The organism is Niallia sp. Kr1, assembly GCF_050389805.1.
In the GTDB taxonomy this organism is placed as follows: Bacteria; Bacillota; Bacilli; order Bacillales; family Cytobacillaceae; genus Bacillus_BD.
In genome coordinates this window covers 3,559,803-3,617,473 of record NZ_CP130945.1, presented here as the reverse complement: position 1 = coordinate 3,617,473, position 57,671 = coordinate 3,559,803, and the positions used below count along the sequence as shown (strand labels likewise).

At 36.6% G+C, this 57,671-nt stretch carries 58 protein-coding genes, 1 other RNA gene and 1 riboswitch (2 of these 60 cut by a window edge); of the genes, 48 read left to right on the top strand and 11 right to left on the bottom strand.

The genetic code is table 11. The features are described 5' to 3' along the window. The 31 genes from aroC to Q5760_RS17525 form a co-directional block, all read left to right on the top strand. Positions 1–185: the 3' portion of a chorismate synthase gene (aroC, locus tag Q5760_RS17675; protein WP_428908931.1), read on the top strand. It extends 985 nt beyond the left edge of the window; the window shows 185 of its 1,170 coding nt (coding positions 986–1,170); its start codon lies beyond the left edge, outside the window; the stop codon is at positions 183–185. Then, the gene (gene aroB / locus Q5760_RS17670) at positions 185–1,261 is read left to right on the top strand and encodes a 3-dehydroquinate synthase (RefSeq protein WP_428908930.1); all 1,077 of its coding nucleotides are present in this window, start codon (positions 185–187) and stop codon (positions 1,259–1,261) included. The genes aroC and aroB overlap by 1 nt, the downstream gene beginning before the upstream one ends. Before the next feature lie 37 nt (positions 1,262–1,298). After that, on the top strand, positions 1,299–1,679 hold the full coding sequence (gene aroH / locus Q5760_RS17665) for a chorismate mutase (RefSeq protein ID WP_428908929.1): 381 nt from the start codon (positions 1,299–1,301) through the stop codon (positions 1,677–1,679). 21 nt (positions 1,680–1,700) lie between these two features. Then, the gene (hisC, locus tag Q5760_RS17660) at positions 1,701–2,804 is read left to right on the top strand and encodes a histidinol-phosphate transaminase (protein WP_428908928.1); all 1,104 of its coding nucleotides are present in this window, start codon (positions 1,701–1,703) and stop codon (positions 2,802–2,804) included. 293 nt (positions 2,805–3,097) lie between these two features. Continuing rightward, positions 3,098–4,204 carry a prephenate dehydrogenase gene (locus Q5760_RS17655; protein WP_428908927.1) on the top strand — a complete coding sequence of 369 codons (1,107 nt, stop codon included), beginning with the start codon at positions 3,098–3,100 and terminating at the stop codon, positions 4,202–4,204. 31 nt (positions 4,205–4,235) lie between these two features. After that, positions 4,236–5,534 (top strand): 3-phosphoshikimate 1-carboxyvinyltransferase, encoded by a 1,299-nt coding sequence (gene aroA, locus Q5760_RS17650; protein ID WP_428908926.1) that lies wholly within the window; start codon positions 4,236–4,238, stop codon positions 5,532–5,534. 299 nt (positions 5,535–5,833) lie between these two features. Next, complete coding sequence (locus Q5760_RS17645) at positions 5,834–7,099, top strand: tetratricopeptide repeat protein (RefSeq protein WP_428908925.1); 1,266 nt, start codon at positions 5,834–5,836, stop codon at positions 7,097–7,099. A 97-nt stretch (positions 7,100–7,196) separates the two neighbouring features. Next, positions 7,197–7,742 carry a ReoY family proteolytic degradation factor gene (locus tag Q5760_RS17640; protein ID WP_428908924.1) on the top strand — a complete coding sequence of 182 codons (546 nt, stop codon included), beginning with the start codon at positions 7,197–7,199 and terminating at the stop codon, positions 7,740–7,742. A gap of 120 nt (positions 7,743–7,862) precedes the next feature. After that, complete coding sequence (locus Q5760_RS17635; protein ID WP_428908923.1) at positions 7,863–8,333, top strand: DUF2487 family protein; 471 nt, start codon at positions 7,863–7,865, stop codon at positions 8,331–8,333. A 115-nt stretch (positions 8,334–8,448) separates the two neighbouring features. Next, positions 8,449–8,949 carry a ubiquinol-cytochrome c reductase iron-sulfur subunit gene (locus Q5760_RS17630; protein ID WP_428908922.1) on the top strand — a complete coding sequence of 167 codons (501 nt, stop codon included), beginning with the start codon at positions 8,449–8,451 and terminating at the stop codon, positions 8,947–8,949. Positions 8,950–8,951: 2 nt separating this feature from the next. After that, positions 8,952–9,626: a menaquinol-cytochrome c reductase cytochrome b subunit gene (gene qcrB, locus Q5760_RS17625; protein WP_428908921.1), complete on the top strand. Its 675-nt coding sequence runs from the start codon at positions 8,952–8,954 to the stop codon at positions 9,624–9,626. 46 nt (positions 9,627–9,672) lie between these two features. Next, on the top strand, positions 9,673–10,446 hold the full coding sequence (locus Q5760_RS17620) for a c-type cytochrome (RefSeq protein ID WP_428908920.1): 774 nt from the start codon (positions 9,673–9,675) through the stop codon (positions 10,444–10,446). A 105-nt stretch (positions 10,447–10,551) separates the two neighbouring features. Beyond that, positions 10,552–11,181: a DUF1405 domain-containing protein gene (locus Q5760_RS17615; RefSeq protein ID WP_428908919.1), complete on the top strand. Its 630-nt coding sequence runs from the start codon at positions 10,552–10,554 to the stop codon at positions 11,179–11,181. 199 nt (positions 11,182–11,380) lie between these two features. After that, on the top strand, positions 11,381–12,172 hold the full coding sequence (gene ypjB, locus Q5760_RS17610) for a sporulation protein YpjB (RefSeq protein WP_428908918.1): 792 nt from the start codon (positions 11,381–11,383) through the stop codon (positions 12,170–12,172). Between the two features lie 107 nt (positions 12,173–12,279). After that, positions 12,280–12,954, top strand: a complete 675-nt coding sequence (locus tag Q5760_RS17605) for a zinc metallopeptidase (protein WP_428908917.1) — start codon at positions 12,280–12,282, stop codon at positions 12,952–12,954. 170 nt (positions 12,955–13,124) lie between these two features. Continuing rightward, positions 13,125–13,460: a nucleotide pyrophosphohydrolase gene (locus Q5760_RS17600; RefSeq protein ID WP_428908916.1), complete on the top strand. Its 336-nt coding sequence runs from the start codon at positions 13,125–13,127 to the stop codon at positions 13,458–13,460. Between the two features lie 10 nt (positions 13,461–13,470). Continuing rightward, the gene (gene dapB / locus Q5760_RS17595) at positions 13,471–14,271 is read left to right on the top strand and encodes a 4-hydroxy-tetrahydrodipicolinate reductase (RefSeq protein WP_428908915.1); all 801 of its coding nucleotides are present in this window, start codon (positions 13,471–13,473) and stop codon (positions 14,269–14,271) included. Between the two features lie 15 nt (positions 14,272–14,286). Next, complete coding sequence (mgsA, locus tag Q5760_RS17590; RefSeq protein ID WP_428908914.1) at positions 14,287–14,697, top strand: methylglyoxal synthase; 411 nt, start codon at positions 14,287–14,289, stop codon at positions 14,695–14,697. 92 nt (positions 14,698–14,789) lie between these two features. Then, positions 14,790–15,959, top strand: a complete 1,170-nt coding sequence (gene bshA / locus Q5760_RS17585; RefSeq protein WP_428908913.1) for an N-acetyl-alpha-D-glucosaminyl L-malate synthase BshA — start codon at positions 14,790–14,792, stop codon at positions 15,957–15,959. A 161-nt stretch (positions 15,960–16,120) separates the two neighbouring features. After that, on the top strand, positions 16,121–17,320 hold the full coding sequence (locus Q5760_RS17580) for a CCA tRNA nucleotidyltransferase (RefSeq protein WP_428908912.1): 1,200 nt from the start codon (positions 16,121–16,123) through the stop codon (positions 17,318–17,320). Further along, on the top strand, positions 17,305–18,282 hold the full coding sequence (locus Q5760_RS17575) for a biotin--[acetyl-CoA-carboxylase] ligase (protein WP_428912622.1): 978 nt from the start codon (positions 17,305–17,307) through the stop codon (positions 18,280–18,282). The genes Q5760_RS17580 and Q5760_RS17575 overlap by 16 nt, the downstream gene beginning before the upstream one ends. 277 nt (positions 18,283–18,559) lie before the next feature. Then, a complete protein-coding gene (gene panB / locus Q5760_RS17570) occupies positions 18,560–19,396 on the top strand; it encodes a 3-methyl-2-oxobutanoate hydroxymethyltransferase (RefSeq protein WP_428908911.1) in 837 nt (278 codons plus the stop codon). Beyond that, positions 19,393–20,241: a pantoate--beta-alanine ligase gene (panC, locus tag Q5760_RS17565; protein ID WP_428908910.1), complete on the top strand. Its 849-nt coding sequence runs from the start codon at positions 19,393–19,395 to the stop codon at positions 20,239–20,241. The genes panB and panC overlap by 4 nt, the downstream gene beginning before the upstream one ends. An 11-nt stretch (positions 20,242–20,252) precedes the next feature. Continuing rightward, positions 20,253–20,636 carry an aspartate 1-decarboxylase gene (gene panD / locus Q5760_RS17560; RefSeq protein WP_428908909.1) on the top strand — a complete coding sequence of 128 codons (384 nt, stop codon included), beginning with the start codon at positions 20,253–20,255 and terminating at the stop codon, positions 20,634–20,636. 147 nt (positions 20,637–20,783) lie between these two features. Next, on the top strand, positions 20,784–23,582 hold the full coding sequence (gene dinG, locus Q5760_RS17555) for an ATP-dependent DNA helicase DinG (protein WP_428908908.1): 2,799 nt from the start codon (positions 20,784–20,786) through the stop codon (positions 23,580–23,582). A gap of 228 nt (positions 23,583–23,810) precedes the next feature. Then, positions 23,811–24,284 carry a DUF5590 domain-containing protein gene (locus Q5760_RS17550; protein ID WP_428908907.1) on the top strand — a complete coding sequence of 158 codons (474 nt, stop codon included), beginning with the start codon at positions 23,811–23,813 and terminating at the stop codon, positions 24,282–24,284. A 55-nt stretch (positions 24,285–24,339) separates the two neighbouring features. Continuing rightward, positions 24,340–25,530, top strand: coding sequence for a pyridoxal phosphate-dependent aminotransferase (locus tag Q5760_RS17545; protein ID WP_428908906.1), 1,191 nt, complete (start codon positions 24,340–24,342; stop codon positions 25,528–25,530). Positions 25,531–25,734: 204 nt separating this feature from the next. Further along, the gene (asnS, locus tag Q5760_RS17540; protein WP_428908905.1) at positions 25,735–27,030 is read left to right on the top strand and encodes an asparagine--tRNA ligase; all 1,296 of its coding nucleotides are present in this window, start codon (positions 25,735–25,737) and stop codon (positions 27,028–27,030) included. Between the two features lie 233 nt (positions 27,031–27,263). Continuing rightward, entirely contained in the window at positions 27,264–27,968 is a 705-nt protein-coding gene (locus Q5760_RS17535) for a DnaD domain-containing protein (protein ID WP_428908904.1), read from the top strand. A 31-nt stretch (positions 27,969–27,999) separates the two neighbouring features. Continuing rightward, positions 28,000–28,656, top strand: coding sequence for an endonuclease III (gene nth, locus Q5760_RS17530; protein ID WP_428908903.1), 657 nt, complete (start codon positions 28,000–28,002; stop codon positions 28,654–28,656). Beyond that, positions 28,653–29,033: a YpoC family protein gene (locus tag Q5760_RS17525; protein ID WP_428908902.1), complete on the top strand. Its 381-nt coding sequence runs from the start codon at positions 28,653–28,655 to the stop codon at positions 29,031–29,033. Before nth ends, Q5760_RS17525 begins: the two co-directional genes overlap by 4 nt. 57 nt (positions 29,034–29,090) lie before the next feature. Here the strand turns inward: Q5760_RS17525 and Q5760_RS17520 are convergent, their stop codons facing one another. Beyond that, positions 29,091–31,712 carry a transglycosylase domain-containing protein gene (locus Q5760_RS17520; RefSeq protein ID WP_428908901.1) on the bottom strand — a complete coding sequence of 874 codons (2,622 nt, stop codon included), beginning with the start codon at positions 31,710–31,712 and terminating at the stop codon, positions 29,091–29,093. 77 nt (positions 31,713–31,789) lie between these two features. Further along, complete coding sequence (recU, locus tag Q5760_RS17515) at positions 31,790–32,398, bottom strand: Holliday junction resolvase RecU (RefSeq protein WP_428908900.1); 609 nt, start codon at positions 32,396–32,398, stop codon at positions 31,790–31,792. A 117-nt stretch (positions 32,399–32,515) separates the two neighbouring features. Here recU and Q5760_RS17510 point away from each other — a divergent pair, with 117 nt between their 5' ends. From Q5760_RS17510 to hcp, 4 genes are all read left to right on the top strand, one after another. Continuing rightward, the gene (locus Q5760_RS17510) at positions 32,516–33,490 is read left to right on the top strand and encodes a DUF2515 family protein (protein WP_428908899.1); all 975 of its coding nucleotides are present in this window, start codon (positions 32,516–32,518) and stop codon (positions 33,488–33,490) included. Between the two features lie 687 nt (positions 33,491–34,177). Next, entirely contained in the window at positions 34,178–34,426 is a 249-nt protein-coding gene (locus tag Q5760_RS17505) for a hypothetical protein (RefSeq protein WP_428908898.1), read from the top strand. Positions 34,427–34,646: 220 nt separating this feature from the next. After that, positions 34,647–35,207 carry a YppG family protein gene (locus tag Q5760_RS17500; RefSeq protein ID WP_428908897.1) on the top strand — a complete coding sequence of 187 codons (561 nt, stop codon included), beginning with the start codon at positions 34,647–34,649 and terminating at the stop codon, positions 35,205–35,207. Between the two features lie 155 nt (positions 35,208–35,362). Then, positions 35,363–36,655 carry a hydroxylamine reductase gene (hcp, locus tag Q5760_RS17495; RefSeq protein ID WP_428908896.1) on the top strand — a complete coding sequence of 431 codons (1,293 nt, stop codon included), beginning with the start codon at positions 35,363–35,365 and terminating at the stop codon, positions 36,653–36,655. A gap of 235 nt (positions 36,656–36,890) precedes the next feature. Here hcp and Q5760_RS17490 read toward each other — a convergent pair whose 3' ends face one another. Continuing rightward, the gene (locus Q5760_RS17490) at positions 36,891–37,586 is read right to left on the bottom strand and encodes a Crp/Fnr family transcriptional regulator (RefSeq protein WP_428908895.1); all 696 of its coding nucleotides are present in this window, start codon (positions 37,584–37,586) and stop codon (positions 36,891–36,893) included. 132 nt (positions 37,587–37,718) lie between these two features. Here Q5760_RS17490 and Q5760_RS17485 point away from each other — a divergent pair, with 132 nt between their 5' ends. The 12 genes from Q5760_RS17485 to Q5760_RS17430 all read left to right on the top strand — a co-directional run bounded on the left by Q5760_RS17485 (position 37,719) and on the right by Q5760_RS17430 (position 49,820). Further along, on the top strand, positions 37,719–40,010 hold the full coding sequence (locus tag Q5760_RS17485) for a DEAD/DEAH box helicase (RefSeq protein WP_428908894.1): 2,292 nt from the start codon (positions 37,719–37,721) through the stop codon (positions 40,008–40,010). Further along, positions 40,010–41,245, top strand: coding sequence for a ribonuclease H-like domain-containing protein (locus Q5760_RS17480; protein WP_428908893.1), 1,236 nt, complete (start codon positions 40,010–40,012; stop codon positions 41,243–41,245). The genes Q5760_RS17485 and Q5760_RS17480 overlap by 1 nt, the downstream gene beginning before the upstream one ends. A gap of 339 nt (positions 41,246–41,584) precedes the next feature. Further along, positions 41,585–41,890 (top strand): CotD family spore coat protein, encoded by a 306-nt coding sequence (locus tag Q5760_RS17475; RefSeq protein ID WP_428908892.1) that lies wholly within the window; start codon positions 41,585–41,587, stop codon positions 41,888–41,890. A 257-nt stretch (positions 41,891–42,147) separates the two neighbouring features. Beyond that, positions 42,148–42,699: a DUF1273 domain-containing protein gene (locus Q5760_RS17470; RefSeq protein ID WP_428908891.1), complete on the top strand. Its 552-nt coding sequence runs from the start codon at positions 42,148–42,150 to the stop codon at positions 42,697–42,699. 99 nt (positions 42,700–42,798) lie between these two features. Beyond that, a complete protein-coding gene (gpsB, locus tag Q5760_RS17465) occupies positions 42,799–43,098 on the top strand; it encodes a cell division regulator GpsB (RefSeq protein WP_428908890.1) in 300 nt (99 codons plus the stop codon). Between the two features lie 61 nt (positions 43,099–43,159). After that, an RNA gene (gene rnpB / locus Q5760_RS17460) (RNase P RNA component class B) lies at positions 43,160–43,549 on the top strand. Between the two features lie 158 nt (positions 43,550–43,707). After that, complete coding sequence (locus tag Q5760_RS17455; RefSeq protein ID WP_428908889.1) at positions 43,708–44,850, top strand: THUMP domain-containing class I SAM-dependent RNA methyltransferase; 1,143 nt, start codon at positions 43,708–43,710, stop codon at positions 44,848–44,850. A 75-nt stretch (positions 44,851–44,925) separates the two neighbouring features. Then, on the top strand, positions 44,926–45,183 hold the full coding sequence (locus tag Q5760_RS17450) for a hypothetical protein (RefSeq protein WP_428908888.1): 258 nt from the start codon (positions 44,926–44,928) through the stop codon (positions 45,181–45,183). Between the two features lie 104 nt (positions 45,184–45,287). Then, on the top strand, positions 45,288–47,207 hold the full coding sequence (locus Q5760_RS17445) for an ATP-dependent DNA helicase (RefSeq protein ID WP_428908887.1): 1,920 nt from the start codon (positions 45,288–45,290) through the stop codon (positions 47,205–47,207). Positions 47,208–47,290: 83 nt separating this feature from the next. After that, a complete protein-coding gene (locus tag Q5760_RS17440; protein WP_428908886.1) occupies positions 47,291–47,524 on the top strand; it encodes a DUF2249 domain-containing protein in 234 nt (77 codons plus the stop codon). A 146-nt stretch (positions 47,525–47,670) separates the two neighbouring features. Further along, positions 47,671–47,772, top strand: a riboswitch (purine riboswitch). Between the two features lie 135 nt (positions 47,773–47,907). Beyond that, positions 47,908–48,504: a xanthine phosphoribosyltransferase gene (locus Q5760_RS17435; RefSeq protein WP_428908885.1), complete on the top strand. Its 597-nt coding sequence runs from the start codon at positions 47,908–47,910 to the stop codon at positions 48,502–48,504. Beyond that, on the top strand, positions 48,501–49,820 hold the full coding sequence (locus tag Q5760_RS17430) for a nucleobase:cation symporter-2 family protein (RefSeq protein WP_428908884.1): 1,320 nt from the start codon (positions 48,501–48,503) through the stop codon (positions 49,818–49,820). The genes Q5760_RS17435 and Q5760_RS17430 overlap by 4 nt, the downstream gene beginning before the upstream one ends. A gap of 147 nt (positions 49,821–49,967) precedes the next feature. On the opposite strand, the gene Q5760_RS17425 is transcribed toward Q5760_RS17430, so the two are convergent. The 8 genes from Q5760_RS17425 to Q5760_RS17390 form a co-directional block, all read right to left on the bottom strand. After that, positions 49,968–50,420, bottom strand: a complete 453-nt coding sequence (locus tag Q5760_RS17425; RefSeq protein ID WP_428908883.1) for a chemotaxis protein CheX — start codon at positions 50,418–50,420, stop codon at positions 49,968–49,970. Between the two features lie 696 nt (positions 50,421–51,116). After that, positions 51,117–51,506 (bottom strand): monovalent cation/H(+) antiporter subunit G, encoded by a 390-nt coding sequence (gene mnhG, locus Q5760_RS17420; RefSeq protein ID WP_428908882.1) that lies wholly within the window; start codon positions 51,504–51,506, stop codon positions 51,117–51,119. Next, on the bottom strand, positions 51,481–51,762 hold the full coding sequence (locus tag Q5760_RS17415) for a Na(+)/H(+) antiporter subunit F1 (RefSeq protein WP_428908881.1): 282 nt from the start codon (positions 51,760–51,762) through the stop codon (positions 51,481–51,483). The genes mnhG and Q5760_RS17415 overlap by 26 nt, the downstream gene beginning before the upstream one ends. Further along, positions 51,755–52,237, bottom strand: coding sequence for a Na+/H+ antiporter subunit E (locus Q5760_RS17410; protein WP_428908880.1), 483 nt, complete (start codon positions 52,235–52,237; stop codon positions 51,755–51,757). Before Q5760_RS17410 ends, Q5760_RS17415 begins: the two co-directional genes overlap by 8 nt. Before the next feature lie 30 nt (positions 52,238–52,267). Next, a complete protein-coding gene (locus tag Q5760_RS17405) occupies positions 52,268–53,758 on the bottom strand; it encodes a Na+/H+ antiporter subunit D (protein ID WP_428908879.1) in 1,491 nt (496 codons plus the stop codon). After that, positions 53,751–54,089, bottom strand: coding sequence for a Na(+)/H(+) antiporter subunit C (locus tag Q5760_RS17400; protein WP_428912621.1), 339 nt, complete (start codon positions 54,087–54,089; stop codon positions 53,751–53,753). Before Q5760_RS17400 ends, Q5760_RS17405 begins: the two co-directional genes overlap by 8 nt. After that, the gene (locus Q5760_RS17395; protein ID WP_428908878.1) at positions 54,089–54,514 is read right to left on the bottom strand and encodes a Na(+)/H(+) antiporter subunit B; all 426 of its coding nucleotides are present in this window, start codon (positions 54,512–54,514) and stop codon (positions 54,089–54,091) included. The genes Q5760_RS17400 and Q5760_RS17395 overlap by 1 nt, the downstream gene beginning before the upstream one ends. Next, positions 54,501–56,909, bottom strand: a complete 2,409-nt coding sequence (locus tag Q5760_RS17390; protein ID WP_428908877.1) for a Na+/H+ antiporter subunit A — start codon at positions 56,907–56,909, stop codon at positions 54,501–54,503. The genes Q5760_RS17395 and Q5760_RS17390 overlap by 14 nt, the downstream gene beginning before the upstream one ends. Positions 56,910–57,094: 185 nt before the next feature. Here Q5760_RS17390 and Q5760_RS17385 point away from each other — a divergent pair, with 185 nt between their 5' ends. Then, positions 57,095–57,671, top strand: the 5' portion of a protein-coding gene (locus Q5760_RS17385) for a universal stress protein (protein ID WP_428908876.1). Its footprint extends 110 nt past the window's final position; the window shows 577 of its 687 coding nt (coding positions 1–577); it begins with the start codon at positions 57,095–57,097; its stop codon lies beyond the right edge, outside the window.

Sequence of the window (57,671 nt, the reverse complement as noted above, 5' to 3'; positions counted from 1 at the left end):
AAGAGGTTTTTAGTGCAAGTGTTGAACGTTCGGATAGTTGTGCGGTTCCAGCTGCAGCTGTCGTTGCAGAAAATGTTGTTGCATGGGAGCTTGCTGCTGCGATCGTAGATCAATTCTACAGTGATCGTTTTGAAACGTTGAAAGAAGTGGTGGATCAACAACGTAAATATGCGAGGGAATTTTAATGATTAAAAGTGTGGTAAAAACGCCATTGAAATCCTACCCAGTTTTTATTGGTCCTGGGGCAATTGCTGAACTACCCGTTTTTATTCGTAGCCACTTTCAACAATTAACCAAAATCATGATTATTACAGATGAAAAGGTTGGCGAACTATATCTTTCAGACGTGGTTTCATTACTAGCTGACTTTCAAATTGAAACGATGATTGTACCAACTGGTGAAAAAGCCAAAACCTTTGACGTGTACTATGAGTGTCAAGGGGCGGCATTAAATGCCGGGCTTGACCGCCATTCTTTAATACTTGCTTTAGGTGGAGGAGCAGTTGGCGATTTGGCAGGTTTTGTGGCAGCTACATTTATGCGTGGAATCCCATTTATCCAATTGCCCACAACCATTTTGGCACATGATAGTGCAGTAGGTGGTAAGGTCGCCATTAATCATCCGATGGGTAAAAATATGATCGGCGCCTTTTATCAACCAGAGGCTGTCATTTATGATACTCAGTTTTTAGAAAGTTTACCGCAGCATGAAAAACGGTCTGGCTTTGCTGAAGTGATCAAGCACGGTCTAATTCAGGACATATCCTTCTATCATTGGTTGAAGGAACATATTACGACATTAGACCATATCGAAGAAGAAGATCTTGTGACTTTTTTAGCTAGAGGAATCGAAATTAAAAGTGCGATTGTTGGTGAGGATGAAAAAGAAACCGGTGTTAGGGCCTATTTGAATTTTGGTCATACACTAGCTCATGCTATTGAAGCGGAATTGGGCTATGGCAAGCTTACACATGGTGAAGCAGTTGTTATCGGTATGCTATATGCCTTGCAATTAAGTGATAAATTTGCCGGTCTAAATATGAAAACGGAAGAATTATATTCATGGCTTCATCAGCTCGGCTATCAAACGGAGTTACCAAACGGATTATCTTTTGAGGCATTAATAAAACGAATGAAAAGCGATAAAAAATCAATACATGGTCAAATCAGGTTTGTTTTATTAAACGAAATAGGGATACCACAAATTTATGAATTAACAGAAGAAATAATTTTAGAAGAGCTCAAGCAATTTAGTAGTTAAGCAAAACGCTTGTGCTATTCTAATGGGAGGGGATTTTTTGCAGTTTCGAGGAGTCCGTGGAGCAATTACCATAAAAGAAGATACAGAAACAGAAGTATTACAGGCTACGGATCGATTATTTCGAGAAATGATTGAAGCAAATGAGATCGAGCCAGAACAGGTGGCCTCTGTGTTTATTTCTGTAACAGATGATGTTACAAATGCATTCCCAGCCAGAGCAATGCGAGCTATTGATGGATGGAGCTATGTACCTGTTATGTGTATGAAAGAAATGTCGGTTCCAAATGCTTTGCAAAAATGTATCCGCGTGATGATGCATGTTAATACCAGAAAAGGTCAACGGGAAATTCAACATATTTATTTAGAAAAAGCAGTTTCTTTACGACCAGATTTAGTAAAAAAAACTAATCATGACTAATGAAAGTTGAGGTGGATGATGATGCAATGGAAGGAACAATTATTGACTTTAACTCCATATCAGCCAGGAAGACCGATTGAATCGGTAAAACGTGAATATGGTCTTGAGCATATTGTAAAACTGGCTTCTAACGAGAATCCTTTCGGTGCATCACCAAAGGCTGTTTCAGCTTTAAAGGATGCTGCCGTTAATTTTGCAATATATCCAGATGGATATGCTACTAGATTGCGAGAGGCTATGTGTGAATTTTTGAATGTGGACGAAAATCAGTTGATTTTCGGGAATGGCGCCGACAATCTGATTCAGATTGTCTCTCGTTCCTTTTTGGTTCCAGGAAAAAATACAGTAATGGCAAATCCAACTTTTTCACAATATAAACACAATGCCATTATTGAAGGAGCAGAAATCAGAGAAGTACCGTTAGTAGATGGTCAACACGACTTAGATTCTATGCGTTCGGCTATCGATGAGAACACGGCAGTTGTATGGGTATGTAGTCCAAATAACCCTACAGGCATACATATTTCAAGAGATAAGCTCGTGTCGTTTCTAGACAATGTTCCAAAAGAAACACTAGTGGTCATTGATGATGCCTATCATGATTATGTGGTGGCTGATGATTTTTATGATGCCGTTGAATTTGCAAAAAAACATTCGAATGTGATTGTGTTAAGAACATTTTCTAAAATTTATGGACTTTCAAGTCTTCGAGTCGGTTATGGTGTAGCGCACCAAGATATTATACGGGCGTTAGAGCCTGTAAGAGAGCCGTTTAATGTAAATACATTTGGACAAATCGCTGCAATGGCTGCATTAGAGGATGGAGCCTATGTAGAAGAATGTCGACAAAAGAATCGAGACGGTATTGCTCAGTTTGAACAGTTTTGTAAGGAAAAACAATTAGGTTATTATCCGTCACAAGCAAACTTTATTTTGATCGATTTTGGAACAAGTGGAGATGAAGTATTCCAATATTTACTTCAACGAGGATATATTGTTCGTTCTGGGAATGCACTTGGTTTTCCAACATCTGTAAGGGTTACCGTTGGATCTACTGAAGAAAATAATGGAGTTATTGAAGTTATGAAGCAATATTTACAAGAAAAAGCATCAATCTCTCAATAAAAACCATTCCGTTATAAATGAATATAGTTTAAGTTTTGAAGTTAGATTAGTGTTTAGCTCCTGTGCCTAGCTCCTAGTGGACTTCCCATTTCTTCCGCAACGATTGCGTCAACATCGATTCGCACTTTCGTGTTCATCGTGATTTCTTTATCCCAAGGGGGGCATCGACTAAATCCGCCACGTCCTATGGCGAACGTAGATGTCTACACATCTAGTGCAAGTCAGTCCATACAAAGCTGGGCAAGGCGCTTCCGCTATTCTAATAACAATGCGAAAAGGTGGTGACCGATGTTTTGAGGGGCCGAGTTTTTGTAATTGGGTTAGGCCTGATAGGTGGTTCGCTCGCATTGTGTATCAAAAGGGAGCATGGGGACTGTCAAATAACCGGGTATGATATTTATAAAGAACAAGGAAAAATAGCAAAAATGCTCGGTGTTGTAGATGAATTGGTGGATAGTATAGAAGAAGGGGCAAAAAATGCTGATCTTATACTAATTACAACACCTGTAGTGGAAACTGAGCGTATACTGGATTTACTTTATGAAATACCTTTAAAAGACAAAGTACTGATAACGGATGCGGGAAGTACGAAGGCTGAGATCGTTAAAAAAGCAGAAAAATTAGCAACAAAAGGAATAACGTTTATTGGAGGACATCCAATGGCGGGTTCTCATAAAAGTGGTGTTTCTGCCGCAAGAGCCATTCTATTTGAGAATGCGTTTTATTTATTGACACCAGATAAAAATGTAAAAGAGGAAAAACTGATCCAACTGAAAGAATGGTTAAAGGGAACAAAGGCTAAATTCCTTGTTGTATCCCCCTATGATCATGATTTGTTGACAGGGGTCATTAGCCATTTTCCTCATATTATTGCCGCCTCTCTTGTCCATCAGGCTAAAAAAACGAGTAATGAGCAAAGTTTAGTTCCTCGATTGGCAGCTGGTGGATTTAAGGATATCACAAGAATTGCTTCAAGCAGTCCAGGAATGTGGAGAGATATTCTCTTACATAATAAAGAGGTATTATTAGAGCAATTGAAACAATGGCAATTGGAAATGCAAACCGTTGTTAGTCTTCTTCAATCAGAGGATGGAGATAAAATCTATCAGTACTTTGAAGAAGCGAAGAGATTCAGGGATGAACTTCCGCAACAACAAAAAGGTGCAATTCCAGCATTTTATGATTTATTTGTCGATGTGCCAGATTATCCTGGTGTTGTATCAGAAGTTACGGGCTACTTGGCTAAAGAAGAAATTAGTATCACGAATATCCAAATTAGAGAAACAAGAGAAGATATCATTGGAGTACTTGTAATTAGTTTCCAAACAGAAGAAGATCGTACCCGTGCAAAAAAATGTATTGAGCATTATACAAACTTCGAAACATCAGTTGGACCATGACATTTTGCCTATGCAAAGAAAGGTGGAACATATGGGTACACAAGCCTTAAAATATAACCAAAATTCATTAAATGGAGAAATTGTTGTCCCAGGTGATAAATCAATCTCTCATCGCTCAGTTATGTTTGGTGCCATTGCTGAAGGGCAAACCACTGTAACTGGTTTTTTATTGGGAGAAGATTGTTTAAGTACGGTTTCATGCTTTAGACAGCTTGGAATTGAGATTGAATTAGATAAAGACAAATTACTGATCCATGGGAAAGGTTTCAAGGGACTTAAGGAGCCAAATGAAGTATTAAACGTTGGCAATTCAGGAACCACCATTCGCTTATTAATGGGAATTTTAGCGGGACGCCCTTTTCATTCTACCTTGATAGGAGATGAATCGATCGGAAAAAGACCTATGACAAGGGTGACAAATCCTCTCTCTCAAATGGGGGCTAGAATTGATGGGAGACAAAATGGAGAATACACTCCGTTATCAATTAGAGGTGGAGAAACGAAAGGGATTACCTACCATCCCCCTGTTGCAAGTGCGCAGGTAAAGTCATCCATTCTTTTGGCCGGGTTACAGGCTGAGGGAACAACTACAGTAATAGAACCGGAGAAATCCCGGGATCATACAGAACGAATGATTCGTCAATTTGGCGGTAAAGTGGAAGAAGATGGTTTGCGTGTTTCTGTTATAGGTGGTCAAACATTAAAGGGAACCACCATCCATGTGCCAGGAGATATTTCATCTGCGGCTTTTTTCCTTGTAGCAGGTGCCATTGTCCCAAATAGTTGTATTACACTAAAAAATGTTGGTTTAAATCCTACTCGAACTGGGATTATTGATGTCATGCAGGAAATGGGTGCTGATTTAACGATAGATGTTAAATCTGAAGATCCAAATGTTGAACCGGTTGGAGATATTACGATTAAAACCTCAAATCTAAAAGGAACAACCATTGGTGGGGACATCATCCCACGTTTAATCGATGAAATCCCGATTATTGCTTTGCTTGCTACTCAGGCTCAAGGGGAAACGGTTATTCAGGATGCACATGAGCTAAAAGTAAAAGAGACGAACCGGATTGATACTGTTGTAAATGAATTATCAAAACTAGGTGCAAAGATCTCAGCCACAGAGGATGGAATGATTATTCAAAGTAGTGGTACCTTGTCTGGTGGAACTGTTTCTAGCCATGGAGACCATCGTATTGGAATGATGCTTGCCATTGCTGCATTACTAAGTGATCAGGAGGTTTTCCTAGAAGATAAAGAAGCAATCTCTGTTTCATACCCTCAATTTTTTGAACACTTAAATCAATTATTAATAAACGAATAAATAAAACTGCATTTTATGCAGTTTTATTTTTTTGGGTTTTGCTAAAGGGATCATAGTAGAAGGGACAAAGACTCACGGGAGTAGCAGACAAACTAAGATATCGTTGCAACGAAATGTCATGGTGTCATAGAATGAGCAGAGCGGAAAGCAAAGTGTTGAATCGAAATCAACAAAAATGTCTGATGAGGCTGTTTTTTTAATTATATAGATTGTTTTTGTTATAATGGAACATACACAAGTTTGGATCTATGGAAATCCTCAAACCTTAAATAGTGAATTGGAAAGAAAGGGTCTTAAATATGGATATCGTGAATAAAATAGTCACACAATTAGAAAATGGTTTATATGAACAAGCATTAGAAGAGGTTCAAAAAATATTGAAATCTGGATCAAATGAGGAAAAGTTTTTAGTAGCTGAACAAATATATAAATTTGGTTTTATTTCAGAAACGAAAGAATTAATAAAGCAACTCTTAATGGATTATCCGAATGAAGGTGAACTCATCATCTTGCTTGCCGAAATTTTAATGGAGGAAGGTGATGAAGAAGCAGCTATCCTTGAATTAGAAAAAATTTCAGTGGCTGACCCAAGTTACCCTGAAGCTCTTCTCCTCCTTGCAGACCTTTTTCAAATGGAAGGACTTTACGAAGTAAGTGAACAGAAAATATTAAAAGCAAAGGAACTTTTACCGAATGAAGTGGTAATTGATTTTGCATTAGGGGAATTATATTCAGAAGAAGGGAAATTTATCGAAGCCATTCGTTGTTATGAAAAAGTTCTTGAAAAGGAAGAGACGGTGGCAGGGGTTAATGTGAATCAAAGAATTGCAGATGCGATGAGTGCTGGCGGTGCTTTTGAAGAGGCTTTACGTTATTACGAAAAAGCGATTAAAGAAAGAGTGGAACTGAATACATTATTTAACTATGGTTTTACAGCATTGCAAGCTGGTTTTAATCAAAAAGCAATTGAGCAATTTCTCCAATTAAAAGAGCTTGATCCAGAATATTTCTCCTTATATATGAATTTAGCTCGAGCCTATGAACGAGAAGAAGACTTAGTTAAAGCCTATGGAGTCATAAAAGACGGAATCAAATATGATGAATTTAATAAGGATCTTTATTTTTATGGTGGGAAACTAGCCTTAAAAACGGGTAACGAGGATGAGGCTGAAACGATGCTGAGGGAAGCTCTTGCATTAGATCCCGAATTAATCGAAGCTGCACGTACTTTAAATAGCTTATTTATTCTTCAAGAAAGATATGGAGATGTGCTAGAAATCATTAGTTTTGTCGGAGTGGAAGAAGATCCTCAATTTTTATGGGATGAAGCTTTAGCTTATCAAAATCTTGAGGAATATTCACAGGCATTAAATAGCTATGAAAGAGCATATACATTCTTTAAAGATACTTCAGATTTTTTAGCGCATTATGGATATTTTTTAATGGAGGAAGGGAATCGAGAGAAAGCCGTCGAAGTGTTTAGTAAGCTGATTAAATTGGAACCTGATAATGAAGAATTTTTTAGTGTTTGGCAAAGGCTGTCAGAAGACATTAGTTCCTATTAAAAGACATAAAGATTGTTCAATCCAGTGTTCTTAATATTCATGATTTGTCAAAGTGTAAAAAATTACTTGCTAAATAGCAGAGGAGGGTAACCTATAGATGAACGCCCCTGTATCTGTCAATGAGAAAAAAGACTTTATTCGCTGGTTTTTAAATCATTACCAATTGAAAAGACGCGAGTGTGTTTGGATTTTGAACTATTTAATGAGTCATGATCAATTAATGGAAAAAGTTCATTTTGTTGAGCAAGCTCAATACTGTCCAAGAGGGATCATTATGTCCGCACATTGTGTAGATGAAGTTCCATTCCGCTTTTATAAGGAAAATGTGATGACAACAGATGCGGAGAAATCTTTTCACGACATTCGTTTAAATCGGGAGGAAGATATTTATATTCAATTAAACTTCCGCGCTTCTAATAAAGCCCCACAGTTTGCGGCTGTCTTAGAAGAGAATCCGTTTATGCCAAGAAATCTCCGAATAAGTGATAAGGAACGCCAATTAGCTGAGAAGTTCTTAATCAGTAGTATTGAAAAATTTCAAAAAGATAAGCTTCTAAAACAAATTGACGAAGCGTTAGATAATAAAGACCAAGAGTCCTTTAACAGATTGACAGCTCAATTAAAAGAACTCATGAATGGTTAAATGACCTGTTATGATGACAGGTCTGTTTTTTTGCTCTAATGCTGAAAAAGATTCAGTATAATTGTTTTTTACGAAAAATATGTTAGAATATAAAGAAAATACAGAAAAGAGGAAGCGGCTTTGAAGTGGACAGGCGAAGATATGGACATGTTTACAAGGGCGAAAGAATATATTGATACAGTGATTTTACCTTTATGTCCAGTATCCTTTCAGGAAAACCTGGATAGAACCGTTGAAATGACCGATTATATTTCCTTTTTAGTACATCCGCTCGAGAAGCAATTTAAAGGGCGACTGTTATTACTTCCCAGTTTTACATACTTAAAACCTAAAGAAGGGGATCTTCCTATAGAGTTATTATTGAACTGGGAAGAGGAACTACGAGCTAGCGGATTTAACTATATTTTTTACTTAACAAGTGATCAGGAATGGCAAACAAAAGAATCGGCTTTAAATGGTTCCATCGTATGTATGCCTTCAGTACCTATTAGAAAGCATGATCTAAACGATCGAAATACTATACTAGAAGATCAAGTGAAACAAATTCGGTCGTTATTCACAGAAAAATGGCAACAAAGCAAACAGGTGTGATAAAAATAACTATAATTTTCTGATTTTATTGACCTTACTGAAATATTGATATATTATTGAAATTGTCCTAGTAAGAAAATTTTGTTAATTACAAATTGTTTTAGGGGGGAGATGTATGAGCAAAAAACGTGTCTCTAGACGTCAATTTCTAAATTATACGTTAACAGGCGTAGGCGGATTTATGGCTGCTGGGATCTTAATGCCAATGGTTCGTTTTGCCGTTGATCCAGTACTACAACATTCTGGAACGAGTGATTTTATTGCTACACCACAAAAGATAAGTGATATTACAAATGTTCCAACACGAGTTGATTTTACTTTTGAACAAAAAGATGCTTGGTATGAATCCGAAGTATCTAATTCAGCATGGGTTTACAAGGATGAAAATGGTGAAATTGTAGCGCTCTCACCAGTATGTAAGCATCTAGGATGTACGGTTGACTGGAATACGGACAAAGCTGAACATTTTTATTGTCCATGTCATGGAGGTCTATATACGAAGGATGGTACAAATGTAAAAGGTACACCACCGATTGCTCCACTAGATGTTTATCCGATTCAAGAAAAAGACGGATACCTTTATTTAGGTAAAGCAGAACCACGAGGGGGTGCTTAAACATGTTAAATAAAGTATATGATTGGGTGGATGAACGTTTGGATATAACTCCGTTATGGAGAGATATTGCCGATCATGAGGTTCCAGAGCATGTAAACCCTGCGCACCATTTCTCAGCATTTGTTTATTGTTTTGGGGGACTTACTTTCTTTATAACCGTTATACAAATTCTATCCGGTATGTTTTTAACGATGTACTATGTACCAGATATTAAAAATGCATGGGAATCCGTTTACTATTTACAAAATGAAGTGGCATTTGGACAAATTGTACGTGGGATGCACCACTGGGGCGCGAGTTTGGTAATCGTTATGATGTTTTTACATACATTGCGGGTATTTTTCCAAGGCGCCTATAAAAAACCAAGAGAATTAAACTGGATCGTCGGTGTTCTTATATTCTTCGTCATGCTGGGACTAGGACTAACTGGATACTTGCTTCCATGGGATATGAAAGCGTTGTTTGCAACAAAGGTTACGATTCAAATTGTTGAATCCGTTCCATTTATTGGGGAGTATCTTAAAATACTCTTAGCAGGTAGTTCTGATATTGTCGGGGCACAAACGATTACTCGCTTCTTTGCGATTCATGTGTTCTTCTTGCCGGCAGCACTATTTGGTTTAATGGCTGCTCACTTCTTAATGATTAGAAAGCAAGGAATCTCTGGACCACTATAATATGAAAATATGAATCTATGTTCTCTAAAGGGGAGGGAGAATATTCATGCATCGCGGAAAAGGAATGAAGTTTGTTGGCGATTCACGAGTCGCTGAAAATAAAAAACCGAATATTCCGAAAGATTATTCGGAATATCCAGGAAAAACAGAGGCGTTTTGGCCAAACTATTTACTGAAAGAATGGATGGTTGGCGCTGTATTCCTAATTGGCTTTTTATGTCTTACAGTAGCGCATCCATCTCCGCTAGAAAAAATTGCAGACCCAAGTGATACTGCTTATATACCAATGCCTGACTGGTATTTTTTATTCTTATATCAATTATTAAAATACAGTTATGCATCAGGTCCATATAATGTTATTGGTGCACTAGTCATTCCAGGTTTGGCATTTGGAGCTCTTTTGCTTGCTCCATTTATTGATCGAGGACCTGAAAGACGACCAACCAAAAGACCTCTAGCAACAGGATTCATGCTATTAGCTGTTGCCGGCATTACCTATTTAACTTGGGAAGCTGTAGATAATCATGACTGGGAGGCTGCAGCAGAGCAAGGGAAAATCGTTGCAGAAGCAGAAATTGATACGACTGCAGAAGGCTATCAAATTTTTGAAGCAAATGGATGTATCAGCTGTCATGGTAATCAACTTGAGGGGTCTGCCGCCGCACCCCCACTGATTGATACGGGATTGACACCAGCGGAAATTGCTGATATCGCTAAGAATGGAACAGAAAGCGGTAAAATGCCAGCAGGTTTATTTACAGGTACAGATGAGGAATTAGTAAAACTATCTGAATTTATTTCTAGTATTGAAAGTAAATAATTCAAAGAAAGAAGCTGAATTTCTGTCTCAGCTTCTTTCTTTTTGTTTGAGGGAATATGATATGATAGTATCATGTAATTTGAGATAGAGATGAGGAATTTAGCTATGAAACAAATTTATCCTTTACTTGGGAACCGTACCTTTTTATGGCTGTTATTAATCATTAATACCTTTGGAACCATTTATGGTTATGAATGGTATGGATGGCAACTAGAAGATACCCCAACCATCTTTTTACCATTTGTCCCCGATAGTCCAACAGCAAGTTTATTTTTTGTATTCGTATTAATTGCCTTTTTAATGAAGAAAAATTGGGCGCTTATGGAAGCCCTGGCAATCGTTACGCTCTTTAAGTACGGAGTTTGGGCGGTTGTTATGAACTTTCTCGTGTTTATTGAAACAGGGCAAATGAGTTTGTCTGCATGGATGCTAATTTTTTCACATGCTGGTATGGCGGTCCAAGGTCTTTTATATGCACCTTTTTATCGATTTAAGGTATGGCATCTTTTAGTTGCTGGGGTTTGGACCTTACATAATGACGTGATTGATTATGTCTTTTTTATGATGCCACGTTATAGTGTGCTTGATCAATTTACCCCGCAAATTGGTTATTTTACATTTTGGTTAAGCATCTGCTCCTTACTTTTAGCTTATTATTTTTGTATTAGAAAAAATCGATATCAATTACATATACCAGCCATATCAGGCAATAACATTTCAACCAAGCACAAATAAATTAGGATGTGTATAGGTTGGAGCTCAAGTTTATGAACAAAGACGAATACGACTTCAAAAGTTTGGTGTGACCAGCAACTCATTGGTCTCAACTAAACATAAGAGCGTATGTCGACTACTCTACAGTTGGAAGTTTTACTTTATTGGTCTAACCTTGTCCAATCTCTCATACATTGGTAATAAATGAGGGGGGACAAGCATGAGATCCAAAAGCTGGATTGTCTTTTTGATGTTTTTCTTACTATTACCTAATCTAGTATTTGCAAATGAGCCAGCAACGCAGATTGATCAATTAAATGAATTGTCTGATGAGGCGCTTCAATTAACGAAATCACATAGATACGAGGATGCAAAAGTCATCTTAGAAGCTTTCTCCGAAAAGTTTTCATCCGTAACCATTAAGGAACAGACCTTTTCGATGGATGAATTAAGAATTGTGACGATTGCTCATAATGAGGCAGTTGAAGCTACTACCAATGCAACAATGGATCCGGAAGAAAGAATTAATGTGGTCACGAAATTCAGACTCGTTATTGATGCGATATCTGGCTCAAGTGAGCCGCTGTGGACTCAAATGGAAGCACCTGTGATGGCTGCATATGATGAAGTGAAAAAAGCAGCCATCAATGGAGAAAAAGAAGATTTTCATCATCATTTAAACTCATTTTTAGCTTTATATGAAATGATTCACCCTAGTATGACGGTCGATGTTCCTATTGAAAAAATACAGCAGTTGGATACAAGAATTCAATTTATTGATCAATACCGGATGGATGTCTTAAACAAAGATCAGTCAAAACAAGAGCTGTTTCACATTGAATCGGAATTATTATCTGTTTTTAATTATTTAGCAACGGAAGATGAAACGGATCCTTCATTGTGGTGGGTGATCATTTCAACAGGAAGTATTATTGTATTGACGTTATCCTATGTCGGTTGGCGAAAATACAAAGGTGAAAGGGATAAAAGTAAAAATCATTCCAGACAATAATAAACGACCGTTTATAACCTCAAATTCATCTTTTTATTTGACAGCGGTAATCGCTACCTTCTAAAATGAAATTATGATGATAATAAGTTGAATGGAGGAAACTATAATTGTATTTAATTTATTTTGCGATTGTCTTGATCATTCCGATTTGGGCTCAATTGCGTGTGAAGAAGGCCTATAAAAAGTATTCACAGGTACCTTCGTCTTCTCAAATGAGGGGTGCAGAGGTTGCTAGACGAATCCTTGATGAGAATGGTCTTTACCATGTAAACATTGAAGAAGTAGGTGGAGTGTTATCTGATCATTATGATCCTAGATCAAAAACAGTTCGTCTTTCCTCTGATAACTATCACGGTCATTCGGTAGCTGCAGCTGCTGTTGCAGCACATGAAGTGGGTCATGCGATTCAGGACCAAGAAGCGTATAGCTTCTTAAGACTTCGACATACCCTTGTTCCAGTAGCTAATATTGGTTCCAACTTTTCATGGATCTTAATTATCATTGGTTTTATATTAGGTGCAAGTAACTTTGTACTTTTAGGGATTTTATTTATGTTAGCGGCCGTTCTATTCCAACTCGTTACATTACCAGTGGAATTTAACGCTTCTAGTCGTGCAATGGATCAAGTTGTTGCACTTGGTGTCATCAGAAACGACGAAGAAAGAGAAACTAAGAAAGTATTAAATGCTGCAGCTTTAACCTATGTAGCTGCTGCTGCAATAGCTGTATTAGAATTGCTTCGCTTAGTGATGATCTATACAGGAATGCAAAGCGACGATTAAAAAAAGGATAGACGATGTCTATCCTTTTTTGTTTTTCTTACAATGTATGAGTTTTCAGGAGTCGCGCGAACACTTCGGCTTTTCTAGAAAAAAGTTGTAAAATTGGATGAGTTTAGCTAACATGAAAGAAGTAAATGTACTTTGATTTTCATCATTAGAGGTGAATAAGATTGTCAAATGATAAAACCGTAAAGGAATTGCAAAAAGAAGTAGATGCGTACATAAGTCAGTTTAAAGAAGGGTATTTTAGTCCCCTAGCGATGACAGCTAGATTGACTGAAGAATTAGGGGAGTTAGCTCGCGAAGTTAATCATTACTATGGCGAAAAACCTAAAAAACTTTCGGAAGAAGCAAAAACAATTGAGGAGGAAATGGGTGATTTATTATTTGTCCTCATTTGTTTTGCTAACTCCTTACATATTGATTTGGAAGAAGCCCATAATGTAGTTATGAGAAAATTTGCAACAAGGGATAAAGACCGATGGACAAAAGTGGAAGAAAAGTGAGGAATTGACCATGGAAAAAACAAAAATTGTAGTAGCAGGACCAAGAGGTAGAATGGGTTCTGAAGCGGTTAAATTAGTTGAAAGAACAGAAGGATATGAACTCGTTGCAGTAGTTGATCATAAACATGGTGGTAAAAAGCTAAATGAGCTTGAAGGGTTTTCTACATCATCTGTTCCGATTTATGACAATATGACTGTTTGCCTTACAGAGGTAAAGGCGGATGTTCTAATTGATTTAACAACACCAGAAGTTGGGATGGTTCATACGAGAACCGCTTTAGAATTAGGTGTTCGACCTGTTGTTGGAACAACTGGTTTCACTCAAGAAAACCTAAAGGAACTTGAAGAGTTATGCCGTGAAAAAGAAGTAGGCTGTATTATTGCACCTAACTTTGCAGTTGGTGCTGTCTTAATGATGAAGTTCTCGCAATTAGCTGCAAAATATTTTCCTGATGTGGAAATCATCGAATTGCATCATGATCAAAAATTAGATGCTCCATCTGGTACTGCTGTTAAAACCGCTCAGATGATCTCACAAGTAAGAGAAGAAAAAGTACAAGGGCATCCAAATGAGAAAGAAACGCTGCAAGGAGCAAGAGGTGCCAATTATAATGGAATGCATATCCACTCTGTAAGATTACCAGGACTCATTGCTCATCAACAGGTTATGTTTGGTGCAGATGGACAAGCCTTAACCATTCGTCATGATTCTTATAATCGTGCATCCTTTATGTCCGGAGTTAAGCTTGCTGTTGATACGGTAAAAAATGTTGATACACTTATTTATGGTCTTGAAAATATTATCGACTAATGGAGGACGACTCTAATGAATATTGCTTTAATTGCTCATGATAAGAAAAAAGATGATATGATTCGTTTCACTACTGCTTATACACATATTTTTAAAGAGCATTCACTTTTTGCTACAGGGACAACAGGTCTAAGAATTATGGAGGCCACAGGCTTAGAAGTACACCGATTTCAATCAGGTCCTCTAGGAGGGGACCAAGAAATTGGGGCATTTATTGCGAATAATAAGATGGATATGGTCTTCTTTTTCCGTGATCCGTTAACTGCACAACCGCATGAGCCAGATGTAACTGCTTTAATTCGTCTTTGTGATGTTTACGAAGTTCCACTTGCAACGAATATGGGAACAGGCGAAGTATTAGTTAGAGGACTTGAGCGTGGAGATGTTTCATGGCGGAACATTGTTAGAGGAATTACTGAAAATTAACAACCAGTTATTTTACAATGGAAAAATGGGGAATCTATGAAGAGCATACATGTTGATGAAAATACAAAATGTATGGATTGGGAGTTTTAACAATGAAGAAGAAACTAAAAATAGGCATCACCTGTTATCCTACCGTTGGAGGGTCAGGAGTGATTGCAACAGAATTAGGAAAAATGTTGGCTGAAAAAGGTCATGAAATTCACTTTATATCATCTAGTATGCCATTCAGATTAAAGAAAATGTATCGAAATATATACTATCATCAAGTAGAGGTCAATCAATACTCAGTTTTTCAATATCCCCCGTATGATATTCAACTTGCAAGTAAGATGGCAGAAGTCATTAAAAGGGAAGATCTTGATTTACTGCATGTTCATTATGCAGTACCACATGCGATATGTGCGATTTTAGCTAAACAAATGTCAAAAAAAGATGTGAAAATAGTCACGACCTTACATGGGACAGATATTACTGTCCTTGGTTATGATGCATCCTTAGCCGATGCCATACGATTTGGAATAGAAGAATCAGATGTCGTAACAGCTGTATCTCATTCCTTAATGGCCGAAACCTATGATTTAATCAATCCAAATAAAAAAATCATACCCGTTTATAATTTTATCGATGAAAGAGTCTATCATAAAGTTCAATCTCAGCATTTAAAACAAGAATATGGAATTCCATCTAATGAAAAAGTCATTATTCATGTTTCTAATTTTCGCAGTGTAAAACGAGTTCCTGATGTGGTGAAGGCATTTTCGCTTATTGTAAAAAAAACACCTGCAAAGTTATTACTAGTAGGTGATGGTCCAGATATTTCTCTCGTTAGTGGGCTAGTTGACCAATTAGATTTACATGACGATGTGTTATTTCTCGGGAAACAAGAAAATTTGGAAGAATTGTATTCTTTTAGTGACTTAATGCTTCTGCTATCAGAAAAAGAAAGCTTTGGTCTTGTTGCACTTGAAGCGATGGCTTGTGGAGTACCATGTATTGGAACCAATATTGGCGGGATTCCTGAGGTTATCACAGATGGAGAAAATGGATTTATTTGTGAATTAGGAGATATAGACGATATTGCTGCAAAATCGATTCAACTTTTAAGTAATGATACTTTACATAAAAGGTTCTCAAAAAACGGAATAAAAGTGGTATGCGAGAAGTTTAAAGGGGAAAAAATTGTTCAAGAATATGAAGATATATACGAACAATTAACTTCATATAGTAGAAGCCCTTTACCTCAAATGTTAGAGGATGAATAAAATAGCACTCTAATTCAGTGGTGGTCTAAACTCTGCAAAGTGAAGGTAAGCCTCCAACTGATGCCACGTTTTTTTAGGGAAGCCTATCTAGCCAGCTCAGGTATTGTATCGTATCCAGGGGCAAATTGACAGGCGAATTAATTTAAAAGTGGTGAATAGAAATGATTCCGGTTTTTGAAAAGGCCATCCCAGTTTTAGATCATATTGAAAAAGCTGGGTATGAGGCCTATTTTGTTGGTGGGTGTGTCCGTGATAATATTTTAGGAAGAGAAATTTCTGATATTGATATCGCTACATCGGCTACACCTAATGAGATAAAAAAACTTTTTTCGAAGACGGTAGACGTTGGTATCCAACATGGTACAGTCGTCGTTCTTTGGGAAAAGGAAGCTTATGAGTTGACGACATTTCGTTCTGATGGAGAATATGTAGATTTCCGCCGACCTTCAGAAGTAACCTTTATTCGAAATTTACATGATGACTTACAGCGTCGTGATTTTACGATGAATAGTATAGCAATGGATAAAAAAGGAAACTTGATTGATCCATTTAAGGGATTCCATGCTATCAAAAATAAAACCATTGAAACCGTTGGAGATGCGTCAGAAAGATTTCATGAAGATGCGTTACGAATGATGAGGGCTGTTCGTTTTGTCAGTCAGTTACAATTTTCACTCGAACAAAATACATATCAAGCTTTAATAAAATACGGTCCTCTCTTAGAAAAAGTCGCTATAGAACGAAAAACCGTTGAATTTGAAAAATTATTACGTGGTAAAGGAAAAAGACATGCGATTCAAATTTTAGTCGATACAGGCTTATTTAAGTATTTACCAGGACTTTTACACGATCAAAGAGCACTTTGCAATTTGACTTTACTAGAAATCGACTCTTTAACAGAGGATGAAATATGGACATTATTATTATATTTAATGGAGATTCCTATCAATAGTTGCGATGGATTTTTAAGGCAATGGAAACTTCCGGTAAAAAAAATGAAACAAATCTCTTCTGTCTTACAACTTTTACATAATCGTTTTTACCATAACTGGACTATTGAGCGCTTATATCATTCAGGACTTGAAGAGGCGATTCATACGGAAAAGGTTTTTAATGTCATTCAACATCAACCTGTATTAAAAGAAATATCAACGATCGAAAAGCTTTATAGCGATCTTATTATTAAAGACCGTCAGGAACTTGCGGTTACGGGGAATGACTTGATGAAGTGGAACAACGAAGACGGCGGACCTTGGATAAAAGAGCAACTTCAATTTATTGAAGAGGCAGTATTATCAGGTAGGGTTGATAATGACAAAGATAAGATAAGGGAGTGGCTAGTAGAATGCAATCAGATGTAAGAAAAAGATTGCTAGACGCCTTTACAAAAAGCAGTGAGGAGTTCTTATCAGGACAGTATCTAGCAGAATTAATTGGCTGTTCAAGAACGGCTGTTTGGAAGCATATGGAAGACCTTAGAAATGAAGGATTTGAACTTGAAGCAGTAAGACGTAAAGGATATCGGATTGTGAAAGTTCCTGATAAAATATCAGAAAATGAAATTCGTCTAGGCTTAAAAACAAAAAGATTAGGTCAACATATCCATTACAAGGAGTCTGTCGACTCGACGCAAAAAAAAGCACTTCAATTGAGCTTAGAAGGTGCACCAGATGGTACGATTGTGATAGCAGAAGAACAAACTTTAGGACGCGGAAGAATGAATCGAGAGTGGTATTCAGCCAAATATACAGGGGTTTGGATGAGCATCCTTCTTCGTCCTAATTTATTACCTCAAAAAGCCCCGCAGCTTACGCTAATAACGGCCGTTGCAGTAGCGCAGGCGATTGAGGAACTAACTCCATTACTGCCAGAAATTAAATGGCCAAATGATTTATTAATTAATGGCAAAAAGGTGACAGGAATTTTAACAGAATTGCAAGCTGAGAGTGATCAAATTAATTCCGTTATTATTGGGATTGGTATGAATGTTAACCAAGAATCATTCCCCCCAGATCTTCAATCAATTGCTACATCCTTGCACATCGAGGGCGGTGTGAAAGTGAATCGTGCTAAATTAATTCAAGCTGTTTTAACTCGGCTTGAAAATCTGTACGATCTATATGTACAAGAAGGTTTTTATCCGATTAAATTATTATGGGAGGGCTATGCGGTGAGTATCGGAAAAAATATAACCGCTAGAACGTTAAAAGAAACGTTTCATGGAAAGGCATTAGGAATAACAGATGATGGAGTTTTAATGCTAGAGGATAACAGTGGGAAAATCCATTATATTTATTCAGCAGATATCGAAATGCAAAATTAAATAAAAAATGAAAAAATTTTAATAGCCAAGATTCATGCATATTTGTTATAATCATCATGGTTGGGCGGTATCCTTGTTGTGAACTGCACCTTACTTGATGGTTTTATGAATAGAACAATAAGATCTGCCTAGATCCAAATATCGGACCAGGACAGAGGGATATGCGTGAATAAATGTGAAATAACAATCCTTCTGCTTTTGTAGTAGAAGGATTTTTTATATCTAATACCATGCATGTTATGCCTCTTTCCATTACTTACTTGGGAGGTAATTTGAAATGAAGCAAACAACGGAGTTTATGAGAATGAAGGAAAAAGGTGAGACAATTGCGATGCTAACAGCTTATGATTATCCATCAGCAAAGCATGCAGAGCTTGCAGATACGGATATCATCCTTGTTGGGGATTCTCTTGGGATGGTCGTTTTAGGATATGATTCAACCATACCTGTGACCGTTGAGGACATGCTCCATCATACAAAGGCCGTTAAACGCGGGGCAAGGGATACCTTTATCATTACAGATCTTCCTTTCATGAGTTATCATTTATCCATTCGCGATACATTACTAGCTGGTGCAAAATTGATGCAAGAGGGTGGGGCAAATGCGGTTAAGCTTGAAGGAGCGGATGGTGTTTTAGACCATATTAAAGCTTTGACACAAGCTGGGGTACCCGTTTGTTCACATCTTGGTTTAACACCTCAATCAGTGGCCGTGTTAGGTGGCTATAAAGTTCAAGGAAAACAGGCCGAATCAGCAAGAAAGTTAATAGAAGACGCAATTAAATGCCAAGAAGCTGGCGCCTTTATGATTGTGTTGGAATGCGTACCGAAACAATTAGCACAAGAAATCAGCAATGTATTATCGATTCCCACCATCGGAATTGGGGCCGGTAATGGAACAGATGGACAGGTCATCGTTTATCACGATGTTCTCGGATACGGAGTTGAAAAGGTAGCGAAATTTGTGAAACAATTTGGGTCAATAGATGATATCGCAGTAAAGGGTATAAAAGATTATGTAGCAGAAGTGAAATCTAGAGAGTTCCCTGACGCTGACCACAGCTATTCGATGAAAGAAGAAGAACTTGTTTCTCTTTATGGTGGTAAACGATGAACGTGATTACATCCATTATAGACCTGCAAAAAACAATCAGAAGATTAAAAAACAATCAAAAGATGATCGGATTTGTCCCAACAATGGGGTATCTTCATGAAGGGCATCGTGCTCTTTTAAAGAGGGCTCGAAAAGAGACAGATATCGTTGTTTTAAGTATATTTGTCAATCCATTACAATTTGGAGCTAACGAAGATTTAGATCAATATCCACGTGACTTTGATCGAGATCATAAAATTGCTGAGACTGAAGGGGTAGATATTTTATTTTACCCATCAGTTGAAGAAATGTATCCTAATGAATTATCTGTTTCAATCAAGGTCACTAAAAGAACGGATGTATTATGCGGAATGAATCGACCAGGTCACTTTGACGGTGTTGCCACTGTATTGACAAAACTTTTTCATTTAGTTCAACCCGATCAGGCATATTTTGGAAAAAAGGATGCCCAGCAAGTAGCGGTTGTTGATGGTCTTGTAAAAGACTTTAATTTTCCACTAGAAATTATTTCTGTTGATACGGTTCGTGAAGAGGATGGATTGGCAAAAAGCTCTCGTAATGTGTATTTAACAGAGCAGGAACGTTTAGAAGCACCTATATTATATAAGAGTTTAAAAATGGGACTTGAAATGGTCCAATCCGGGGAAACAAGCCCTGAAAGAATTATTAGCAGCATTGAGAACATAATCCATACTGAAACAACAGGTGAAATCGATTATGTTAGCCTGTTATCTTATCCAGAATTAGAAGAACTTGAAACCGTTAAGGGAAATTATATCATTGCGCTTGCTGTGAAATTCTCTAAGGCACGGTTAATCGATAATATCATTGAAACTAGAGAATAGGGGGAAATATTATGTTTCGTACCATGATGAATAGTAAAATCCATCGAGCGACCGTAACGGAGGCTAATTTAAATTACGTCGGCAGCATTACAATCGATGCAGCAATTCTTGATACGGTAGGTATGGTAGAGAATGAAAAGGTACAAATTGTCAATAATCATAATGGAGCTCGTTTTGAAACCTATATCATCTCAGGTGAAAGAAACTCAGGGACCATATGTTTAAATGGGGCAGCAGCACGTTTAGTACAACCTGGTGACACCGTTATTATTATCTCGTATGCTCTTGTACCAGAAGAAAAAATCGCTGAACATGAACCAAAAATAGCGATTATGGGTGAAGGGAATATCATTGAAGAGATCATTCATGCTGAATTAGAGAAAACGATTCTATAATATAGTAAAAAAGCTGACTTTTATAGTCAGCTTTTCCATTATTTTTCAAGAGGACTTTTCCTTTTATTCAAAATATGGTACGGTGAAAATCAGGTATTGTTAAACCACATTACCAAAAATGGCTTGTGGTGTAAGAGGTGTTAAACCATGTGTAATCGATATGTAGTAGTAGATTTAGAAACAACTGGGAATTCGGTGAAAAAAGGCGATCGTATTATACAATTTGCCGCCGTCGTCGTTGAAAACGGATCAATAATAGACTGTTTTTCTACGATTATAAACCCCGAACAGCCCATTCCTATTTTTATAGAAGAATTAACTGGAATAAATGATGAAATGGTAAAGGATGCTCCTGTATTTTCCGAAGTAGCGCCTAGAATTGTGGAGTTGCTTCAAGGAGCTTATTTTGTTGCCCATAATGTTTTATTTGATATATCTTTTTTACAGGATGAGTTAATCATGGCCGGGTATGATGGCTTCTACGGCTCTGTTCTGGATACTGTAGAAATGGCGAGAATCCTATTACCAACAAGTGATAGTTTTAAATTATCAGATTTGGCTTTACAAGAAGGTTTGCAACATGAGCGTCCACATCAAGCAGACAGTGATGCGTATGTAACTGCAGAGTTATTAATTATTCTGTTCAATCATTTAAGATGTTTGCCATTAGCAACCTTAAAGCAGCTTTATCCATTATCCCATGGATTAAAAAGTGATTTAAATGAGATCATTGAGGAACTCATTATTAAAAAAGAGAGTTCAATTGAAAAAATGCCTTACGATCTTGAGAAATACAACGGACTTTATATTCGTAAAATAGAGCAAGAAGATGTCAAAGAAGAAAGTTTGGAGATTCAGTATCCTTTTGATGAAGAAATAAAGGAACAGTTATTATCTAAGCTTTTTCCTTCCTATGAGAAACGAAGCGGTCAATTTCAAATGATGGATCTCATTTTTCAGTCATTTCAGGATGAACAGCATGCTTTAATTGAAGCAGGTACAGGGGTAGGGAAATCCCTTGGATATTTAATCCCTGCCATTTTTCACGCAAAATTAAAAAGAAAGCCTGTTATTATTAGTACTTATACAACTCAACTCCAAGAGCAGTTATTAACGAAAGAAATCCCGTTATTAAATCGGGTCCTGCCATTCTCATTTAAAACAGTGATCATGAAAGGGAAAAGTCACTATCTGAACTTGGATCGGTTCGCTCTCTCCTTACAAGATTTCGATGATAACTATGATACCACTTTAACGAAAATGCAAATTCTTGTCTGGTTAACAAGAACCATTGCTGGAGATAAAGATGAACTTAATTTATCAAGTGGCGGTCAATTGTTTTGGCAAAGAATCCAATTTGTCGACCGTCCCTTTGTAAATAATAAGGGTAGGAATCAATTCGATTTTTATTTAAAGTCAAGAAGATCCGCTTTGAATGCAGATATTATTATTGTGAATCATAGCTTATTATTAACGGACATGAGGGCAGATGAAAAAATGCTTCCAGCATCAGACTATTTCATCATTGATGAGGGGCATCATTTAGAAAAAACAGCAGGGAAATATTTTGGTCTTCAATTTGATTATGCAACGGTTCGATACTTACTACAACAATTAGGTCTATTTGAACAAAAGCAGCTGTTGTTTAAAATAGAACAAATAGTGGGTAACTCACAGAAAAAAGACTTTGTGAGTCAAACCAAATTAAACGAGAAAGTATCCCAATTATTGTTTGAGATGGATCAATTATTTAATCTTATTTCAATGTATGCAAAGAAAAGAAGGCAACAGAAAAGTCATACGTATCCAAGTTCTATTCAATGCCTATTAACATTCGATCATACAAAGGAAAGTCAAGCTGTAATCGGCGAAGCTGAAAGATTCTTATTTTTATTACTAGATGTTACCAATGCTTTAAAAAAACGCTATGAATGGTTAGTCGAAAAGGAACATAAAACAGTAAACCAAAAAGCTATACTAGATGAATTAACTCTTTGGATTCAAAAGGCTGAGAAGATCATTTACAGCATCCGAATGTTATTCATACAACCTAGTTCAGAAAATGTTTCCTGGATAGAAATTGATACGAGATCAAGACAAAACAGGACAACCGTGTTTACTCAACCTATTCATGCTTCTACAGGCTTGAAGGAACATTTTTTTGAAAAGAAAAAAAGTGTCATCGTTACTTCCGCTACTTTATCAATAAAAGGATCGTTAAAGTATATGATGGAAAGACTAGGACTGGATTCAACAACCTGTTCTCAGGCGATTATTCCGACTTCGTTTGATTATCAAAAACAGCTACAATTGATTGTTTCAAAAGATTTACCGGAAGTAAATGCTGTGTCATTAGAGGAGTATGTTTCTGCAATCGGGGAACATATTATATCGATTGCAGAAGCAACGAAAGGGCGTCTTCTTATTTTATTCACCTCATACGAGATGCTGAAACAAACTCATGACCTTATTAAAGAAAGTGGATTTTTGCAGGACTATTCTATTCTAGCCCACGGGATATCAAGTGGAAGCAGGGAAAGGTTAATTCGAAATTTTCAGCGCTTTGATAAAGCGATCCTATTTGGTACGAGTAGTTTTTGGGAAGGTATTGATATTCCAGGGGACGATTTATCCGGTTTAATTATCGTAAGACTCCCATTTTCCCCCCCGGATGACCCCATTACAGCTGTTCGTAGTCAACAAATCAAAGCAAATGGAGGAAATTCTTTTTATGAATATTCTTTGCCAGAAGCAGTGATTCGGTTTAAACAAGGTTTTGGAAGATTGATTCGTTCTAATCAGGATAAAGGCGTAATGATTATCTTTGATCAACGGATTATTTCGACACAATATGGGAAAGTTTTTCTTCAATCTCTCCCAGTGGTTCGAACGAATGCCTTAACGATTGACGAAACAGTAAGAACCATCGAACAATGGTTAAAATAAATCATACAAGGCTATTTACATTAAAAAGGGCTGCCGAATGAGCAGCCTAATAGGACGGTTTGGACTAGAATATATTTTAGATAAAATTTTTGAACTAATTTTTAAATATCCTGTTATAATGATTCGTATAACTATCTTGTTACGTTATTATAACCTGTCTCGGAATCCAGTATAAGAAGAAAATAATACCTTCCCTACATAAATGAAAGATAGTAAAGAGTGATGGACATGAAAAAATGGTTTTTCATAATTGGTTTTGTTGTATTAATGATAGTCGCTTCAAGTACCATGATTTATTTAAAGGCTGTAGATCCATTAAAAACGGTACAGGAAAAAGCGGTTAAAATCGCAATGGATGAAACAAGTTTATCCCAGGTAGATGATTTTCATCTATATAATGGTGAAGAATCTTATTTCATCATTCAAGGAAAAGATCAAAAGGGAACAAATCTAATCGTCTGGGTGCCAGAAAAAAAAGGTAAAGTATTCGTAAAAAAAGCATCTGATGGAATTACTCGACAGGAAGCAATCAATACGGTTGCAAATGAAATTGGCGACGATACGATTATTTCAGTAAAACTTGGGATGGAAAAAGGAATTCCGTTATGGGAAATCCATTCGCGTACAAATGGAGATTTATTAAATTATTATTCCGTTGAATTTGAAACAGGAGAATGGTTGAAAAAAATAGAAAATTTATAAGTGCAACATATATTTTAATAAAGTAAAACTGAATATTCTTTGAGGTGATGGAAAAATGGTATTGAGATTAGCAAATAGAGTGAAAGCATTAACCCCTTCAGCAACATTGGCAATTACTGCTAAAGCGAAGGAATTAAAAGCAGCTGGTCATGATGTAATTGGTCTTGGAGCAGGTGAACCTGATTTTAATACCCCACAGCATATCATTGATGCGGCAACAAAATCAATGAATGAAGGACAAACAAAATATACTCCATCTGCTGGTTTACCAGCATTAAAAGAGGAGATTATCAAGAAATTTAAAAAAGATCAAAATATTTCTTATGAAGCATCTGAAATTATGGTAGCAAGTGGTGCTAAGCATGCTCTGTACACTTTATTTCAAGTAATCCTTAACGATGGAGACGAAGTGGTAATTCCGACTCCATATTGGGTTAGTTATCCTGAGCAAGTGAAATTAGCGGGAGGCGTACCCGTATATGTGGAAGGATATGAAAGTAATCAATTCAAAATTACGCCTGAGCAATTAGAAGCTGTTATTACAGATAAAACGAAAGCTGTAATCATTAATTCACCAAGTAATCCAACAGGAATGATTTACACAAAAGAAGAGCTAACAAAACTGGGCGAAATTTGCTTGGCAAAAGATATTGTTATCGTTTCTGATGAAATATATGAAAAATTAGTTTATGACGGAAATCAACATATTTCTATTGCGCAAATTTCACCAGAATTAAAAGAGCACACCATTATTATAAATGGGGTTTCAAAATCACATTCCATGACGGGATGGAGAATAGGTTATGCAGCAGGAAACAAAGAGATTATAAAAGCGATGACGAATCTTGCTAGTCACAGTACCTCAAACCCTACTACAACGGCACAATATGGCGCGATTGCTGCATATAGTGGTTCACAAAATGAAGTTGAGAAGATGAGACAGGCTTTTGAAGTGCGATTAAACACGATTTATGATCAATTAATTTCCATTCCTGGTGTTTCTTGTATCAAACCGCAAGGGGCTTTTTATCTTTTTCCAAATGTACAAAAAGCGGCACTTCAATCAGGCTTTTCGAATGTAGATGAATTTGCGACCGCATTACTCCAAGAGGCAAAAGTAGCGGTAGTTCCTGGAACTGGATTTGGCGCACCTGAAAATATGCGAATCTCCTACGCGACTTCATTAGAATTATTGGAGAATGCAGTTGCTCGAATAAAGGAATTTGTAGAGAATAAAATAAAGTAATTAAGAAAAGCAGAAGATCCCAAAGGAGCTAGGGAGACATCCATCTAACTTTATAAATTTACATCATCTTTTAAAAGGCGAAAATCTCAGAGGTTTTCGTCTTTTTTATTAGGATAAATATGAGTTTTCTTTTTTGTCTTCATTAGTGGTATAATCAGTCATTATACATAGTAAATTGAATTTTATTTTGGAGGGAACTAAAGCATGGTAAAAACAACGATTGCTGAAGTACCTAAACATGTAGATCAGGAAGTTACTATTGGTGTTTGGGTTGCGAATAAACGCTCCAGCGGAAAAATTGCATTTTTACAATTAAGAGATGGAACTGGATTTATACAGGGGGTTATCGTCAAAGCGGAGGTTTCAGAAGAAGTTTTTCAAAAGGCAAAGTCAATTACACAGGAATCCTCTCTTTATGTAACTGGAATTATACAAAAGGATGAGCGTTCTCCATTTGGGTATGAAATGCAGGTAAAAGACATTGAGGTTATTCATCATTCCATCGATTACCCCATTACGCCAAAAGAACATGGCACAGAATTTTTAATGGACCATCGTCATCTATGGCTTCGTTCTCGTCGTCAACATGCAGTAATGAAAATACGCAATGAAATTATCCGAGCTACCTATGAGTTTTTTAATCAAAATGGTTTTGTTAAAATTGATCCACCGATTTTAACTGGTAGTGCACCAGAAGGAACAACGGAATTATTTGCTACTAAATATTTTGATGAAGATGCTTATCTTTCTCAAAGTGGGCAATTATATATGGAAGCAGCAGCGATGGCACTAGGAAAGGTTTTTTCATTTGGGCCAACTTTTAGAGCTGAAAAATCTAAAACTCGCCGTCACTTAATTGAGTTTTGGATGATTGAACCTGAAATGGCCTTTGTGCAATTTGAAGAGAATTTACAAGTTCAAGAAGAGTATGTCACTTATCTTGTTCAATGCGTCCTAAAAAATTGTGCGTTAGAATTAAATACACTTGGACGAGATCTATCGAAATTAGAAAAAATATCAGTACCCTTTCCTAGAATAACCTATGATGAAGCCATTGAATTCTTACATGAGAATGGATTTGATGATATCCAGTGGGGAGACGATTTTGGTGCGCCACATGAAACCGCCATTGCTGATAGCTATGATATGCCAGTCTTTATCACTCATTATCCAACATCATTAAAGCCATTTTATATGGAACCCGATCCAAATCGTCAAGATGTTGTCCTTTGTGCGGATTTAATAGCACCAGAGGGTTATGGTGAAATTATTGGTGGTTCTGAGCGTATTCATGATTATGAATTCCTTAAAAAGAGATTGGAAGAACATCAATTAGATTTGGATGCATATAAATGGTACTTAGAGCTTAGACAATATGGTTCTGTACCACATTCAGGTTTTGGACTAGGACTCGAGAGAACGGTTGCTTGGTTAAGTGGAGTAGAGCATGTTCGTGAAACGATTCCATTCCCTAGATTGTTAAATAGACTTTATCCATAATCATGTAAAGGCGTCAGAAATCTCTAATTAGGTATTTATTGGAATTAAATATCAATGGAGAGCTCTGAGGTCTTTTTTATATTTTGATTTGTCTAGCTCCAGCCCTAGAATCTAATGAATGTCGGTGTTTGCAAACAACTGTGCAAGTCAGTCCATACTTAGTGGGCAAGGGGGTCGCTTTTCATGTTACGAACATTCTTTCTTCATGTTATACTAATTAGGAGGTGTTCAAATTGAGTAAAACAATGTTGTTAAAATGGATGAAAGAAGGGCAAATCACGATTCCAACCACTTTATTATCACAGTATAAACAAATGAAATTAAATGAAAATGAACTTGTACTTCTACTACAGCTCATTTCACATATCGATAAAGGGAATGAATTTCCTACTCCTGTTGAACTTGCCTCTACGATGACGATCTCTGCATCAGAATGCTCAGACTTGCTTCGAAGATTAATTCAAAAGGGTATGATCGACATTATTGATGGCTCTACAAAAGATGGAATTAGATTTGAAAAATACTCATTAGATTCTCTATGGGAAAAATTAATTGATTCTTACTTAATGGATGAAAAACAAAAAGAAGCCAATTTGAGTAAACAAGAGGAAACCAATTTATATACTTGTTTTGAACAAGAATTCGGTAGACCGCTATCTCCTTTTGAATGTGAAACACTCTCTATGTGGATGGATGATGATCAACACGATCCAGTTATCATAAAATCAGCCCTAAGAGAAGCGGTTATATCCGGAAAGTTAAATTTCCGGTATATTGATCGAATTCTTTTTGATTGGAAGAGAAATGGAATTAAAACGATCGAGCAGGCTAAAAGCTATGGTCGAAAGGTGCGGCAGCATCAACAACCTAAATTGAAGACAAAGAATGAAAATATAAATAAAGAGCCACTTCCTTTTTATAACTGGTTAGAAAATTAATAGATCTATTGATGTTTAGAAAGGTATGAACATGTTAAAAAAGAACGAAATTAGATATTGTTTAGATAAAATGGGGGAAATGTTTCCTGATGCACATTGTGAATTAAACCATCGAAATCCATTTGAATTGGTCATAGCTGTATCCTTATCAGCACAATGTACAGATGTGTTAGTAAATAAAGTCACAAAAGATCTTTTTGAAAAATATCGATCTCCAGAAGATTATTTGAACGTTTCTCTCGAAGAACTTCAACAAGATATTCGCTCAATTGGATTATATCGAAATAAAGCAAAAAATATCCAAAAGCTATGTAGAATCCTATTAGACGAATATAACGGTGAAGTACCGAATACTCGAGATGAATTAGTTAAATTACCTGGTGTAGGAAGAAAAACGGCCAATGTCGTTGTTTCTGTTGCTTTTGGGGTTCCCGCTATCGCAGTAGATACCCATGTAGAGCGGGTCAGTAAACGGCTAGGTTTTTGTCGCTGGAAAGATACTGTTCTAGAAGTAGAACAAACATTAATGAAAAAGGTACCCGAAGATGAGTGGTCAGTCACTCATCATCGAATGATCTTTTTTGGACGATATCATTGTAAGGCACAAAACCCTCAGTGCCCGACTTGTCCTTTATTGGAACTTTGTCGAGAAGGAAAGAAAAGGATGAAGGGGGAGAAGAGGAAGTGAATCGTGATCAACCTTGGACTCTCCCAAATGAAACAGTTCCATTTTTATTTTCAGAATGGAACCATCTGAAAATGGAATTACAAGAGGGTTTTACAAAACGGGATTTATCTCGAACTGAGATCCCTATGAAAAAGGGGATAGAGCTATTTCTTAAGGCTTTATATTGGTCAAACCTTCAATCGGTTAACGATAATATGGATAGTATGGATCGTTTAACGGTAAAACCAATCAATATTCGAGAGAGATTAGCTTATATCATTAAAACCCCAAATAAATTTCACTCTTTTATTCAATTATCAGAGCTTTTTGTTGAGATGGAAAAATTATTTAGAAAACAACAAGCATTAATGGATGCTAAGCAATATAATAAAAAATAGCAAATTAACATGAAGAAAGCGCCTAGAGCTTAATGCTCCTAGACGCTTTCTTCATTTTTATTGTTGTGGTTGTTGCTCTTGCTGCTGTTCTTGTGGAGTTACCGGTTGCTCTGCCGGTTCTTCCTCCTTTTCAACCTCATCTAATTGATCAGCCTCATCTCGTTTAGCATCTGGCTTTTCATCTTTGGGTTTTCCATTGTTTTGACCATTATTTCCGTTATTCGGCTTTTTGTTTTCACCGTTATTCTCATTATTATTACCATTGTTGTTTTCTTCTGGATTTTCGTTTTGCTCTTCATTTTCTTCTTCTTCGGTGTTTTCAGGACCAGGAATAACAACCGTTGCTGTAACAGAATCGCTATGTCGTCCATCCCTCGATGCACTTACTTTAAAGCTGTAAGATGCCCCAGGTTGAGGATTTGCAACTCTATAGCCTTTTTCCGATGTGGAAGGTAAAGCCTGCTCTGCGCCACCATTAATAGACATTGAGATATTAAATGGACCATCACCACTATGCTGCCAAGCTAGACTGATTTCATTTGTAGCCGGATCGTAGTTTGCGGAAAGACCACTTGGTGCTTCTAGTTTCTTGAATTTCTCAGAAACTTCATTTGGTACATTTCCTTTTACCGCATATTCATAAGAAACATAGTTGTTTGGTGTATAGTCACTTGCGAGTTTAGCTGAACCTTTTTCAACTTTAACCCTTTGCACTGAATTTGGCATCGTAAAATCGGCGGTTTCTTTCCCTTCAGAAACGTGAGTCATTAATTTTTTAAAGATTTGTTTGGCTAATTGTTGCTGGCTGCCGATAAGTGGCTCATGCCGCTTTTCATAACCAGTCCAAACAGAAATGGTATAGTTGGTGTTGTAGCCAACAAACCAAATATCGGGTACACCGCCTCCCGGAATGTTATATTTTCTTTTATCTTCAGCGGAGTAGTTGGATGTTCCAGTTTTTCCAGCAATATGAAGTCCAGGAACATTAGCTGCACGTCCAGTTCCATAAGGCTTATCTACAACACTTTTTAGCATATCGGTGACGATAAACGCCGTATAGTCACTCATGACGACTTCGGTTTCAGGCTTCATATTAATTTTCGTTCCATCTCGGAAAACAATCTCTTTTACAGCATGTGGTTTCGTATAATAGCCATTATTCCCAAATGCACTATAAGCACCAGCCATTTGAAGCGAGGTAACTTCATCTTTAAGACCACCTAAGGCACTTGCTTCATGGATCTCTGATTGGTTTAAGCCAAGTCGATTCACGAATTCTTTTGCTCTATCTAAGCCCGCTTCTTTTAATGCTTTAACAGCAGGAATGTTACGCGATCTCGCTAGAGCTTCACGGATTGACATTGTTCCCATATGTTTTCGATCCCAGTTATTGACGGTCTGACCGGTAGAATATTTATACGGCTCATCCGCAATCGGTTGATAAGTTCCCCATTTTAAATACTCTACAGCTGGACCGTAATCTAGGACTGGTTTAATCGTTGATCCAGGACTACGTGGCAAGGAAGTGGCATAATTTAAACCAAAATCAAGTTCTTTGTCACGGCTACCGCCAAGTGCTCGAATTTCTCCAGTTTTTGTATCTAGAATCGTAATCCCGGCTTGGAATTTATCGTTAGGGAATTCAACAACTTCATTGTTATACATCATTTTATCAACATAATCTTGAGCGTTTTGATCAAGGGTTGTATAAATTTTTAAGCCATCCGTGTAAACATTAATTTCCGGGTATTTTTCTTCAATTTCTTTAATGGCTTGACCGATAAATGGGTCATAAGGAATGTCTGTTTGTTGTTGACGTTCTTCTTCTTTAACAATTAAATCTGAAATGGATATTGCTTGAGCTTCCTTCATTTCAGCCTCTGAAATATAGCCATGCTGATGCATTAGCGATAAAACGACATTTTTTCTTTTGTCTGCACGATCAGGGTGATTAAAAGGATTATAGTTATTTGGACTTTGTGGCATCCCAGCAATAAGGGCTGCCTCAGGTAATGTTAGATCTTTTAGTTCTTTTCCAAAATAGTGTTTTGAAGCTGTGGCAATCCCAGTTGCTCGATCAGACATAAAGACTTTATTGACATACAACTCAAAGATTTCTTCTTTTGTATAATTTCGCTCTAGTTGAATGGCTAACCATGCTTCTTGTGCCTTACGGGATAGGGTTTTATCAAAGGTAAGGAAGTGCATTTTTGCTACTTGTTGGGTGATTGTACTTCCACCTTCAGCTCCATAACCGTCTGTAAGATTAGCAATAACCGCACCGCCTAGCCGAATTGGATCGATTCCATGATGTTTAAAGAATCTAGAATCTTCGGTTGCAATAACAGCGTTTCTTACGAGTTCAGGTATGTTTTCATAATCAACATAATCCAGCTTCTGCGTTCCTATTTCTGTTATGAGCGTTCCATCCATGCTGTAGATTTCTGATGGAATGGCTGCTTTTAATGAAGCAGCATCTAATTTAGGCGTATCTTTTATCATAAAAGCAAAGGTTGCTGCGCCTCCAATAATAGCAATAATGCCAAGTGCCACAATTACAAGTAAAAATGTTTTTAAGAAGGAGCCTTTTGATTTCTTTTTGGTCTTTCCCTTTTGTTTTTGTTTAGTGGCTTCTTGCTGTTTTCGACGCTCCTCCCTTGAAGAGTAATTTTCTGTCATCGTCAATTCCTTCCTTTCTTAATTTAACAAAGGTGGATAAGTTTTTTATGAGTTGTGTTCTTTATTCTACCATTATATTAAAAATGGTAAAGTTTATCGATTATTTTAATATAATCCAGTCTTGGTTGAAATCCAATCGGTATGTAAAGACCACTTTGATTGATTTCTTCTTTCGTTATCGACTTTCTACCTCCACTTTTCATTCGATCCCAAAACGTAAGAAGATGCTTTGCTTCGAAAAAATAGACCTCATCTGTACTTGAAAAACGGATGATAACAAAACATATCCCATCTTGATCTAATACTTTTCTCATATGGTCAATTTGATGATCATGAAAATTTTTCAGTGGAAAGGATGTAGTCAACTTTGTCTCCTTCGCCTCAAAATCAATATATTTTCCTCGATAGACTCCATTATAATCGGTCGTAGACGCTTGTTTGAAATAAGCTTCTTTGATTACAGCAGCACTTCTCTTTGGATAATCGACATTGACGATTTGAATTGGCGTAGGCTTCTTATGAATGACTGCTATTCCAGCATTTAAGTAATATTGATTGGATTCATTTAAATCTTCTTCAAGAGTCATTCCCCTTTTCCCATACGAAACGTCTTTTATTTCCTTAGGCTTAATTTGGGTTAGATTGTGTGAATAATATCGTTTCCCATTTGGATAGTTGAAATGCATCTATTTCACCTCTCACATGCTACTACTAATAATAACAAATATCAGGGCAAACATGTTGAATAAAAAGTCCCATTTGACAAACGATATGGGGAGGAAGGTTAAAAGGTGTGATATCGTATGCTAGATTCTTTAACATCTTTAACAAAGGTAGAAAGGCAGCTTGTTCAACATATTAAAGCCGAAACAAAAAAACGAAATGTTGACAATATATCACGGACAGAAGCATATTTAGAATTCTATCAAGCATTTCAAGAAATAGACTGGTCTTTTTTAGCCCATATGGTTTCTAGAAATGCTGGTTATAATATTTGTGATCTAGAAGGACGATGGTTCCCGCATCTTTTAGATGCAAAAACAAGAAGAACACTATTTTTAACTTATGAAAAAGCAAATTGGTTAATCTTCCAGGATGCGTATCCGCAGCTTTTGCTCTATCGGTATTCGATTGAGAAGGAGAAACCTTTGTTTCACCTTTTAAAATACTTCCACGTTTCCTTATTTATGGAAAAGGAGTGGAACCGATTCTGGATAAATAAAGGTCGAAAAAGATTGCTTTATTCACTAATCATCAATGAGCAAAATGTCGTTCAACATCCTGTGATTCATCATCCTTTCTATCAGAGAAATGTATTTCGATCCGCTCGTTTTTGTTTTCAGGATTGGTTCCATTTTAGTTCGGTTCTATTACCAACCTGTAACGGAATGTTATTTGGTGCAAGTGTAAGTGGTTTTAAATATGTGAATAAGCGGATCGAGCTTGGTAAGAAAATAGCAAAAATCTTATTTGATCATTCTGTCTTTCCTCTTGTATATGAATTTGCCATAAAGACGGTTCATACAGGTTCAAGATATGATTATGAACGCTATTTTATGAGAAGAAAAAGTAGAGATACGCCATTATTAAGAATGAGTTTTCCAATTGTCCGTCACCATATCCATCACTTTGAGGATTGGTCTTTGAAAATACGAATCCGTAGAAAATGGTTTGATGAACCAAGCTTAAAAGAACCTATTATTTTAAAGGATTGGTTTGAAAAGAAACAGAAGCAACTTCATAAAATTATACAAGTTAAACAGATTCTTTTAGAGTAAGGATAGGAAAAAGATTGAAATTGACTATTGTTGATTGGAGTGGGAGGCACAGGAAGATTTCTGCGGGAGAAGCGAAACAGGTCAGACACCGTAAACATGAAATGCTAGAAGCAGAAATCAACAACTAAGTTTACACAGAGTCTGATAAATAAAGCTGAGTGAGGATTCCCCCACTCAGCTTTATTTTATCTCGTCTTCACTTGCAGTAAGACCCCTCTTAAGATACTGGAATTCCCGAAAGTAGATGGGTGGGGGATCAACTGCCAATAAAGATCTGAGCGATGTACACAGACTAAAAACGCCTGTGGTAACGTCTGAATGACCAGCACCCTGTTGACCTCAACTAACCATTAAGTGGCGATAAAGAAGCGCCCCACTGATGGAAGTTTCAATTTATGTAGAAGGGCGATCAGGACCTTCTAACTTTTTATCTCCAAATCCTGGTTTTGTTTCTTCTTGCTTTTTAGGTTGACCATTATTTTGTTTTTGTTTTGGTTTCATTGATTAACACCTCCAATCGTATTTTGTTCAAGTAGATTGGCTTTTATCCCATCTTTGTCGAATGTAATCACAAGGCAATAAATAATTCTTCTTTCTTTGACGAATTCCTTCTAGTTTTGTCAAGTAGGAAGGAGGTTTTAAAAAAAGAAAGAATTCTTTAGTAAAATAATAAGGGAGGTATATGTAGTGGAAACGACTGTTCTTAGAAGAGAGGATTTAATCGAAATGCTAAGCCAACTGGATTTTCAGCTTGATCAATTAAATGATTCTTTGGAATTTCATATATCTGAGCAAAAACAATCGTGGGAAAGAGAACAAGAGGTACGTTTGAATTCTTGTGTAAGGCAGTTGGAATCTTTAGAAAGAAAAATAACCTCCAATTGGAAACAAAGTGATTTAAATTCTAAAGCTTTACGTCTGAAACTTAGTTGCTGATTACAAAATGGGAAATGATTTAAATATAATCTATCTATCAAGAAGGGATTGACTCATGGGGTATTAATGTTTATTCGATACCTTATGAATCAATTCTTTTTTTGAATGACTACAGATGGTTACATAATGGATAAGACAAGTCCTCATACAAATGGAACATTGCACCATCTAGGCGAAATGACATATTGTATAATATCGAATTTCTGAGGAGGTATAATCGATGTATTCTCCTATATCTGGAATATACTACAAAAGTCCATCCATACAGGGTGGATGGAATGGTTATTTACAACAAAATTATTCTCAACGTAATGCTCGAAGAGATCAACCTGTTTATAGGGTTCAGCCACAGTATTGGAATTCATACTATAGCCCCAATAATTTACAAGGAGCATCGTTACACTTTGGGAATCCCTATCCTATACAGCCTTCGCAAGGGTACCCACAGCCGTTTGGGAATCAGCAAATACAACAGCCATCAACCAATCATTCATCCTATTCAAACATTGTTTTTCAAAACCCATTGCTAGCATCCGAAGAAAATCAGGCAACCCATACAAATCCAGGCTATTCAAATCAGGAACCTTATTTTCACCCATATCCTAAGGCCTCTTTTCTAGCTAGACCACCATCTGGTGTATCGAGTGTATTAAATTCATTTAAATCACAAGATGGGAAACTTGATATTAATAAAATGGTTGATACAGCTGGACAAATGATTAATGCGGTTTCCCAAGTATCCACAGTTGTAAAAGGTTTAGGTGGAATGTTTAAAGTATAACCATGTTCGTGCCAGGACCTTTCAAATTATGAAAGGTCCTGGCACCTTTTTAATGAACTTTTTATGACAATAACAAAATAGTGATTTAAATCACTTTTATAAACATGGAAATTGTTACTATGATAGTAAGCATATTTGGAAAGGGTTGATAAAACATGTTTTGCTATCAGTGTGAACAAACGCCAAGTGGGGGATGTAAAGTAGTTGGTGTTTGTGGAAAAGATGAAACGATTGCAAGTTTACAAGATACAATGATTTTTGGATTAAAAGGAATTGCGGCTTATCGTACACACGCCAATCAATTAGGTGCGACCGATCCGTTTGTGGATGCGACTACACATGAAGCTTTGTATATGACGCTGACAAATTCAAACTTTAATGTACAAGAGCACATCGAAATGCTGATGAAAGTAGGGAAATCAGCGGTACGTATCATGGAAGTGCTAGATGAAGCACATACAAATTTACTTGGTATTCCTGAACCTGTAACGGTTACACAGAATAAAATTGAAGGAAAATGTATTGTTGTTACAGGACATAATCTATTTGCTTTAGAACAATTATTAAAACAAACAGAAGGTAAAGGGATCAATATTTATACACACTCAGAAATGCTTCCAGCTCATGGATATCCGGCATTAAAGAAATATTCACATTTAAAAGGGAATATTGGTAAAGCATGGTATGATCAACGTCGTTTATTTGAAAAATTCCCTGGAGCCATTTTAGCAACAACAAACTGTGTCATGCCAATTAAAGGGACATATGCGGATCGCATGTTCTCATATGAAGTAGCAGGTTTAGAAAATGTTCAGAAAATCGAAAATGATGACTTTAGTCCGCTTATTAACCGTGCATTAGAACTTCCTGAGGCTAATATTGAATCAGATGAAACGTTAATTACTGGTTTCCACCATGAAACCGTTCTAGGGATTGCACCAGAAGTCATCCAGGCTGTTAAAGATGGAAAAATCAAACGCTTCTTTGTTATTGCAGGATGCGATGCCCCAGGAAAGGGTGGAGAATATTATCGTGAATTAGCAACTTCCCTACCTCCTGAAGCGGTTATTTTAACAACTTCTTGTGGTAAATTCCGTTTTAATGATGTAGATTATGGAACAGTTCCTGGAACTGACATTCCTCGCTATATCGATTTAGGTCAATGTAATAACTCTGGTTCTACCATTAAGATCGCCAAAGCACTTGCAGAAGCTTTCCAATGTGAAATCAATGAACTTCCATTAAGTATTGTCCTTTCATGGTTCGAACAAAAAGCGGTTGCCATTTTATTAGGATTATTCAGCCTTGGGATTAAAGATGTTCGAATTGGACCAAAACCACCTGAATTTATTTCAGAAGGGGTTATGAACGTATTGCAAGAAACGTTCAATTTACAATTAATTGGTACAGCAGAAGAAGATATGAAAGACATGCTGCAATTAAGCTAAACCAAATGAAAAAGCGGATGAATAATATGGATTCATCCGCTTATTGCTTTTATGAAGGCTATGTTAAAGAGTGGTGTTGATTTTTGACCATTGTTGATTTTCGTTTCCAACACGAAGACTCCTGCGAGAGAAGCGCAGTCGAGTCACTGTAGGCAAGGTGCCATAGTGACTCGATGATCGCACGCGGAAAGCGAAGTGACGAGAACGAAAATCAATATTCAAGTTTAACAGGACTTTAGGAAAAAAGCTCTTCTTCCAATAGATCAGGGTCAAAAATAATATCGTGAACAGAATCTGTTTCAATATGCTGTTCTTTTTTTAGTTTGGTAAGGGTTCTACTTACGGTTTCTCTTGTTGTCCCAATCATATTGGCAAGATCTCGATTCGTGAACTCTGCTTTTAAAAGAATTCGCCCATCGTCTAATTCCTGACCATGTTCTTTACCAAGTCGAATGAGCAACTTAATAATTTGTTGATAGGTATTATTAAGAATTTGTGACTCTAATCGTTCTTGTAAATCAACTATTTTTTCCCCTAGTACTTTAAAAACTTTGATACAAAGTTCAGGATTTTCGATTAAAACTTTCTCAAACTGTGAGATTGGAACGACAACAAGGGTAGCGTTTTCAATCACTTCAGAAAAGGCTGGGTAATTCCCTTTGCGAAAGAATCCAACATGGGGAAACATATCCCCTTTTTTTAGAATCGAAACAATTTGCTCTTTCCCATTCATATCCGTTTTATAGATTTTTACTTTTCCTTTATATATAAAATAGACATTTTCAAGAGGTTCCTCCTGTAAAAAGACATGACTGCCTTTATTCCATTCTCTTGAAATTGATATGTCCACGATTTTATAAATTTCATAATCGCTAAGACTCCGAAATAACGAAAACTCTGATAATACCTCTTTGATTTGCACTTTATCCATTACGTCACCTCAAATTCATCTAACAATACTATTTTAACAAAAAAGGATCAAAAGGTCTTATAATAACAAAAGAAAATACCTCTTTATAAACGAACGTTTATTCGCTACAATAAGAACATGGGGGTGAGTGATTTGAATGTACGTAAAACATTACAAGAAATCATGAATCAATTAAAAATTTCCGAGGATTTTAAAAAAAATATTGTTTATTGGCAGACCATTGAAGCTAAAGAGGCAAAAGTGGTTGATTTTCCTGAATCTATTCATCCCTCTCTTAAAAAGGCGTTGCAAGAACGTGGAATATCATACTTGTATACCCATCAAAGAGAGGCATTTGATGCGGTGATGGAAAATAAAAGTATCGTAGCGGTTACACCTACAGCATCAGGGAAAACCCTATGCTATAACCTCCCAGTCATTCAAACGATCATCCACCAGCCAAATGCAAGGGCACTTTATATGTTTCCAACAAAAGCACTTGCTCAAGATCAAAAAAGTGAGATCAATGAATTAATTGCTGAGGCTGGTTTGAATATTAATAGTTATACTTACGATGGAGACACCCCTGCAAACATTCGTCAAAAGGTACGAAAAGCAGGACATATCGTGATTACCAATCCGGATATGCTCCATTCAGGAATTCTACCGCATCATACAAAATGGGTATCTCTTTTTGAAAACTTAAAATACATTATTATTGATGAGCTTCATATATATAGAGGTGTTTTTGGCAGCCATGTGGCAAATGTGTTGAGACGGTTGCAGAGAATCTGTCGTTTTTATGGTAGTGATCCCATTTTTATATGCACGTCTGCAACGATAGCCAATCCACTAGAATTAGCAGAAACATTAACGGAGAAAAAGATGCATTTAATCGAGCGAAATGGTGCACCAAGTGGGACCAAACATTTTTTATTTTATAACCCACCGATTGTCAACAAACCTTTAAATATACGGCGAAGTGCAACGTTAGAAGCTCGAAATCTTGCAAGTGAGCTTTTGAAGAATAAAATTCAAACAATCGTTTTTGCTAGAAGTCGGGTAAGGGTTGAAATTCTTCTCACTTATCTAAAAGAACTAGTGAAACACCAATTAGGAACAAAAGCAATTCGTGGATATCGAGGTGGATATTTACCTACTGAAAGACGTGAGATTGAAAAAGGCCTTCGAACTGGTGATATATACGGAGTAGTGAGTACGAATGCTTTGGAGTTAGGGGTAGATATTGGACAGTTGCAAGTCTGCATTATGACCGGATATCCAGGAAGTATTGCAAGTGCTTGGCAGCAAGCAGGCAGAGCAGGGAGAAGGCATGGGGAGTCATTAGTGATCATGGTGGCTAGCTCTAGTCCGCTTGATCAATATATCATTCAACATCCCGACTATTTCTTTAAGAGGAGTCCTGAAACCGCAAGAATCAATCCGGACAACTTGATTATCTTAATTGATCACATGAAATGCGCAGCATATGAACTCCCATTTAAAGAAGGAGATTCATTTGGTAACGTTGAAATAGGTGAAATTCTTGAATATCTTAGTGAAGAGCGGATCCTTTATAAAAACGGGGATAAATGGTATTGGATGAATGATTCTTTTCCTGCTCATAATATTTCTTTACGATCAGCCTCCCAGGAAAACGTCGTGATTATCGATTATTCCGATGTGGCCAATGTAAAGGTGATTGGAGAAATGGATCGGTTTTCGGCAATGACTCTTCTGCATGAAGAAGCGGTTTATCTTCATCAAGGAATTCAATACCAAGTTGAAAAATTGGATTGGGAAGAGAAAAAAGCTTTTGTTCGAGAAGTGTCTGTTGATTACTATACAGATGCTAATCTAGCCGTTGAGTTAAAGGTGCTTGAAATGGATAAACTTCGAAAAGACCATCGGGTTGAGATTGGCTTTGGTGATGTAAGTGTTCTCGCGATGGCTACGATTTTCAAGAAAATTAAATTTGAAACTCACGAAAATATCGGATCAGGTCCAATCTCGCTTCCTGAAGAGGAACTCCATACCCAGTCAGCATGGATCTCATTAGATCATGAAACGATTGACGTTGGAAAGGAAAGATTAGACCAAGGGATGATCGGTGTTTCTCATGCATTGAAACATATTGCCCCTTTGTTTGTTATGTGTGACCCTCAAGATGTTCATGTTGTTCCGCAAGTGAAGGCTGCACATAATGAAAAGCCAACAATCTTTTTCTATGATCGCTATCCAGGAGGAATTGGCTTAAGTGAAAAAATTTATGATGGAATGAATACGATTATACAAGAAGCAAAAAACATGGTTTCAAACTGTCCGTGTGAGCAGGGGTGTCCGTCCTGTATCGGGGCAGATACAACTTCAGAAACCGTTAAGCAAGATACATTACGTTTATTATCGATGTTGCAGTCAACTCCTATTTCACAGGTGAAAAGTTAATGTCTTTAAAAAATAAGCTAAATCGATTAAAACCATATTTAAATCAGGAAAAAGAAATAAAGAAGGACTGTAATCTAAATCCCGAGAAGGAAATCCCTTATCTCGATATTTGGAAGGGGTCGGGGGTCACTCCATACTATGTAGACCAAGATTATTGCTTAGTCAGAGAAGTTGTCTATCCATTAGATTCTTATCATGGTAAATATCGCTTTCGTGATTTCCTTCATGCCGTTGAAAAATGGAATAATAGTGAATTAAAGCATCCACTTTCAGCCTCTGGATATGGAGTGGAAGATTTATTTTTCTTCGATACGGAAACGACAGGTCTTGGTGGAGGAACAGGAAATGTGATATTCCTTTTAGGGCATGCAAGTGTTAAGGGTGAGAGTATTGTTCTCAAACAGCATATTTTACCGAATCCTGGTGCTGAGGTTCCGTTGTATAAAAGCTTTTTGGAGAGTATCGATTATACAAGTATGGTCACGTATAACGGAAAAGCATTTGATTGGCCACAGGTTAAAACTAGGCATACGCTCGTTCGAGAGCATGTACCAAAACTCCCTGAATACGGGCATTTTGATTTATATCATGCGGCAAGGAGAATCTGGAAACATCGACTTGATAAAGTAAAGCTTTCTGTTGTTGAAAAGGAAATATTAGATTTTGAACGTAAAGAGGATATTCCAGGATTTTTAGCACCCATGATTTATTTCGATTTTATAGAGCAAAAAAATCCTGAAGGTATGTTAGGCGTTATTAAACATAATGAGTTTGATATCTTATCATTAATCTCACTTTACACACATCTCTCATTTCAACTACTGGGTCTTGATAATGGGCAAACGAGTAAAGAGTATTTTGAAGTAGGGCGCTGGTTTTCATATATTGGTGAAAAGGCGGCAGCTGAAGAGGTGTATACTCATTTAGCAAATAGAGATGAAGAAGAATCCATAAAGGCCAAACAAGAGCTTGCTTTTCAGCTAAAAAAGCGTAAGGAATGGGAGCAAGCAGTTGGATTATGGAAAGAGGTAGCAGATAAGGGAGATGCCTCTTTGCAAATTTCAGCATGCGTGGAATTAGCGAAAATCTTTGAACATCAATATAAAGAGATCGACCAAGCGATTCAATACACAGAAAAGGCAATTTCGAAAAAATTAGAGTCAACAAATGAAATAGATGATAATCTTTCAAAACGAATTTCCCGTTTGAAACGTAAAAAAATGGCTAAAATGTGACGAATATATGTCTTTTTAAGTTTTATTCGTGTTTCTTTACATTTTTTATTGTTTCTATGATTAGATGATTGTAAAATAAATAAATGTGTGGAATTTCACACTCAGTATTTAATGATAGGACGGGAAATCATGTATAAAGCCATTTTGTATCTCTTTTTTGTTGTCATAGGTTTGACTGCGATTGTATTTACAAGCTTTAAAGATAGCTTGTATACGTTATTTTAAGATATGAATGATAGATAAACTTACTAAATTTAGGTATTTTCATTAGTACAAGATATATCCTTTTATCATATGTTGTTAATGTATAACAGACCATGATGAAAGGAGAGATAGGTTATGTATTGTAGACCAAGACCAACTGCAGTTTTACCAGCTGTTGTTCATCCAACACAATGCTGTGTAAATCATAATTTTGCTAATGTGATCGTTCCACATGTTCATCCTTCCCATACAACAACTGTTAACCATACTAACTATCAACATCAACATCATTTTCCACATTCGCAATCTGTTGTGAATGAGGTGACAAGTTCTGATATTGGTCCTGTACCAGGCCCGCCGCCGCCTCCTACAACAGGATTTGGCCCAGGATTTGGCCCAGGGTTCGGCCCAGGAGTTCGACCAAGACCAGGATTTTATTGATAGTATTAACAACAAGGGCTTTACGTTTAAGCCCTTGTTTCTTTATAAAAAAAGCTGTGTGAATGGTTCATATTGTTTTTGGACTACTGTTGAATATAATTGGTGGAACAGTGCCTCCTAACTCTTATGGGAGAAATGCGAAGATAAGATTCTCGTAGACATAAAGTGACAGGTTGGCTTGGCAAAGCTCAGCGGAAGAAAGTGTCTGAAACCAGAACACCAAAGTTTAACAGCCATAAAGAAAAAGGAGGGAAGGTATGGTTAAAATAGCTGCAATATCTGGATATAAACCATACGAACTCGGGATCTTTAAACAAGACCATCCGGCTGTAACCTATATAAAGAAAGCGATTAAAGAACAATTATTGGCATTACTAGAAGATGGACTTCAGTGGGTAATCATTAGCGGTCAGCTCGGGACAGAATTATGGGCAGCCGAGGTCGTGTATGAATTACGTGAACAAGAGTATGATTATTTACAATTAGCAGTCATCACACCATTTCTTGAACAAGAGAATTCATGGAGTGAACAAAATAAGGAATGGTATGAATCTATTTTATTAGAAGCTGATTTTATTGATTCGGTATCTCGAAAACCGTACGAAAAACCGTGGCAATTTCGATTAAAAAATCAATTTTTTGTTCAAAAAAGTGATGTGCTCATCTTGTTTTATGATGCTGAAAAAGAAGGTAGTCCAAAATACCTGTATGATACAGCAATTCGTTACCAGGAACAACAGGATTATGAGATCCGTTTAATTCAGTTTGATGATTTACAGTTTCTCGTTGAACAAGATCAATGGGAATAACTCAAATAATTGGATGATTGATGTAAAGAAAAATTGACAAAAGAGGATATTTTTGAAAAAATATACATAATAAGGGGCAATGGTTGAGGTGAGAAAAAAATGCTTGCAGATAAAATAAAATTAACCGCGAAAGACATCTTAGAAAAAGAGTTTAAATCAGCCATGAGGGGCTATAAGCCAGAAGATGTTGACAAATTTCTTGATTATATTATTAAAGATTATGAAACTTTTCATCAGGAAATTGAGGAATTACAACAAGAAAATATGCGATTACGAAAGCAATTAGAAGAAGCTTCAAAACGTCCTGCTACCCAAACAGCTGGTACGACTAATTTTGATATTTTAAAACGATTATCTAATTTAGAAAAACATGTGTTTGGTAGCAAATTGTATGAGTAGAAATAATTGCTATTGATATTATTCATCGATTTCAATTATAATAAGTCTGTTACCATTAATAGCGTTCGGGTAATCGCTGCAATATTCTTTGCAGAGGAAAGTCCATGCTCGCACAGACTGAGATGTCTGTAGTGTTCGTGCCTGGTCAAGACATAAGCCAGGGCAGGGAGGATTTTAGCTTCCCTGACGGCAGGGAAAACACCTAAGTCCTATTCGGATATGGTGTGACTACCTTGAAAGTGCCACAGTGACGTAGCCTTTTTAGAAATAAAAAGGGTGGAACGAGGTAAACCCCGCGAGCGAGAAACCCAAATTATGGTAGGGGCGCTTTCTCGGAGGAAATGAACGAAGAGAAGGACAGATGATATTTCGTCTGTAGATAGATGATTACCACCTGAGTACGAGATGAAGATCGTTTGTAGTACAATGGTACAAAACATGGCTTACAGAACGTTATTAATGAACAATATGAAAATTTTAATTTAAGCTCTCCAAAGAAGGAGAGCTTTTATACATATATAGGTAGCTCTTATTGGAGATAATTAAGAGATAGAGCTACTTTTACATAACAAGGTACTTAACATTAGTGGTATGGATAAGGGTGAAAATATGACAAAGTATGAACTGATTGCAACTTCAGCCATGGGGTTAGAGGCATTGGTTGCGAAAGAAATACGATCACTTGGATATGATTGTCAAGTGGAAAACGGACGCATTACATATCAAGGCGATGAAAGGGCGATCGCAAAAAGTAATCTTTGGTTACGAACAGCAGACCGAGTAAGATTGAAGGTCGGAGAGTTTAAGGCGACAACGTTTGATGAATTATTTGAAAAAACAAAAGCATTACCGTGGGAAAGGTTTCTTCCAGAGAGTGCAGAGTTTCCCGTTTCAGGAAAATCTGTAAAGTCAAAGCTTTTTAGTGTTTCCGACTGTCAAGCGATTGTAAAAAAAGCAATTGTGGAACGCATGAAAAAGCACTATAAAAAGACTAGCTGGTTTGAAGAAAATGGTCCTCTCTTTAAAATTGAAGTGGCTTTGCATAAAGATGTAGCGCTACTCACGATCGATACGAGTGGGAGCGGACTCCATAAAAGAGGATACCGCGTAGGTCAGGGGGAAGCGCCGATTAAAGAAACGTTAGCGGCAGCTCTCATTATGTTAACCAATTGGACACCAGATCGACCATTAGTCGATCCGTTCTGTGGCTCTGGAACGCTTCCTATTGAGGCAGCGCTAATCGGGCAGAATATTGCTCCGGGATTTAATCGGGAATTTGTTTCTGAGAATTGGAACTGGATCTCATCAAAAGTCTGGGATGAGGTTAGGATAGAAGCGGAAGATTTGGCTAATTATGATCAGATACTTGATATTACAGGCTCTGATGTTGACCATCGACTTGTAAAAATCTCTGAGGAAAATGCTTTTGAGGCAGGTCTAGGAGATTTGATTACTTTCAAACAAATGCGGGTCCAAGATTTTACGACAACGAAACAATACGGCGTCATTGTTGGGAACCCACCGTATGGGGAGCGACTTGGTGAGAAAAAGGCCGTTCAAAAAATGTATAGTGAAATGGGGCAAACCTTTGCTAATTTAGATACTTGGTCCATCTATATGTTAACTTCAGATGAAGAGTTTGAAACTCATTATGGAAAACCAGCTACAAAAAAGCGTAAACTCTTTAATGGTTTTATTAAAACGGACTATTATCAATACTGGGGAAAGCGACCACCACGAGTCAAAGAATAGTTCGATATCAATGTAACCCTCCTATTCTTACATTCATATGATGTTAATCATCATATTTGAATGGGAGGAATTTTCATGTTAGATTACTTTCAGTTAGTTATTATCCCTATTATTATTGGATTAGTAGAAGTATTGAAAAGAGCTGGATTATCGAATACATTTTCACCACTTGTTTCAGTTTTCTTAGGGTTAGTGTTTGGAATACTGTATATAGATCCTTTCCTCGATGGAATCGTTGTCGGGTTAGTCATTGGACTTTCAGCGACTGGTTTGTACAGCGGAAGCAAAAATATGTTTAGAAAAAGTTCGAAAAAGACAGAAGACAAAATGTGATCCATTTAAGTGTATAAATCGATTGTTATTTGATATAATATAACAGTTTGAGTTCGCGTCTTTCAACGAAAGGCGCTTTATTATTTAAGGGAAAGGAAATACATATGCAAAGTAGCTTGCCGTTTGAAATAAATAAATCTGAATCTTTTTTTGATGTTTTAGGAGACTGGATTGGCGATGTTTTCTATGATATCCTTCCAGAATCCGGTTTTGAATTGCGCGATGAACAAATATATATGGCGTTTCAGCTAGAAAAGGCGTTTAAAGAGAAAAAGGTGATCTTTGCCGAAGCTGGAGTGGGAACAGGGAAAACGATCGTTTATCTTTTATATGCGATTTGTTATGCGCGTTATACCAATCGCCCAGCCATTATTGCATGTGCGGATGAAACATTAATTGAACAACTTGTTAAAAAAGAAGGGGATATTGCCAAGCTTGAGAAAGCCCTTCATCTAAATATGGATGTACGATTAGCGAAATCAAGGGATCAATACCTGTGCTTAAATAAGTTGGATAAGGCTATCGTACAAGAGGATGATGCTCATTATTTAGACATCCATGATCGTCTTCCTGATTTTATCCATGATGGAGGTTCCATGCAGAAATTTACTCGTTATGGCGATCGGAAGGATTATCCGGAACTGACAAATGAACAATGGGGAAAAATCGGATGGGATTCTCTACAGGATTGTTTTACATGTGAGAACCGTCATCGCTGTGGACAAACATTAAACCGTGATTGGTATCGGCATGCACGTGACGTGATTATCTGTTCCCATGACTTTTATATGGAACATATTTGGACAAAAGAATCGAGAAAAAGAGAAGGGCAACTTGCTTTATTACCAGATCATTCATGTGTCGTGTTTGATGAAGGTCATTTATTAGAATATGCAAGCCAAAAGGCTCTTACTTATCGATTTAGTGAGCATGTGCTTGAAAGTCTATTGACTCGATTAATGGCTAATGATGTTAGAGAAAAAACGTTATATACAATTGAAGATTGCATTGCATTAAATGAACTATTTTTCTATGAATTAGAAAAAGTTTCTTGTGAAAATGATGGATCAGAAAAAAGAACGATTGATAAATCGCCTTTTGTTATGAAAGTAGCAAGAGACTTGCTTCAGCAAATCTCGAATCTTGAAGAAGAGCTTGTTTTTGAAAGTGAAATGTTTACAATAAATGAATATGATTTAAAAATTGTTGAGGAATATCTAGAGCAGATCAGTTATTCATTATCCTTATTCTTGCAGGAAACAAAAGGAATAATATGGTTCGAGGAATCAGAAGAAGAACGAACATTAGTCATTATGCCTCGACTTGTTCAAGAAATTATGAGGAAAGAAGTTTTTTCACAAAAGAAACCCTATATTTTTTCATCAGCTACATTATCAGAGAATGGATCATTTGAATATGTCGCACGTTCATTAGGGATTGATCAATTTTTATCTTTCACGGTCGCTTCCCCATTTGATTATGAAGAACATATGAAGATTAGAATGCCTGCTTTTCCTGAAAATGGGGATGAAGAGAAAGCGAAGTACATTCTCCAGCAGTTAATCGAAAACAACGGGAGGACTCTTGTACTATTTAATTCAGAAACAGAACTTGCCAAGTTTAAAACGTATATTGAAAATAAACTTCCGTTCCCAATCTATTTTGAAGGCGATGCAGAAATTAGCACGCTCGTATCTAAGTTTCAAAATAATATTGAGTCTGTGTTATGCTCTGTTCATTTATGGGAAGGACTTGATATCCCTGGTGAAGCCTTGCAAAACGTAATCATTACGTCACTACCATTCCCACCAAATGATCCTGTTTTTTCTGCAAAGCGTGAAAGTACTGAAGATCCTTTTTCAGAAGTGGATTTACCTTACATGCTCCTTCGATTGCGTCAAGGGATTGGAAGGTTAATTCGTACACATGAAGATAAAGGGAATGTATTTATTCTAGTTAGCGAGAGGGAGAATAAGGACGTAATTCAATCGGTCCTTTCCATTTTACCTACAAAAGTTAGCTAAATAGTTATTTAAATGTGAGGGTAATCACTTTATTCATGGATTAGACCGTGTAAACTGATATACGAAAAGGAGGTCTAATGAATATGACTACATTTACAAAAACAATTAATGTACCAGATTATCCACCACGTGAGAAACATCCTACTATTTTTAATACATTTGATTCATTAAAATCAGGGGAAATCATGCAGATCATCAACGACCATGATCCTAAACCATTATATTATCAATTTATGATGGAACGTACAGATCAATTTACGTGGGAATACCTTGAAGAAGGACCAGAAAAATGGAAAGTTGCAATTGCTAAAAAGTAAACAAATTTGAACGTTAAACTCATTTCTTATTACACTGACAACAGGTTTTTTTGTTGTCGTTTTTTGTCGAAAGCGAACAATGGATAAATTTATGGTAATATAATTCGGATTCGTGTTGAAAAAATTTCGAATGGTGATATAATGTTACTATCTTAATCGCAAACACTCATATAATCGCGGGGATAGGGCCTGCAAGTTTCTACCAGATAACCGTAAATTATCTGACTATGAGTGAGCAGTTGACATCATATGATCGAATAATGGTGATGATCATTATTCAGATACCTGAGTCATTGCTTCACTCATTTTTTATTGATGGTGGAGGAATGGCTTAGGTTTTTTTTTTCCTGAGATTTTCTTCCGCAAGTAAGGGGGAATACAGAATGGATATGTTAAAAGATAAAATTAAAGAAGAGGGTATTGTCTTATCTGACTCCGTGTTAAAGGTGGATTCATTTTTAAACCATCAAGTGGATCCACAACTGATGGTTGAAATAGGGAAGGAATTTTCAAAACGTTTTGCGGATAAGGGAATTACAAAAATCTTAACGATTGAATCCTCAGGAATTGCGCCTTCCGTTTTAACCGGATTGCAATTAGGAGTTCCTGTTGTCTTTGCTAGAAAAAGAAAATCATTAACTTTAACCAATGATTTATTAACAGCAAGTGTTCACTCTTTTACAAAAGGAGAAACAAATGAAATCTCTGTTTCTAATAAATATGTAAATGAAAATGATGTCGTCCTTATTATTGATGATTTCCTTGCGAATGGTCAAGCTGCTCTAGGTTTAGTCGATATTGTTCAGCAAGCACAAGCAAAAATTGCAGGAATTGGAATTGTTATTGAAAAAGGATTCCAAGAGGGTGGCAAAATTTTACGAGATAAAGGGTTACAAGTTGAATCATTGGCGATTGTTTCTTCACTAGAAAATGGGATTGTATCTTTCGCAACAGATAACAATGAGGAGGTTGTCAAATGAGTCAAAAACAGAGCAAGCTTAAATTGACTTCTTTAGGGCTTCAACATGTACTGGCTATGTATGCTGGTGCTGTAGTGGTACCATTAATTATAGGTGGGGCAATTGGACTAACAGGAGAACAATTAACATATCTTGTTTCAATTGATATTTTCATGTGTGGGGTAGCAACTCTTTTGCAAGTGTTAAGTAACCGTTTCTTTGGAATTGGTTTACCGGTTGTACTTGGATGTACATTTACAGCTGTTGCTCCAATTATCGCAATCGGTACTGAGCATGGCATATCAGCGATATACGGAGCCATTATTGTATCCGGTATATTTGTAATAGTAGTATCCAAGTATTTTGGGAAATTAGTAAAATATTTTCCTCCAGTTGTCACAGGATGTGTAGTGACCATTATTGGAGTTACGTTAATGCCTGTTGCCATGAATGACTCGGCAGGTGGTGTAGGAAGTCCTGATTTCGGGAGCTTTTCAAATCTTACACTTGCATTTGGAACATTATTAGTTATTCTATTAATCAATCGCTTTTTTAAAGGTTTTATTCGCTCTATTAGTATTTTAGTTGGAATTGTAGTTGGAACTGTTGTTGCATATTTTATGGGAAAAGTTGATTTTACGCCTGTTTCTGATGCTTCTTGGTTCCATATGATCCAGCCTTTTTACTTCGGTTTACCAACTTTTGAGATTTCATCTATCATCACGATGATCATGGTTGCCTTAGTTGGTTTAATGGAAGCTGCAGGCGTATACTTTGCTCTTGGTGAAATATGTGAGAGAGAAGTAACGGAAAAAGATATTGCAAAAGGGTATCGTGCAGAGGGGATTGCGATTATCCTCGGAGGCTTGTTTAATTCATTCCCATATACTACTTATTCTCAAAACGTAGGGTTAGTTCAGCTCACAGGGGTGAAAGAAAAAAAGGTGATCGTCATCATGGGATGTATGTTAATGGGTTTAGGATTACTTCCTAAAATTGGTGCGATTACAACTGTTATTCCAACCTCTGTTCTTGGTGGGGCTATGATTGCCATGTTTGGAATGGTATTAGCAAATGGAATTAAACTCTTAAGTAAAGTAGATTTTACTTCACAAGCCAATTTATTAATTATTGCTTGCTCAATTGGAATGGGGATTGGGGTAACAACTGTTCCTGAAATGTTTGCTCAGTTACCATCAAGCATTAGCATTTTAACACAAAATGGTATTATTGCAGGAAGTCTAACAGCTATTATTTTGAACTTTATTTTAACAGTAAAAGATTCTAAGAAATCATCAACTTCATCCGTTGTTACACAAAATTCAAGTTCATCTTAATCTAATAGTGCCAGGCATCTGGTACCGCCCCCAAAAAGTTAGATTTATTACTCTAACTTTTTGAGGGCGGTACCCAACATGCTAGGCGCTTTTTTAATTTTCATAATAATTGGAATCTAGCTTCAGCGCATACTCTTTTCAGATTGTTTACTGTTCAATCATTAATAGAATGTTCAAGTTCCCAACATGATTCATAGTTACAGGTAAACAGAATGCTTTTTCAAAACCAAAGATTTTCGTTTCACCAACTAAAACGGTCGGTGGAGTAATATCCATTTCCATTTTATGCTTTGAAATTACTGTAGATAAGGTACCAGCGATCATGTTTCCGAGTTCTCCAGCAAAGGATTGAAGCATTTCTCCTTCTACCTTCATCCCAAACATCCCCTCGCCAATGGAACCAAATATCGTTTCATCTCCATCTATAATGAGTCGACCACGGACATCTCCTGTCATTCCTATTAAAACCCCAATAGAATGTTGTGTGTATGGTTGTTTAAATAAATACGGTTTATCTATTGAAAGGTCAAAAGGTATGACATTTTTCACAGAGTCGATTGTACTATTTAAAATATCCGTTACATGTTTTGTTATAGTCACTTTTATTCCCCCAGAACTCATCCATTAATCCTAATTTTATCATATTCTGAATGGGGATTTAGTATCAAATTATGAAGAATTTGATAAAAAAATGTAAAAAAGTTGCAAAAGGCTGTCTATTTGTGTTCTTATCCATGAACGATTGGTTATTGTTTTAATCTAAGGCTATGTTAAAGGTTCATGTTGATTTTAGACTCCTTCCGAATGGAGTGGAAGACACAAAGGCTCCTATAGGAGGAAAAGAGACAGTAAGATGCATTAAGACACGAAGTATCAAGATAGATTAGGCGTAGCAGAGCGGAAAGAGAAGAGTCTAGAACGGAAATCAACGACTACGTTTAACAGCTCCAAATTAAAAAAAGTGTGACAATTCTTTAATTGTTTTATTGAAAATGGTTATCAGTCATGATAAAATACAACTATAAATGAAATTCATTATCATTAAAAGGGTGGTGGTACTAAATGACAGCAGTATTAATCGGAGCGACTGTAGGGGTTTATGCGATCATCATGAAACATGTTTTGAATCATACAACAAAATCACATTCACTTCACAAATAATATTTTTCCACTTATAGGAAAACGTTTACAAAACGTTTGGAAGGGTGATGTCTAGTTGCTTAAAAATCAAAAACCATAAAAAAGCCGAGGCTTCTTTTAAAAAGAACTCGGCTTTTTACTATGAAACGGCACATTTTATGAATCACTTTTTATGGATTTCGTGTGAGGAGATTCCTGTGCTAAATAAGCTTTTAATTCATCTTGAACACTTATTTCAGCTAGCTTTACATTTGAGCGATAGGCTGAACGGCAGATCATATGTCCAGCAACAGGTGCTGTTAAAAATACGAAGAAGATCCCTAGTAAAAGGCGTATACTAATGTATTGATCCGTTATTAAAAAATAAATAAGGGTACCTACCAGCGTACATAAGACACCAAGAGTTGTACTTTTTGAAGTAGCGTGTGAACGAGTATACACATCTGGAAGACGAATAAGTCCAATTGCACTTAAGAAACTAAAAATCGTTCCAATTAAAATTAGAATGGCTGCAATTCCTTCACTTATTGTTACGCTCAATGACAACACCTCTTTCAACGTATCTAGCAAATGCAATGGTGCCTACAAATGACAAAATACCGATTAGTAAAATAACATCAAAGAATGCATGTGTATGGAGGATAATGGAAAATATGGCTATACTTGCAATTATGTTCGTGCCAATAAAGTCCAATGCCTGGACACGATCAGCAGTCGAAGGACCTTTTACGGCACGGTAAATGGCGGCTAGGATTGATAAAGTTATCATAACAAGAGAAGTAATTAAGATCATTTTAAACATATCGTGTCACATCCTTTATCGCCTTTTCAAATAATTTTGTTGATTTAATAACTGCGTCACTGGATTCAGGAATATCTAGCGCATGAATATATAATGTTTTATTATCTGGTGTAATCTCCATCACTACTGAACCAGGAGTTAAGGTTAACAACAATGAAAGTAGAGCTACTTCTGTGTTTGTTTCCAGGCTTGTTTCCATTTTGAATATCCCTGGTGTGATCGTCAGTTTCGGTTTCATGATTTGTCGTACAACGAGAACACTAGAGGAGATCAGTTCATGAATAAAAACAATCAGCAATTTAAGAATTGCGAAAATGGTAATTAAATAGAATCGCCCTTTGAAAAAGCGCCGCATACTAAATAGTACAAATAGTCCTACGATAAATCCACCCAAAAAAGAGATAAAGCTCCATGAATCTTGTAAAAACATCCATAAAAAGGCAATGAGTAGATTAATTAATAATTGTACGGGCAATAGAATCCGCCCCTTTCAACAAAATAAATATTATGGTGTGATTTCTGTACCAAATACAGCATGGATATAAGCATTAGGATCTAATAAATCTTGAGCAGCAATTTGAATATATTCAATAACGCCTTCAGCACCCAACCCTAGTATAATGGTTGCTGCTGTCAAAAGTACTATAGATAACATTACCCCTTTTGTTGTTCCGCGTTCCATATCGGTACTTATGGTCGTTTCACCCCAAAAAACATTCATGAAGATTTTCATAACTGAATATAAGACCATTAAGCTGGATAGAATCCCAATCACACCTAGCCAGAAGTACTCAGCCTCGAAGGTTCCTTTTGTAATGAACGTCTTCCCAAGGAAACCACTTAACGGGGGAATCCCTGATAACGATAGTACTGCCACAAAGAACATCCAACCTAAATACGGATGATTCCGTATCAATCCACTTATTTCACTTAATTTACTTGTACCGGTTAAATAAATAATGGTTCCGCCAATAAGAAAGAGCAAAGCTTTAATGATCATATCGTGCATCATGTAAAAAATTGAACCTAGATAACCATTAAATGTAAAAGAAGCTAACCCAGCAAGCATTAAGCCTGCTCCGATAATGACATTATAGGTAAGAATTTTTTTAATATCCCAAAATGCCACAGCTCCAATTGCCCCAAGTATCATCGTTAATGCAGCCAAAATTCCAATAAACAAATGGGTGATCTCTGGTTTGTGATAGAACACAAGTGTAAACATCCGGAAAATCGCATAAATCCCAACCTTTGTGAGTAGTGCTGCAAAGATAGCCGCAATGGCTGTTGGCGGCGCACTATAAGACCCTGGCAACCATTGAAATAGGAAAAGGCCTGCTTTAATCCCAAATACGATTAAAAAGAGTAAAGCAACGGTTGTAAGTAAGCCGTTTTGTCCTACTTCGGCAACACGGATTGAAAGATGTGCTAAGTTCAATGTACCTGTAATGGAGTACAAATAAGCAATGGCAACAAGGAAAAAAAACGATGATACAACGTTAACGAGTACGTATTTAATGGATTCGCGTAATTGAATTTTTGTGCTTCCAAGTGTGATTAATACATAGGAAGAAATTAACATCAATTCAAAGCTTACATACAGATTAAAAAGGTCACCGGTTAGGAAGGAGCTGTTTACTCCTGAAATTAGAAAGAGAAATAAAGGATAGAAATAAAATAACTCTCGTTCACGACCTATTGTACGGAAAGCGTAGAGCACACAACATAGTGCAATAAAACTTGTCGTTAACAATAATAAAGCAGAAAACATATCCACTACCAGTATAATTCCATAGGGAGCTTCCCATCCGCCTAATTCCAGTGTTTGTGCGCCTTGAGATTTAATTTGTTTGATTAAAAATATAGACACAATACCAGTTGCGATAAAAGCTGCGCTGGTAAGAATTCTTTGTAATGTAATGTTCTTTCGAAATAAAATTAAAATCATGCCCACAGCAAGTGGGATTAATAACGGCATCAATACTAAATTATTCATCTTCATTTCCCCTTAATAGTTCCAAATCATCTGTGCCATATACCTTATAAATTTTATAACTTAGAACTAATAAAAAGGCTGTTACGGCAAAATTAATAACAATCGCGGTTAAAATTAATGCCTGTGGGACTGGATCTGTAAAAATATGAATTTTTTCACTTAATAAAGGGGGAGAACCTGTTTTTAGACCTCCCATTGTCATAATTAGCAAATTAATCCCATGGCTAATAATAGAAGAACCGAATATAATCCGCAGTAAATTTTTCGATAACATTAAATAGGTTCCAATTGTAAATAGGATACCGACAACAATAGACATTACTGTTTCCATCATGGGCGATCATCACTTATCGATAGAATAATGGTCGCGGCAGTACCAATAACCGCTAGCGCAACACCTGTATCAAAGATGAGGGCTGTTGCGAGTTCAGTTTTTCCGAAAATCGGAATGTTAAAATAACCAAATGTCTGACTTAAAAAAGGCTGATCAAACACAAAACTACCCATACCCGTTAAAATGGCAATGATAACCCCAATTGCTGCCACATTTTTAAAATCAAAAGGGATGTTTTTTCGAATCGTTTCAATATCAAAAGCTAGAAATAGTAGCGTAATCCCAGAAGCCGCGCTTAATCCCCCAATAAATCCTCCGCCCGGATTATGGTGCCCACCATAAAATAAATAAATGGCAAAGGTAAAAATGATAACTGCTGCTAATTTGACAACCGTGTGCAAAATGACATCATTTGGTTTCATCCTTATCCCTCCCTGAAAGTTGTAACTTGATTAATGTATATACCCCGAGCCCGGCGATGGTTAACACAGAGATTTCGAGCATTGTATCAAATCCCCGGAAATCAACTAAAATGGCATTAACAATATTTTTGGCACCGGCAAGCTCATAGGCATTTTCAAAATAACCACCGATGGATTCAAATAATTTAAATCCATTTGCAGATAGTGCGATTAATGTGACGGTCAAACCAACACCAATTGAAACAATTAAATTAGTCAGTTTGAAACGAATGGTACCTAAATATTTACCAAAACGTGGTAAATGGTAGAAGCAAAGTAAAAATAAAGCGGTCGTAACAGTTTCGACAACAAACTGTGTCAGTGCTAAATCAGGTGCACGGAAAATGACAAAGAACATAGAAACAAGATACCCGAGAGTTCCAACTCCAATTAACGAAATCATTCTTGATTTTGAGAAGAGAACTGTAAAAGCTGCGAAGAGAGCAGCTATAATTAATCCCCATTCATAGAAGGAAATCGGTGCATCTTTTGAAGCATCAAAAACCAATGCATTTAAAAGTACACTAGAGCTCATCAAGGTAATAACGATAAATACTAAAATATAAATTAAATAACTACGTAGTGAGCCATTCATATATTTATTCGTCATTTTTCTAAAGAAGGATTCCGATTTATCAAGTCCTTCATTATATAGATTATTTAATGTGATGGATTGTGGATAAAAACGATAGATCCCAATCCACTTATGCAGAAAATAATACATGAGCGAGCCAATTATAATGACGCCTAATGTCATCATTAATTCCGGTGTCCACCATCCATGCCATGCGCTTATTTTGATATTCGGATCAGTTATGGATGGCAAGATAGAGTGATAAGCAGGAGCGATTAAATATTTCCCTAGAAGATTTGGGAAGAAAAAGATAAAAATGACAAGCCCTGCTAAAATAATCGGCGGAACTAGCATCCCGATCGGTGGCTCATGAGCTATTTTTTCCAATTTAGCTAATTCGGGTCTACCAGTAAAAGGTTTTAAAACGAGAATCATACAGTAAATAAAGGTAAATACACTAGCAATCCACGCAATGATTGGAAATAATAGCCCAAATGTTTCCATATTAAACACACTTAAATTTGAAATGTTTATCATAGCAGTAAAAAACATCTCCTTACTTAAAAAACCATTGAAAGGTGGGAGACCTGCCATAGAAAAGCTTCCGATTAACGCGAGCGTAAAGGTAATTGGCATCACTTGAATAAGACCACGTAACTTTCGAATATCCCGTGTACCTGTTTCATGGTCAATGATTCCTACCACCATGAAAAGCGCACCTTTAAACGTTGAGTGATTGAATAAATGAAAAATGGCTGTGAAAACGGCTGCGCCATATACTGCTGATTGTTCTAATGTCTCAAAATACATAGCGGCTGAACCAACGCCAAGTAAACTCATAATCAACCCGAGCTGACTGATGGTTGAATAGGCAAGTAAAGCCTTTAGATCTGTCTGCCTTACAGCATTAATCGAACCATACAATAAGGTAATTAAGCCAATCCCGGATACGAGCCAAAACCATACTTCATTTCCGCCAAATAATGGAGTAAAGCGTGAAACTAAATAGATTCCAGCCTTTACCATTGTAGCAGAGTGAAGGTAGGCACTAATAGGAGTAGGAGCCTCCATTGCATCTGGTAACCAGATACTAAAAGGAAACTGTGCTGACTTCGTAAAAGCCCCTAAAAGAATTAATACCATTGCAGGTATAAACAGGGATTGAGTATTTAGTTGGTCGACTAAGGTTAGCATCTCGCGAATACTGTATGTACCGCTCATCATGGAGAGCATGATAAAACCCATTAACATTGCTAGACCACCAAATACTGTAATAAGGAGTGCCTTTTGGGCACCATAGCGAGATTGTTTACGTTGAAACCAATATGCGATAAGTAAAAACGATGAAATACTTGTTAATTCCCAAAATACATAGAGCACTAAAACATGATCAGAGAAAACGACCCCAAGCATGGCACCCATGAATAAACATAAGTACACATAAAAATTATGCAATGCCTCACGTTCTTTAGACATATAGTAGATGGAATAGAGGATGACAAGTGCTCCGATCCCAGTAATGATTAACCCGAAAATCAATGATAACCCGTCTAAATAAGCGGTAAAATTTATATTAAGGGATGGAATCCATGATAACGTGTATGAAAGGACCTCCCCATTGGAAATAGTGGTAATATAAGAGGATAAATAAATAAAAATGAGAATCGGGATAGGAATTACAAGCCAACCTGTGTGAAATTTATGGTTAAAAAGCTTGTAAAGAAAAGGTATGATAATAGCATAAATAAATGGAATGAAAATCATGATATGCAACCAAGACATTCGTTTCCCTCCTTTTAAAATCTTTTAAAGCAATTTTGATAGTGCTTAAATAGAGTATTCCCTAATAAAGAGTAAAAATTGAAATATTGTTCAAAACCATTGACGGAAAAAGTGGCATAAGTTATATTCATACATAGCTTGATAGAGTAAATCTCTTTCTTAATACTAATGAGGTGACCTACAAAATGAAAAAAGTAAAAGGGCGTATGGACGAAAGCATCCTCGTCTGTGTGTACTATGGACCTAATGGAGAAAGATTAATAAAGCGTGGCTGTAAAATTGCCAATATGTTAGATTGTCCCCTTTATATTTTAACCATTGATCCAAAGCCTTTTGATGAATTGGATGCAGAAAAATCTTTTTATATTAGCAGTTGGAAAGAGCTTGCTGAACAACACGGTGCAGAAGCATTTATTTTGAAGGATAATGAAAAAAGACCTGTCTCAAAAGTAATTGCGGAGGTAGCTCGAGAAAAGCATATTACGCAAATTGTACTTGGCCAAACGGCTCAAAGTCGTTGGGAACAAATGACAAAAGGGTCAATCATAAATACATTGCTTCAAGAAATACCGTTTGTTGATCTTCATATTATCTCAGTATCAAGATCGGTTAGAAATCAAGAAGGATTGTTTGAAAAAGGTTGCCGTGCATACTTAGTTAAAGAAAATAATCAATATCGTATACAATTCACTCATTCAAAAGCGGCAAAATACGAGGGTATTTTCTTTAAAGAGCAAGGTACAGACTTTAATAATGGACTAT

Excerpts from the sequence above, each read along its gene's own strand:
- gpsB (WP_428908890.1), top strand. The coding sequence starts at position 42,799 with ATGCTTGCAGATAAAATAAAATTAACCGCGAAAGACATCTTAGAAAAA.
- Q5760_RS17450 (WP_428908888.1), top strand. The coding sequence starts at position 44,926 with ATGTTAGATTACTTTCAGTTAGTTATTATCCCTATTATTATTGGATTA.
- Q5760_RS17440 (WP_428908886.1), top strand. The coding sequence starts at position 47,291 with ATGACTACATTTACAAAAACAATTAATGTACCAGATTATCCACCACGT.
- dapB (WP_428908915.1), top strand. The coding sequence starts at position 13,471 with ATGGAAAAAACAAAAATTGTAGTAGCAGGACCAAGAGGTAGAATGGGT.
- Q5760_RS17430 (WP_428908884.1), top strand. The coding sequence starts at position 48,501 with ATGAGTCAAAAACAGAGCAAGCTTAAATTGACTTCTTTAGGGCTTCAA.
- Q5760_RS17500 (WP_428908897.1), top strand. The coding sequence starts at position 34,647 with ATGTATTCTCCTATATCTGGAATATACTACAAAAGTCCATCCATACAG.
- Q5760_RS17520 (WP_428908901.1), bottom strand. The coding sequence starts at position 31,712 with ATGACAGAAAATTACTCTTCAAGGGAGGAGCGTCGAAAACAGCAAGAA.
- hisC (WP_428908928.1), top strand. The coding sequence starts at position 1,701 with ATGCAATGGAAGGAACAATTATTGACTTTAACTCCATATCAGCCAGGA.
- panD (WP_428908909.1), top strand. The coding sequence starts at position 20,253 with ATGTTTCGTACCATGATGAATAGTAAAATCCATCGAGCGACCGTAACG.
- Q5760_RS17645 (WP_428908925.1), top strand. The coding sequence starts at position 5,834 with ATGGATATCGTGAATAAAATAGTCACACAATTAGAAAATGGTTTATAT.
- Q5760_RS17455 (WP_428908889.1), top strand. The coding sequence starts at position 43,708 with ATGACAAAGTATGAACTGATTGCAACTTCAGCCATGGGGTTAGAGGCA.
- Q5760_RS17620 (WP_428908920.1), top strand. The coding sequence starts at position 9,673 with ATGCATCGCGGAAAAGGAATGAAGTTTGTTGGCGATTCACGAGTCGCT.
- aroA (WP_428908926.1), top strand. The coding sequence starts at position 4,236 with ATGGGTACACAAGCCTTAAAATATAACCAAAATTCATTAAATGGAGAA.
- Q5760_RS17615 (WP_428908919.1), top strand. The coding sequence starts at position 10,552 with ATGAAACAAATTTATCCTTTACTTGGGAACCGTACCTTTTTATGGCTG.
- panC (WP_428908910.1), top strand. The coding sequence starts at position 19,393 with ATGAACGTGATTACATCCATTATAGACCTGCAAAAAACAATCAGAAGA.
- Q5760_RS17510 (WP_428908899.1), top strand. The coding sequence starts at position 32,516 with ATGCTAGATTCTTTAACATCTTTAACAAAGGTAGAAAGGCAGCTTGTT.
- ypjB (WP_428908918.1), top strand. The coding sequence starts at position 11,381 with ATGAGATCCAAAAGCTGGATTGTCTTTTTGATGTTTTTCTTACTATTA.
- panB (WP_428908911.1), top strand. The coding sequence starts at position 18,560 with ATGAAGCAAACAACGGAGTTTATGAGAATGAAGGAAAAAGGTGAGACA.
- Q5760_RS17480 (WP_428908893.1), top strand. The coding sequence starts at position 40,010 with ATGTCTTTAAAAAATAAGCTAAATCGATTAAAACCATATTTAAATCAG.
- Q5760_RS17490 (WP_428908895.1), bottom strand. The coding sequence starts at position 37,586 with ATGGATAAAGTGCAAATCAAAGAGGTATTATCAGAGTTTTCGTTATTT.
- Q5760_RS17550 (WP_428908907.1), top strand. The coding sequence starts at position 23,811 with ATGAAAAAATGGTTTTTCATAATTGGTTTTGTTGTATTAATGATAGTC.
- nth (WP_428908903.1), top strand. The coding sequence starts at position 28,000 with ATGTTAAAAAAGAACGAAATTAGATATTGTTTAGATAAAATGGGGGAA.
- Q5760_RS17640 (WP_428908924.1), top strand. The coding sequence starts at position 7,197 with ATGAACGCCCCTGTATCTGTCAATGAGAAAAAAGACTTTATTCGCTGG.
- Q5760_RS17390 (WP_428908877.1), bottom strand. The coding sequence starts at position 56,909 with ATGTCTTGGTTGCATATCATGATTTTCATTCCATTTATTTATGCTATT.
- bshA (WP_428908913.1), top strand. The coding sequence starts at position 14,790 with ATGAAGAAGAAACTAAAAATAGGCATCACCTGTTATCCTACCGTTGGA.
- asnS (WP_428908905.1), top strand. The coding sequence starts at position 25,735 with ATGGTAAAAACAACGATTGCTGAAGTACCTAAACATGTAGATCAGGAA.
- aroB (WP_428908930.1), top strand. The coding sequence starts at position 185 with ATGATTAAAAGTGTGGTAAAAACGCCATTGAAATCCTACCCAGTTTTT.
- Q5760_RS17630 (WP_428908922.1), top strand. The coding sequence starts at position 8,449 with ATGAGCAAAAAACGTGTCTCTAGACGTCAATTTCTAAATTATACGTTA.
- Q5760_RS17405 (WP_428908879.1), bottom strand. The coding sequence starts at position 53,758 with ATGAATAATTTAGTATTGATGCCGTTATTAATCCCACTTGCTGTGGGC.
- Q5760_RS17395 (WP_428908878.1), bottom strand. The coding sequence starts at position 54,514 with ATGAAACCAAATGATGTCATTTTGCACACGGTTGTCAAATTAGCAGCA.
- mgsA (WP_428908914.1), top strand. The coding sequence starts at position 14,287 with ATGAATATTGCTTTAATTGCTCATGATAAGAAAAAAGATGATATGATT.
- qcrB (WP_428908921.1), top strand. The coding sequence starts at position 8,952 with ATGTTAAATAAAGTATATGATTGGGTGGATGAACGTTTGGATATAACT.
- dinG (WP_428908908.1), top strand. The coding sequence starts at position 20,784 with ATGTGTAATCGATATGTAGTAGTAGATTTAGAAACAACTGGGAATTCG.
- Q5760_RS17580 (WP_428908912.1), top strand. The coding sequence starts at position 16,121 with ATGATTCCGGTTTTTGAAAAGGCCATCCCAGTTTTAGATCATATTGAA.
- Q5760_RS17435 (WP_428908885.1), top strand. The coding sequence starts at position 47,908 with ATGGATATGTTAAAAGATAAAATTAAAGAAGAGGGTATTGTCTTATCT.
- Q5760_RS17445 (WP_428908887.1), top strand. The coding sequence starts at position 45,288 with ATGCAAAGTAGCTTGCCGTTTGAAATAAATAAATCTGAATCTTTTTTT.
- Q5760_RS17545 (WP_428908906.1), top strand. The coding sequence starts at position 24,340 with ATGGTATTGAGATTAGCAAATAGAGTGAAAGCATTAACCCCTTCAGCA.
- hcp (WP_428908896.1), top strand. The coding sequence starts at position 35,363 with ATGTTTTGCTATCAGTGTGAACAAACGCCAAGTGGGGGATGTAAAGTA.
- Q5760_RS17415 (WP_428908881.1), bottom strand. The coding sequence starts at position 51,762 with ATGTTTAAAATGATCTTAATTACTTCTCTTGTTATGATAACTTTATCA.
- Q5760_RS17400 (WP_428912621.1), bottom strand. The coding sequence starts at position 54,089 with ATGGAAACAGTAATGTCTATTGTTGTCGGTATCCTATTTACAATTGGA.
- Q5760_RS17575 (WP_428912622.1), top strand. The coding sequence starts at position 17,305 with ATGCAATCAGATGTAAGAAAAAGATTGCTAGACGCCTTTACAAAAAGC.
- Q5760_RS17475 (WP_428908892.1), top strand. The coding sequence starts at position 41,585 with ATGTATTGTAGACCAAGACCAACTGCAGTTTTACCAGCTGTTGTTCAT.
- Q5760_RS17470 (WP_428908891.1), top strand. The coding sequence starts at position 42,148 with ATGGTTAAAATAGCTGCAATATCTGGATATAAACCATACGAACTCGGG.
- recU (WP_428908900.1), bottom strand. The coding sequence starts at position 32,398 with ATGCATTTCAACTATCCAAATGGGAAACGATATTATTCACACAATCTA.